This is a genomic window from Microbacterium hydrocarbonoxydans (genome assembly GCF_900105205.1).
Lineage (GTDB): Bacteria > Actinomycetota > Actinomycetes > Actinomycetales > Microbacteriaceae > Microbacterium > Microbacterium hydrocarbonoxydans.
On record NZ_FNSQ01000005.1, the window covers coordinates 2368722 to 2424874 of the forward strand.

Annotated in this window: 57 protein-coding genes and 1 tRNA gene (2 of these 58 cut by a window edge); 20 read left to right on the forward strand and 38 right to left on the reverse strand. The window is 69.3% G+C overall.

Features of this window, described 5'->3' with window-relative positions; genetic code table 11:
* On the forward strand, positions 1-435 hold the 3' portion of the coding sequence (locus BLW44_RS11755; protein WP_074731781.1) for a YcnI family copper-binding membrane protein. 237 nt of this gene lie to the left of the window's left edge; 435 of the gene's 672 nt are visible here — the last part of the coding sequence; the start codon falls outside the window, past its left edge; it ends in the stop codon at positions 433-435.
* A gap of 89 nt (positions 436-524) precedes the next feature.
* The gene (locus BLW44_RS11760; RefSeq protein ID WP_060928058.1) at positions 525-2147 is read left to right on the forward strand and encodes a Mur ligase family protein; all 1623 of its coding nucleotides are present in this window, start codon (positions 525-527) and stop codon (positions 2145-2147) included.
* A gap of 91 nt (positions 2148-2238) precedes the next feature.
* Here the strand turns inward: BLW44_RS11760 and dxr are convergent, their stop codons facing one another.
* Positions 2239-3321: a 1-deoxy-D-xylulose-5-phosphate reductoisomerase gene (gene dxr / locus BLW44_RS11765; protein WP_060928059.1), complete on the reverse strand. Its 1083-nt coding sequence runs from the start codon at positions 3319-3321 to the stop codon at positions 2239-2241.
* A 33-nt stretch (positions 3322-3354) separates the two neighbouring features.
* Positions 3355-4344, reverse strand: a complete 990-nt coding sequence (locus tag BLW44_RS11770; protein WP_060928060.1) for an FKBP-type peptidyl-prolyl cis-trans isomerase — start codon at positions 4342-4344, stop codon at positions 3355-3357.
* Positions 4345-4467: 123 nt separating this feature from the next.
* On the opposite strand from BLW44_RS11770, the gene BLW44_RS11775 reads away from it, so the two are divergent.
* Positions 4468-5247, forward strand: a complete 780-nt coding sequence (locus tag BLW44_RS11775; RefSeq protein ID WP_060928061.1) for a lysophospholipid acyltransferase family protein — start codon at positions 4468-4470, stop codon at positions 5245-5247.
* Positions 5248-5273: 26 nt separating this feature from the next.
* On the opposite strand, the gene BLW44_RS11780 is transcribed toward BLW44_RS11775, so the two are convergent.
* Positions 5274-5768 (reverse strand): OsmC family protein, encoded by a 495-nt coding sequence (locus BLW44_RS11780; protein WP_060928062.1) that lies wholly within the window; start codon positions 5766-5768, stop codon positions 5274-5276.
* Positions 5769-5838: 70 nt separating this feature from the next.
* On the opposite strand from BLW44_RS11780, the gene BLW44_RS11785 reads away from it, so the two are divergent.
* The gene (locus tag BLW44_RS11785; RefSeq protein ID WP_060928063.1) at positions 5839-6834 is read left to right on the forward strand and encodes an asparaginase; all 996 of its coding nucleotides are present in this window, start codon (positions 5839-5841) and stop codon (positions 6832-6834) included.
* Positions 6835-6861: 27 nt separating this feature from the next.
* On the opposite strand, the gene BLW44_RS11790 is transcribed toward BLW44_RS11785, so the two are convergent.
* The 17 genes from BLW44_RS11790 to prmC all read right to left on the reverse strand — a co-directional run bounded on the left by BLW44_RS11790 (position 6862) and on the right by prmC (position 23686).
* Positions 6862-9630, reverse strand: a complete 2769-nt coding sequence (locus BLW44_RS11790; RefSeq protein ID WP_060928064.1) for an FtsK/SpoIIIE domain-containing protein — start codon at positions 9628-9630, stop codon at positions 6862-6864.
* A 57-nt stretch (positions 9631-9687) separates the two neighbouring features.
* Positions 9688-10485 (reverse strand): PP2C family protein-serine/threonine phosphatase, encoded by a 798-nt coding sequence (locus BLW44_RS11795; RefSeq protein WP_060928065.1) that lies wholly within the window; start codon positions 10483-10485, stop codon positions 9688-9690.
* Between the two features lie 72 nt (positions 10486-10557).
* On the reverse strand, positions 10558-11541 hold the full coding sequence (locus BLW44_RS11800; RefSeq protein ID WP_060928066.1) for an aldo/keto reductase: 984 nt from the start codon (positions 11539-11541) through the stop codon (positions 10558-10560).
* A gap of 70 nt (positions 11542-11611) precedes the next feature.
* Positions 11612-12451, reverse strand: coding sequence for a hypothetical protein (locus tag BLW44_RS17795; RefSeq protein ID WP_074731783.1), 840 nt, complete (start codon positions 12449-12451; stop codon positions 11612-11614).
* Positions 12452-12568: 117 nt separating this feature from the next.
* A complete protein-coding gene (locus BLW44_RS11810; protein WP_060928367.1) occupies positions 12569-13315 on the reverse strand; it encodes a YaaA family protein in 747 nt (248 codons plus the stop codon).
* Between the two features lie 71 nt (positions 13316-13386).
* Entirely contained in the window at positions 13387-13647 is a 261-nt protein-coding gene (locus BLW44_RS11815; RefSeq protein WP_042541845.1) for a F0F1 ATP synthase subunit epsilon, read from the reverse strand.
* Positions 13648-13649: 2 nt separating this feature from the next.
* A complete protein-coding gene (gene atpD, locus BLW44_RS11820; RefSeq protein ID WP_060928366.1) occupies positions 13650-15104 on the reverse strand; it encodes a F0F1 ATP synthase subunit beta in 1455 nt (484 codons plus the stop codon).
* 23 nt (positions 15105-15127) lie between these two features.
* Positions 15128-16027 carry a F0F1 ATP synthase subunit gamma gene (locus BLW44_RS11825; RefSeq protein WP_060928365.1) on the reverse strand — a complete coding sequence of 300 codons (900 nt, stop codon included), beginning with the start codon at positions 16025-16027 and terminating at the stop codon, positions 15128-15130.
* A gap of 20 nt (positions 16028-16047) precedes the next feature.
* A complete protein-coding gene (atpA, locus tag BLW44_RS11830) occupies positions 16048-17688 on the reverse strand; it encodes a F0F1 ATP synthase subunit alpha (protein WP_060928364.1) in 1641 nt (546 codons plus the stop codon).
* Between the two features lie 47 nt (positions 17689-17735).
* Complete coding sequence (locus BLW44_RS11835) at positions 17736-18524, reverse strand: F0F1 ATP synthase subunit delta (protein WP_060928363.1); 789 nt, start codon at positions 18522-18524, stop codon at positions 17736-17738.
* On the reverse strand, positions 18524-19078 hold the full coding sequence (locus BLW44_RS11840) for a F0F1 ATP synthase subunit B (RefSeq protein ID WP_060928362.1): 555 nt from the start codon (positions 19076-19078) through the stop codon (positions 18524-18526). The genes BLW44_RS11835 and BLW44_RS11840 overlap by 1 nt, the downstream gene beginning before the upstream one ends.
* A gap of 27 nt (positions 19079-19105) precedes the next feature.
* The gene (gene atpE, locus BLW44_RS11845; RefSeq protein ID WP_042541851.1) at positions 19106-19342 is read right to left on the reverse strand and encodes an ATP synthase F0 subunit C; all 237 of its coding nucleotides are present in this window, start codon (positions 19340-19342) and stop codon (positions 19106-19108) included.
* 59 nt (positions 19343-19401) lie between these two features.
* Positions 19402-20184: a F0F1 ATP synthase subunit A gene (gene atpB / locus BLW44_RS11850; protein ID WP_060928361.1), complete on the reverse strand. Its 783-nt coding sequence runs from the start codon at positions 20182-20184 to the stop codon at positions 19402-19404.
* 145 nt (positions 20185-20329) lie between these two features.
* A complete protein-coding gene (locus BLW44_RS11855; protein ID WP_060928360.1) occupies positions 20330-20905 on the reverse strand; it encodes a Cg1360 family ATP-synthase-associated protein in 576 nt (191 codons plus the stop codon).
* Positions 20902-22074 (reverse strand): MraY family glycosyltransferase, encoded by a 1173-nt coding sequence (locus BLW44_RS11860; RefSeq protein ID WP_060928359.1) that lies wholly within the window; start codon positions 22072-22074, stop codon positions 20902-20904. Before BLW44_RS11860 ends, BLW44_RS11855 begins: the two co-directional genes overlap by 4 nt.
* Complete coding sequence (locus BLW44_RS11865) at positions 22071-22778, reverse strand: L-threonylcarbamoyladenylate synthase (protein WP_060928358.1); 708 nt, start codon at positions 22776-22778, stop codon at positions 22071-22073. The genes BLW44_RS11860 and BLW44_RS11865 overlap by 4 nt, the downstream gene beginning before the upstream one ends.
* A 47-nt stretch (positions 22779-22825) precedes the next feature.
* Positions 22826-23686, reverse strand: a complete 861-nt coding sequence (gene prmC, locus BLW44_RS11870) for a peptide chain release factor N(5)-glutamine methyltransferase (RefSeq protein WP_060928369.1) — start codon at positions 23684-23686, stop codon at positions 22826-22828.
* A gap of 98 nt (positions 23687-23784) precedes the next feature.
* On the opposite strand from prmC, the gene cysK reads away from it, so the two are divergent.
* Both cysK and epsC read left to right on the forward strand, forming a co-directional pair.
* Complete coding sequence (cysK, locus tag BLW44_RS11875) at positions 23785-24723, forward strand: cysteine synthase A (protein ID WP_060928357.1); 939 nt, start codon at positions 23785-23787, stop codon at positions 24721-24723.
* A 7-nt stretch (positions 24724-24730) separates the two neighbouring features.
* Positions 24731-25300 carry a serine O-acetyltransferase EpsC gene (gene epsC, locus BLW44_RS11880; protein ID WP_060928356.1) on the forward strand — a complete coding sequence of 190 codons (570 nt, stop codon included), beginning with the start codon at positions 24731-24733 and terminating at the stop codon, positions 25298-25300.
* Positions 25301-25316: 16 nt separating this feature from the next.
* Here the strand turns inward: epsC and BLW44_RS11885 are convergent, their stop codons facing one another.
* The gene (locus tag BLW44_RS11885) at positions 25317-25724 is read right to left on the reverse strand and encodes a phage holin family protein (RefSeq protein ID WP_060928355.1); all 408 of its coding nucleotides are present in this window, start codon (positions 25722-25724) and stop codon (positions 25317-25319) included.
* Between the two features lie 48 nt (positions 25725-25772).
* Positions 25773-27317 (reverse strand): CitMHS family transporter, encoded by a 1545-nt coding sequence (locus BLW44_RS11890; protein ID WP_060928354.1) that lies wholly within the window; start codon positions 27315-27317, stop codon positions 25773-25775.
* Positions 27318-27462: 145 nt separating this feature from the next.
* Here BLW44_RS11890 and BLW44_RS11895 point away from each other — a divergent pair, with 145 nt between their 5' ends.
* A complete protein-coding gene (locus BLW44_RS11895) occupies positions 27463-29139 on the forward strand; it encodes a sensor histidine kinase (RefSeq protein ID WP_060928353.1) in 1677 nt (558 codons plus the stop codon).
* Positions 29136-29789 carry a response regulator gene (locus BLW44_RS11900; RefSeq protein WP_060928352.1) on the forward strand — a complete coding sequence of 218 codons (654 nt, stop codon included), beginning with the start codon at positions 29136-29138 and terminating at the stop codon, positions 29787-29789. The genes BLW44_RS11895 and BLW44_RS11900 overlap by 4 nt, the downstream gene beginning before the upstream one ends.
* Positions 29790-29849: 60 nt before the next feature.
* On the opposite strand, the gene prfA is transcribed toward BLW44_RS11900, so the two are convergent.
* From prfA to lysA, 5 genes are all read right to left on the reverse strand, one after another.
* Complete coding sequence (prfA, locus tag BLW44_RS11905; protein WP_060928351.1) at positions 29850-30929, reverse strand: peptide chain release factor 1; 1080 nt, start codon at positions 30927-30929, stop codon at positions 29850-29852.
* An 11-nt stretch (positions 30930-30940) separates the two neighbouring features.
* Entirely contained in the window at positions 30941-32899 is a 1959-nt protein-coding gene (gene rho, locus BLW44_RS11910; RefSeq protein ID WP_074731786.1) for a transcription termination factor Rho, read from the reverse strand.
* Between the two features lie 197 nt (positions 32900-33096).
* Positions 33097-34026 (reverse strand): homoserine kinase, encoded by a 930-nt coding sequence (gene thrB / locus BLW44_RS11915; RefSeq protein WP_060926569.1) that lies wholly within the window; start codon positions 34024-34026, stop codon positions 33097-33099.
* Between the two features lie 2 nt (positions 34027-34028).
* Positions 34029-35336: a homoserine dehydrogenase gene (locus BLW44_RS11920; RefSeq protein WP_060926568.1), complete on the reverse strand. Its 1308-nt coding sequence runs from the start codon at positions 35334-35336 to the stop codon at positions 34029-34031.
* 63 nt (positions 35337-35399) lie between these two features.
* Positions 35400-36809, reverse strand: coding sequence for a diaminopimelate decarboxylase (lysA, locus tag BLW44_RS11925; protein ID WP_060926567.1), 1410 nt, complete (start codon positions 36807-36809; stop codon positions 35400-35402).
* A 150-nt stretch (positions 36810-36959) separates the two neighbouring features.
* Between lysA and BLW44_RS11930 the strand changes: the two genes are divergently transcribed.
* The gene (locus tag BLW44_RS11930) at positions 36960-38015 is read left to right on the forward strand and encodes a YhjD/YihY/BrkB family envelope integrity protein (RefSeq protein ID WP_060926566.1); all 1056 of its coding nucleotides are present in this window, start codon (positions 36960-36962) and stop codon (positions 38013-38015) included.
* Between the two features lie 3 nt (positions 38016-38018).
* On the opposite strand, the gene BLW44_RS11935 is transcribed toward BLW44_RS11930, so the two are convergent.
* Together BLW44_RS11935 and argS are read right to left on the reverse strand one after the other, a co-directional pair.
* A complete protein-coding gene (locus tag BLW44_RS11935; protein WP_060926565.1) occupies positions 38019-38876 on the reverse strand; it encodes an LmeA family phospholipid-binding protein in 858 nt (285 codons plus the stop codon).
* 37 nt (positions 38877-38913) lie between these two features.
* Positions 38914-40578 carry an arginine--tRNA ligase gene (gene argS / locus BLW44_RS11940; RefSeq protein ID WP_060926564.1) on the reverse strand — a complete coding sequence of 555 codons (1665 nt, stop codon included), beginning with the start codon at positions 40576-40578 and terminating at the stop codon, positions 38914-38916.
* 70 nt (positions 40579-40648) lie between these two features.
* Here argS and BLW44_RS11945 point away from each other — a divergent pair, with 70 nt between their 5' ends.
* On the forward strand, positions 40649-41458 hold the full coding sequence (locus BLW44_RS11945; RefSeq protein ID WP_082724509.1) for an SGNH/GDSL hydrolase family protein: 810 nt from the start codon (positions 40649-40651) through the stop codon (positions 41456-41458).
* A 16-nt stretch (positions 41459-41474) separates the two neighbouring features.
* Positions 41475-41547, forward strand: a tRNA-Arg gene (locus BLW44_RS11950).
* A gap of 65 nt (positions 41548-41612) precedes the next feature.
* Here BLW44_RS11950 and BLW44_RS11955 read toward each other — a convergent pair.
* Positions 41613-43241: an MFS transporter gene (locus tag BLW44_RS11955; RefSeq protein ID WP_060926563.1), complete on the reverse strand. Its 1629-nt coding sequence runs from the start codon at positions 43239-43241 to the stop codon at positions 41613-41615.
* Between the two features lie 103 nt (positions 43242-43344).
* Between BLW44_RS11955 and BLW44_RS11960 the strand changes: the two genes are divergently transcribed.
* The 4 genes from BLW44_RS11960 to BLW44_RS11975 all read left to right on the forward strand — a co-directional run bounded on the left by BLW44_RS11960 (position 43345) and on the right by BLW44_RS11975 (position 45763).
* Complete coding sequence (locus BLW44_RS11960; RefSeq protein ID WP_174521349.1) at positions 43345-43776, forward strand: MarR family winged helix-turn-helix transcriptional regulator; 432 nt, start codon at positions 43345-43347, stop codon at positions 43774-43776.
* 26 nt (positions 43777-43802) lie between these two features.
* Positions 43803-44225, forward strand: coding sequence for an organic hydroperoxide resistance protein (locus BLW44_RS11965; protein ID WP_060926562.1), 423 nt, complete (start codon positions 43803-43805; stop codon positions 44223-44225).
* 62 nt (positions 44226-44287) lie between these two features.
* On the forward strand, positions 44288-45265 hold the full coding sequence (locus BLW44_RS11970; RefSeq protein ID WP_060926561.1) for a zinc-binding dehydrogenase: 978 nt from the start codon (positions 44288-44290) through the stop codon (positions 45263-45265).
* A gap of 96 nt (positions 45266-45361) precedes the next feature.
* Complete coding sequence (locus tag BLW44_RS11975; RefSeq protein WP_060926560.1) at positions 45362-45763, forward strand: RidA family protein; 402 nt, start codon at positions 45362-45364, stop codon at positions 45761-45763.
* Positions 45764-45769: 6 nt separating this feature from the next.
* Here the strand turns inward: BLW44_RS11975 and BLW44_RS11980 are convergent, their stop codons facing one another.
* The 5 genes from BLW44_RS11980 to BLW44_RS12000 form a co-directional block, all read right to left on the reverse strand.
* Positions 45770-46846, reverse strand: a complete 1077-nt coding sequence (locus BLW44_RS11980) for a DNA polymerase IV (RefSeq protein ID WP_060926559.1) — start codon at positions 46844-46846, stop codon at positions 45770-45772.
* A gap of 74 nt (positions 46847-46920) precedes the next feature.
* A complete protein-coding gene (locus tag BLW44_RS11985; protein WP_060926558.1) occupies positions 46921-47313 on the reverse strand; it encodes a DUF1304 domain-containing protein in 393 nt (130 codons plus the stop codon).
* 27 nt (positions 47314-47340) lie between these two features.
* Entirely contained in the window at positions 47341-48234 is an 894-nt protein-coding gene (locus BLW44_RS11990; protein WP_060926557.1) for a CPBP family intramembrane glutamic endopeptidase, read from the reverse strand.
* Positions 48231-48956 (reverse strand): tRNA (guanosine(46)-N7)-methyltransferase TrmB, encoded by a 726-nt coding sequence (gene trmB / locus BLW44_RS11995; RefSeq protein ID WP_060926556.1) that lies wholly within the window; start codon positions 48954-48956, stop codon positions 48231-48233. The genes BLW44_RS11990 and trmB overlap by 4 nt, the downstream gene beginning before the upstream one ends.
* Positions 48957-49024: 68 nt before the next feature.
* A complete protein-coding gene (locus tag BLW44_RS12000) occupies positions 49025-49864 on the reverse strand; it encodes a DUF3097 domain-containing protein (RefSeq protein ID WP_060926555.1) in 840 nt (279 codons plus the stop codon).
* A 122-nt stretch (positions 49865-49986) separates the two neighbouring features.
* Between BLW44_RS12000 and BLW44_RS12005 the strand changes: the two genes are divergently transcribed.
* From BLW44_RS12005 to BLW44_RS12020, 4 genes are all read left to right on the forward strand, one after another.
* Positions 49987-52026, forward strand: a complete 2040-nt coding sequence (locus BLW44_RS12005; RefSeq protein ID WP_060926554.1) for a TPM domain-containing protein — start codon at positions 49987-49989, stop codon at positions 52024-52026.
* 56 nt (positions 52027-52082) lie between these two features.
* Complete coding sequence (locus BLW44_RS12010) at positions 52083-52826, forward strand: PspA/IM30 family protein (protein ID WP_060926553.1); 744 nt, start codon at positions 52083-52085, stop codon at positions 52824-52826.
* A gap of 66 nt (positions 52827-52892) precedes the next feature.
* Positions 52893-53696 carry an arginase family protein gene (locus BLW44_RS12015; protein WP_060926552.1) on the forward strand — a complete coding sequence of 268 codons (804 nt, stop codon included), beginning with the start codon at positions 52893-52895 and terminating at the stop codon, positions 53694-53696.
* On the forward strand, positions 53693-54175 hold the full coding sequence (locus tag BLW44_RS12020; RefSeq protein ID WP_060926551.1) for a hypothetical protein: 483 nt from the start codon (positions 53693-53695) through the stop codon (positions 54173-54175). Before BLW44_RS12015 ends, BLW44_RS12020 begins: the two co-directional genes overlap by 4 nt.
* On the opposite strand, the gene BLW44_RS12025 is transcribed toward BLW44_RS12020, so the two are convergent.
* The 3 genes from BLW44_RS12025 to BLW44_RS12035 are packed head-to-tail and all read right to left on the reverse strand — an operon-like array spanning position 54133 to position 55832.
* Positions 54133-54603: an SIP domain-containing protein gene (locus BLW44_RS12025; RefSeq protein WP_060926550.1), complete on the reverse strand. Its 471-nt coding sequence runs from the start codon at positions 54601-54603 to the stop codon at positions 54133-54135. The genes BLW44_RS12020 and BLW44_RS12025 overlap by 43 nt on opposite strands.
* 33 nt (positions 54604-54636) lie before the next feature.
* Complete coding sequence (locus tag BLW44_RS12030; RefSeq protein ID WP_060926549.1) at positions 54637-55359, reverse strand: tyrosine-protein phosphatase; 723 nt, start codon at positions 55357-55359, stop codon at positions 54637-54639.
* Complete coding sequence (locus BLW44_RS12035) at positions 55356-55832, reverse strand: carboxymuconolactone decarboxylase family protein (RefSeq protein WP_060926548.1); 477 nt, start codon at positions 55830-55832, stop codon at positions 55356-55358. Before BLW44_RS12035 ends, BLW44_RS12030 begins: the two co-directional genes overlap by 4 nt.
* A 171-nt stretch (positions 55833-56003) precedes the next feature.
* Here BLW44_RS12035 and BLW44_RS12040 point away from each other — a divergent pair, with 171 nt between their 5' ends.
* Positions 56004-56153, forward strand: the start of a protein-coding gene (locus BLW44_RS12040; protein WP_060926547.1) for an alpha/beta fold hydrolase. It continues 777 nt past the right edge of the window; only the first 150 of its 927 coding nucleotides appear in the window; its start codon is at positions 56004-56006; the stop codon falls past the right edge of the window.

Genomic DNA, 56153 nt, shown 5'->3' on the forward strand with positions numbered 1-56153 from the left:
AGCGACTGGACGATCGACATCGAGAAAGGCGACGACGGTCTCGTGAGCGCTGTCACCTACACCGCTCTCGCCCCCGTGCCCAACGAGCTCCGCGGGGCTGTGAGCATGTCGGTGGGGCTCGACGAGAACACCCCGGACACTCTCGCGTTCCCGGTCGTCCAGACCTGTGTCGAGGGCAGCACGGAGTGGACGCAGCTGGCGGAGGAGGGCGAGGACCCGCACAGCCTCGACGCCCCGGCTCCGGTCGTGAACGTCGTCGCGTCCGCCGACGGCGAGCACGGCGGGCACGATGCGGCGGATGACGCGGACACCGAAGAGGCCCCGGACGCGGCCGACGCGCCCGACGCGCTCGCGACCGCTCTCGGCGCGGGAGGACTCGTCGCCGGCATCGCCGCGCTGGTCGTCTCCGTCCTCGCCTACCGCCGCAGGGCCTGATGATCCGGCACGTCTCCTCGCCGCCCGGCGGACGAGGAGACGTGCCGTACCTCGGCTCCCGTCGCAAGCCGTGAGAACATGGATGCGACATGTCGATTGAACAACAACCGAGCCTGCCTCCTGTGCTCCGCCCCGCGAACCCGCCCCGGCGTGAGCTGTCCGAACTCGCCTCTCGATTCGCTCGAGACGTCCGGGGCGAGGTGAAGGGGATCATCCTGACCGGGATCACCCTCGCCACCGCCGACCTCCGCCCCGGCGAGGCGTTCGTCGCGATCAAGGGCGTGAACCGCCACGGCGCCGAATTCGCGTCCACAGCCGCTGAGAAGGGTGCTGTCGCGATCATCACGGATGAAGCCGGCGCCGAGATCGCCGCGAGCGCGGGGCTGCCCGTCCTCGTCGTCGACGATCCGCGCGGAGTGCTCGGCGCTCTGAGCGCCTGGGTCTACGGCACCGGCGCCGGCGAGCCGCTGCCGCTGCTGTTCGCCACCACGGGCACCAACGGCAAGACGAGCGTGTCGCACCTGCTCGAAGGCATCCTCGACCAGCTCGGCGTCGTCACCGGACTCTCCTCGACCGCCGAACGGCATATCGCCGGCGAGGTCATCGTCTCGCGGCTCACCACTCCCGAGGCGTCCGAGATGCACGCGCTGCTCGCTCTGATGCGGGAGCGCGACGTGGAGGCGGTGGCCGTCGAGGTCAGCGCGCAGGCTCTGTCGCGTCATCGTGTGGACGGCATCCGCTTCGACGTCGCAGGCTTCACCAACCTGAGCCATGATCACCTCGACGACTACGCCGACATGGAGGAGTACTTCGAGGCCAAACTGCCGCTGTTCCGCCCGGATCGGGCGGTCAGGGGCGTCGTCTGCCTCGACTCCCCCTCGGGGTCGGTGGTAGTGCAGCGCTCCGAGATCCCCGTCGTGACCGTCGGCACGCCGTCCATCGCCGTCGACGCGGACGCGGCCGCCGGCGCGGACTGGGTCGTCGTCATCGACGACGAACGGACCTCGGGCACCACGTTCACCCTCACGGGCCCTGCGGGCACCCTGACCACCACTGTCCCCGTGATCGGCCCGCACATGGCGGCGAATGCGGCTCTGGCCATCGTGATGCTCCTCGAGGGCGGCTACGCCTGGGACCGCATCGTCTCCGCGCTGCACCGCGACGGCGGCATCCGCGCGCACCTTCCCGGACGCACGCAGCTCGTCTCCGGCGAGACCGGCCCGTCTGTCTTCGTCGACTTCGGCCACTCGCCGGATGCCTTCGAGAAGACGCTCGCAGCGGTCCGCCGCGTCACCCCCGGCAAGGTGCTGATGCTGTTCGGCGCCGACGGCGACCGCGACGCGAGCAAGCGCTTCGACATGGCCCGCACCGCCGTCGAGGGCAGCGACATCCTGGTCGTCACGGACCACCACCCCCGCCACGAAGATCCGGACTCGATCAGGGCCACGCTCGTCGACGGCGCCCGCAGGGCGCGTCCGGACGCGGAGATCCACGAGTTCTCGCCTCCGGAAGCGGCCATCGTGGCGGCTGTGGGACTGGTCGGCGACGGCGACTCGATCCTCTGGGCCGGGCCTGGCCACCAGGACTACCGCGACATCCGCGGTGTCCGCACGCCCTACTCGGCGCGCGAACTCGCCCGCCGGGCTCTGCGCGCGGCAGGATGGCCGGTGCCCGACTCGAGCTGGCCGGTGCCCTACCCCGACGAGGACTGACCTCTCCCCCGGGCGGAAACGTCTCAGGCCCGTAGGCGCAGACCCGAACTCTCAACTCGATCTCTCGGGAGTGAGTCGTCAGGTCTGGGACTCAGGCCTGGGCGATGAGCTGATCGGCCTTGCGTCTGGCCCACGCTTCGGCGTCGGCCAGCGACTCCACGGTGAGTGACGGCGGCGGCTCGTGCGCGTCGACCACGCGGGCGATCGTGTCGACGATACCGAGGAACGGCAGCCGTCCCTCGTGGAAAGCGTCCACCGCCTGCTCGTTCGCGGCGTTGTAGACGGCGGGGAACGTCGCTCCGGCGCGCCCGACCGCCTTGGCGAGATCGACGGCGGGGAACGCCGCGTCGTCGAGCGGTTCGAAGGCCCACGAGGTCGCCTGCGTCCAGTCGAGCGGGCGACCGACGCCGCCGACCCGGTTCGGCCAGTCCAGTCCGAGCGAGATCGGCAGTCGCATGTCAGGCGGCGATGCCTGGGCGATCGTCGACCCGTCGATGAACTCCACCATCGAGTGCACGATCGACTGGGGATGCACGACCACCTCGATGTCGTCATAGGCGACGTCGAACAGCAGATGCGCCTCGATGACCTCGAGTCCTTTGTTCACCAGGGTCGCGGAGTTCGTGGTGACCATGCGCCCCATGTCCCAGGTCGGGTGCGCGAGCGCCTCTTGGGGGGTGACCTGCTGCATCTCCTCGCGAGAGCGGCCGCGGAACGGGCCGCCTGATGCGGTCACGACCAGACGGCGCACCTCCGCATGGGTGCCGCTGCGCAGCGCCTGCGCGAGTGCGGAGTGCTCCGAATCGACCGGGACGATCTGGTCCTTGGCAGCGGCAGCGAGCACGAGCTCGCCGCCGACGATGAGGGATTCCTTGTTCGCCAGCGCCAGGGTGCGGCCCGACTCGAGCGCAGCCAGGGTCGAGCCGAGCCCGATGGATCCGGTGATCGCGTTGAGGACGACATCCGCCTCGACCTCGCGCACCAGCTGCTCCGCGTCGACCGCACCCAGGGCGGTGTGCTCGACCTGGAAGGCCTCCGCCTGATCGGCGAGCATCTCCGCGTTCGACCCGGCGGCGATACCGACGAGTTCGAAGCGCCTCGGGTTCGCCCTGATGACGTCGAGCGCCTGGGTGCCGATGGAGCCTGTGGAGCCGAGGACGATGATGCGACGCATGTCGCCAGCCTATGGCGTCGCCCTCCGGCGGTCCTACTCGGCCTGCTCGACCGGCGTGGTGCCGAGGATGTCGACGACGAACGTCAGGTTCTCGCCCACGAGGTCCGTCTCGTTGATCTCGCCCTCGCCGTAGCCGTCCTTCGGCGGCATCGTGACGATGACCTGGGAGCCGACCTTCTGCCCCTCGAGCGCCATCTTGAAGCCCGTCACGACGCCACTGGTCTGGAACTGCGACGGTGCCGCCTCCCGGCTCCAGGTCGAGTCGAACTCGCTGCCGTCCGACCACTTCACGCCGCGGTACTGGACGGTGACGAGGTCGCCGGCGCCGACGGTCGCGCCGTCGCCCTGCTTGAGGACGGCGACCTCGGTCTCGGTGGGCGCATCGGCATCCGGGAGCGTGATGGTCGGCGAACCGGCGTCATCCAGCTCGACCTTGGGCATACCCTTCTCCGGGTCGACGTCGGAGCCCGTGGCGATCGTCGGGAGCTCCTCGATCGTCTCGACGTAGAGGATGCTCGGGTGCGACCCCTCCTGCGCGGCGGGGAGCGTCAGCACGACGCTCGAGCCGATGGGGAGGCACTCGGCTGCCACGGTGAAGACCGTCGACTGCGTGGGGTCGACGATCTGCTGCGGCTGCTGCACGGGCAGCAGAGCGGGCAGCACGCCGTCCACACCGCGCTCCGACGTGCTCAGCACCTCGTTGGTCGTGGCGTCGACGAGCTGGTACCGCAGCGACACGAGGTCGCCGGGTGCCACGTCGTCGCCGTCGCCCTCGACGATCACGGATCGCTCGGCTTCGGTGATCTCGGTCCCCTCGGGCACCGTGACCTTCGCCGCGGTCCCCTCGCCCTCGACGGAGACGGCGTCGGAGCCGGCTCCCGACTTGAGGTCGGCGAGGCAGGAGCTCTGCGGGGACGCGTCAGGAGTCTCGCTCGACTCCGGAGTCGCGCCACCGGAGCATCCCGCCAGCAGAAGGGTCGCCGCAGCGACAGTGGACAGGACGAGCAGCGGACGCTTGCGCACAGTGAGACCTCAGGATCGCGGGCGGGACACCCCATCATCTCGCATACCCCTTTGTCGATGCTGGGAGGCGCGCTCAGGCGCTTCATTCCCGACTCGGCATGGAACCGGGGGTAACCTGCTCTGATGACGTCAGAGCAGTCCGCGGAGCCCGAAACTCCGCCAGCAGAGACTCAGCAGCCTCGTCACGCCGGATTCGCCTACTCCCTCGGACGAGGTCTGATCACGCCGTTGGCCCGCACGATCTATCGACCCCGCATCGAGGGCCGGGAGAACGTGCCCCTGGACGGCCCCGTCATCTTCGCGAGCAACCACCTCTCGTTCATCGACTCGATCGCGATCCCGGTCGCAGCCCCCAGACCGGTGCACTTCCTCGCGAAGTCGAGCTACTTCGAGGGTCCGGGCTTCAGCGGCTGGCTGAGCAAGACCTTCTTCGAGTCCATCGGAGCGATCCCCGTGCGCCGAGGAGCCGGCCAGGCCGCGCTCGACGCGCTGGACGTGCAGCGCAAGCTCCTTGAGGAGGGGCTCGCCGTGGCGCTGTACCCGGAGGGCACCCGCTCGACGGACGGACGTCTCTACAAGGGCCGCACCGGGGTCGCCTTCCTCGCGCTGCAGACCGGAGCACCCGTCGTGCCGGTGGGATTGATCGGCACCGACAAGGTCATGCCGGTGGGCGCCAAGATGCCCACTCTGAAGGAGCGCATCACGGTCCGCTTCGGCACTCCTCTCGATCTCTCGCCGCACGGACCAGCGACCAGCGGACGTGCCCGCCGTCAAGCCACGGACGAGATCATGGCCGCGATCCACGCGCTCTCGGGTCAGGAGCTGGCTGATGCGTACAACGAGGCTCCGGCGCAGGGGACGATCGAGAAGATCAAGCAGGCGCTGCCGCACGAGCGCCGCTGACACAGGCAGGGATCTGCGGGCGGAGGTCAGTCCGTCGCCGCGCGCACGGTCGCCTCGTGACGCACCGGGAAGTTCATCGAGTTCGCGATGAAGCACCAGTCGTGCGCCTGGGCGTGCGCTCGCTCTGCGGCCTCGATCATCGACGCCTCGGCGACCACGACCTCGGGGCGCAGCATCACCTCGACGAATGCGCCTCCGCCCGTGCCGTCCTCGCGCATCGTCCCAGACGCGGTGTCGCGGTAGGAGACCACGACGACCCCTGCGGTGACGCAGGCATGCAGGTACGACAGGAGATGGCACTCCGAGAGCGAGGCCAGCAGAAGATCCTCGGGGTTCCACCGCGACGGGTCCCCGCGGAAGGGCTTGTCGGCGGACGCGAGGATCTCGGGCTTCCCCTCGACCTCGAGCGTGACGTCGCGGCGATACTCGCGATATCCGCTCGTCCCCGTGCCCGAGTTGCCGGTCCAGGTGGACGTGAGCGCGTAGCGGTGCTCCCCGAGGGGCGCTGATCGATCTGCCATGCCCTCAGTCTGCCAGCCGGAGCGTCCGCGTCGGCGATCGGCTGATCGCCGACGACGATATCCTGGGGAGGTGCTGGAGACTCTGACTGTGCAGGATGCCGTGGAACTCGCCGTCGTCGAACGGAGCGGATTCGTCGAATCCCGCCACGCGGGGGCGGCCGTCGTGCTCTCCCCCGACGGGGATGTCGTCGCCCGATACGGGAACGCGGATGCCCTGGTGCTGCCGCGCTCGAGCCTGAAGCCGCTGCAGGCAGTGGCCTGCATCACGGCCGGCGCCGCCCTGGAGGGTGAGCAGCTCGCCATGTCGACCGCGAGCCACTCGGGTACAGAGCGTCATGCGTCGACCGTGCGGAACGTGCTCACGGAGGGCGGCCTCACCGAAGACGACCTCGCGTGCCCACCGGCATGGCCCGGTGACACGGCGGCACGGGACGAGCTGGTGCGAGAGCATGGCGCCCAGACCCGCATCCGGATGAACTGCTCGGGCAAGCATGCGGCGATGCTGCGTGCGTGCGTCGCCACCGGTTGGCCCACGGACGGGTACCTCGATCCCGCCCATCCTCTGCAGGTGCACATCCGCGATGTGATCGAGCGGCTGACCGGTGAGAAGGTCGCGCACACCGCGATCGACGGATGCGGCGCCCCCGTCTACGCCCTCACACTCACGGGCCTTGCCCGAGCCATCCACCGGATCGGCGCAGCGTCGGACCGCTCCCCCTTCGCTCTGCACCGCGTCGCCGGCTCCCTGGTGAAGGCCGTCAAGGAGCACCCCTGGACGATCGATGGCCCCGGGCGCCCCGACACGATCGCCATCGAGAAGCTCGGCGTGTTCGCGAAGGGCGGTGCGGAGGGCGTGATGGTCATGGTCGCCCCAAACGGCACCACCGTCGCCCTGAAGATGCTCGATGGCGCAGCCCGTGCCACGACGATCGTCGCGGCAACGTTGCTGGCCCGTGCCGGTGCGCTGAGCGATGCGGACGTCGCGTCCCTCGCCGACGCGCTCTCGCTCGAAGTTCTCGGCGGAGGCACGGAGGTCGGTCGCATCCACGTCAGCGCGAGCATCTGACAGATCGCCGTCGCGGAGCGAGCGCGGTCACCGCGCGCTGAGGGCGGGAAGCACGACTCTGCGGGGACCGGCATCGGCCATGAGCGACCAGGCTCTGCCCGCATTCGGGCGCGCGTAAGGCGGCAGATCTCGCACGCCGGCCAGCTGTCGCAGGTCTCCGGGGTTCTCGACGCGGATGAGGATCTCCCCCTCGGCTCTGACGCGTTGCCACAGTGACCAGCTGCGCTGCCACGACTCGGTGTCGCCGACGAGCATCACCGGTCGCGTGCCGTCTGGCTGCTCGCGTCTCTCCGACAGCGCCACGACATCGCACTCCGGATAGGTCGATCCGAGCAGAGCCGCGACGGCGGATGTTCCCGCGGTGACCAGGCCGGTGAGAGCCGCGTGCGGACTCCACGAGACGACGCCCCTCGCGCGAGAGCGCACCCGGTGCGGCGCGCTTGCGTGCGGATCCTCCTCGCGAACCCAGACCGCCTGCACCTCACGGTCGAGCATCCTCATCCGGCCGGGAGGACGCGCCGGGTCGAAGCCGGCGGAATCTCCCCCTGCAGCGATGTGATCCACTCGGCTCGCCATCCGCAGCAGCCCTCGCACGGGGAGCATCTCGAGGATCCGGCCTGCTGCGCCTCCTGGCCGAGTGGCGGTGAGCACGAAGGTGGTGCCCGCGGCTGCGCGCAGCGTCTGCTCCCACAGTCGCGCCAGGTGCTGCGCGTACTCGGCCGGCAGGCCGACGAGCTGCGCATCGATGTCATCGCACACCACCAGTGCGGGGAGTCGTCTGCGGCCCTCTGCGAGAGCCGTGATCGTGTCCCAGGCGCTCTCGAGGTCGTCAGGAACTCGGAGCGCATCCGCACGCTGCGTCATGAGCGCACGCAGGACCGATGTCCGTCCCGAGCCTGGACCTCCGAGCACGGCGAGTCCCCGATCGATGCCGACCGCGAGGGTCTCGATCGGCTGCCTCTGCTGCTCGGGCTCGTCCGCGAGACCGAGCACGACACGGTCGTCCGGGGAGCCGCCACGGAGGGCGGCGAGCGGAACGATGCGGGGAAGCGCCGGAAGCCAGGGGCTCTGCGGCGGGGTGCTCTGGCTCCACCGCTCGACGATGTCGGACCTGTCCGAGGCCGTGGTCACACCCACCCGCATCAGGACGGCGACGGCGTCCTGAGGACGCCGCACCAGGGCGAGGCCGCGTGAGCCGAGCCCACCGGGCAGGTCGGCCGCCGCATCGCTGCCGATCACGAAGCGGCTGTCGGAGGCTTCGGAGACCCGCAGGCTCAGGCGGAGCGGGCAGTTCGCTGCGAGAGCCTCCCGGACGACTCCGGCAGCGCGTTGCGTGCCGAGGATCAGGTGCATCCCCAGCGCCCGGCCACGCGCGGCGATGTCGGTGAACACCGCTCCGAGATCGGAGTGCTCCTGCAGGAGCGCCGCGAACTCGTCGACGACGATCACGAGGCGCATCAGACCGACCTCGCGCACATCCCGTGCGCCGGCTGCAGCGAGGATCGCCTCGCGCCGACGCAGCTCGGCTGTGAGGCTCGAGACACCGCGTCGCGCACCGCGCTCGTCGAGATCCGTGATCACTGCCGCAACGTGAGGCAGGGACCGGAGCGGCTCGAAGGCGGTGCCGCCTTTGAAGTCCGCAAGGACGAAGCTCACCTCCTCCGGGCCGTAACGCCCGGCGATCGCCGTCACCCATGACACCAGGAGCTCGCTCTTGCCGCTGCCTGTCGTCCCGGTCACGAGAGCGTGCGGGCCGTCATCGACGATGTCGAGCACCACGTCACAGCCCTCTGCTCGACCGACCGCCACCGCCAGCCCGTTCGAGGTGGACTGCGAAGCGACCTGATCGAGGTCGGCCAGGCGCACGAGGTCGGGGATCCGGTCCCCGCCGTCGATGTCATCTGGGCGGACGGCGGCCGCTGCGACCGCCTGCACCTGCGAGAGACACTCGACGCCCAAGGGCATCACTCCCCGCGGCGTGCGCATCCGGGCGCTGTGCGGCTCGAGGACGTCGATGACGGTCGTGATGCCCTCCGGCACGGCCGCCTCCCTCTCGAGCGCCCAGATCACCGCGTCCGAGGCCGGGCGCGGACGACCGCCGTGCGCCAGGCCGAGGCGGAACGCTCCGGGGCGCAGCACTTTCGCCTGCGAAAGATCGGCCACACCCCACTCATCGAGCCCCTCTCCGACGAGCGAGATCTGAGCCGCACCGAACCGCAGACTCATCTGGACGACGAGTGCCCGCACGACCGACTCCACGACCGGTCCGCACCCGCGCACCGCGATCCCGCCGCCGAACGGGACGACGACAGGGATCGCCTCGATCGCCGTGCACCGCCGCCGGAACTCTCCGCCGCGTTCGTCGTCGCCCCCCGTCACGCGGATCCTGCTCTCCCCCGGGCCGCTGCCCACCACGACCTCGGTGGTCGCATCGACGGGCTCTGCACCGCGCAACGGCGGGTCGGCGAGAGCCGTCGCCGCATCGGGATGCCGGTGCCACCGCAGCATGCGCTCGTCATGGTGCAGGCGCGTGAGCTGCTCCTCGGCAGCGGACCACGCCGTGGTGCTCTCGCCTCGGGCACGTCGGTGCGCCGAGCGGCGCGACCGCGCCCCGTCGATCAGAGAGGCCAGGATCATCAGCGGGCCCAGAGCGGCGAAGCACAGGGACAGGAGGGATCCCGTCACCATCCAGAGCACGACTCCGGCAGCAACCGGCACCAGCGCCGCGACGAAGGGCGTGGGTGGCCTCCGCGGAGGCACGACCGCAGGAGGCAGGGTGATCGACGGGGAATCCATGCCGACCAGTCGACATCATCCGACTGCCGCGCGGGGGCCGTCCACAGCCCGGAGGAGCTATTCCTCTTCGGACTCGTTTGTGGAGGACGGCTCTTCGGCGATCTGCACGATCACGAGCGTCACGTTGTCGCGGCCGCCGTTCTCGAGCGCTGCCGCGAGCATCGCCTCCACCGCCGCCCCGGGGTCGGCGTTCTCGCGCAGGAAGTGCTGGATGCCGTAGTCGGTCAGCTCTTTGGTGAGGCCGTCGGAGCAGATCACGAAGCGGTCGCCGACCCGCACGTCGAGGGTGACGTAGTCGGGGGCCGTGAGCTCGCTGGCTCCGACCGCGCGCGTGATGACGTTGCTGTACGGATGGCCTTCGGCTTCTTCGGGGCTGATCTTGCCCGCAGCGATGAGTTCCTGCACGACAGAGTGATCGGTGGTGACCTGGACCAGCCGGTCATCGCGCAGCAGGTAGACCCGGGAATCCCCGATGTTGAGCGCGGCCCAATGCGGCTCGTCGTCCTCGTACTCGAGGAACACACCGGTCAACGTGGTGCCGGTGCCCTCGTCGGTGGTCTCGGGATGGTCCGCGATATCTCCGACGGCGAGTTCCAGCGCACCCTGGATGGCTCCCCGCTCGACCGATCCCGAAGCGACGACGGCTTCCAGGCGCTTGACCGTGCTCTGGCTGGCGATCTCGCCGCCCGCGTGACCGCCCATGCCGTCAGCCACGATGAACAGCGGGTACTCCGCGAAGAACGCGTCCTGGTTGGTCTCGCGGCGCCGGCCGACATCGGTGACGCCAGCCCAGGACAGCACCAGCCGTCGCTGCGCCACCGTGACGCTGCGCGTCTTCGTCGTCGTGTCAGACACTCGTAGCCTCCGAAATTCCCGTGCGTCGGGCCGCCCCGGGATACTCACACATCGTAGTGGACACCGAGACGCTCACACTCGCGCCGCGGGGTCTTCGGGCAAGGGGAACAGCGCATCGATCGCCGCCGCATCGTCGGCATCAGGCCGCCAGGCGCTTCCGGCCTCCGCATTCGCCTCGACCTGCTCGGGCGAGGTCGCTCCGGCGATCACACTGGAGACTGCCGGGTTCACGAGCAGCCATCCGAAAGCCGCCTGCAGCATCGTGATCCCGCGGTCTTCGCAGAACACCGCGAACTGCTCCAGCGCGGCCCACGGGGCAGCCTCCCAGACGTGTCGACGACTGGACATGATCCTGCTCGATGAAGGGCCGCCCTCGCGCGTGAACTTCCCCGTCAGCAGCCCGTTGTGCAGCGGGAAGTACGGGAAGAAGCCGAGGCCGTATCGCTGCACTGCGGGAAGCACCTCGCGCTCTGCGGCGCGTGCCAGCAGGGAGTAGTGGTTCTGCGCCGACACGAAGCGTCCCGTGTGCCGCTCCCTGGCGGTGAACTCCGCCTCCGCGATCTGCCAGCCGGTGAAGTTCGAGTGGCCGTAGTACCGGATCTTGCCCTCGCGCACCAGCTCGTCCAGCGCGTCGATCGTCTCGGCGACCGGAGTGTCGGCATCCGGCAGGTGCAGCTGATACAGGTCGATCCAGTCGGTGCGGAGGCGTCTGAGAGACTCCTCGACGGCGCGGCGGATGTAGCGGCGCGACCCGCGTGCGGCCGGGAAGTCGTATCCCATATCGCGCTCGTGGCCGAACTTCGTGGCGAGGACGACGCGATCCCGCCGCCCGTCCAGCGCCTGTCCCATCAGCGTCTCGCTGGTGCCGGCCGTGGCACCGTACATGTCGGCGGTGTCGAGGAGGGTGATGCCGTTCGCGATCGCCGCGTCGATCACCGCCCGCGTTCCCTCGAGCGTCTCGGTCGCCGTTCCCGTGCGTCCGAAGTTGTTACACCCGAGGCCGGTCGCAGAGACGAGAAGGCCGGAGGCACCTACCCGGCGGTGAGAGGTGAGCATGCATCCACGCTATCGGGTTCGGAGACAGCACAGAGCCCCCGACCGGGGTCGGGGGCTCTGTGTCACATCATCAGGCCGGAGGCTGAGTGGGATTCGTCGGCGGAGCCGGCGGAGCTGCCGGGGGTGCCGGCGGAACCTGCGGAGCTGCCGGCGGAGCTGCCGGCGGAGCCGTGGGGGGCTCACCAGGAGCACCGGGAGCCGAAGGACCGGCGGGCGGCGCGTAGCCGGGCTGTGCGGGCGGCGCGTAGCCGGGCTGTGCGGGCGGCGCGTAGCCGGGCTGGGCCGGCGGCGCGTACCCCTGCGGGGCCGGAGGCGCGTAGCCCTGCTGCGGTGCACCGTAGCCCTGGGGCGCGCCGTAGGCGGGACCGGCGGCCGGACGCGGCTGGACGGGGATGCCCTGCCAGACCGTGCGGTCAGCGAGGAAGCCGTTGTTCGCCCACGAAGCCGGAGCGATGTTCGGGTTCCAGCGCGACTTGTCGAAGGCGTTGATGCCGAGCCAGACGAGCGAGAGGAAGATGTAGAGGACGACCCAGACGGAGTCCTTCTGCAGCTTGAGTCCCACACGCCAGGCGGCGAGGACGGCGACGATGGCGAAGCCGATCCCGACCAGCCATCCGAGCACCGGAATCCAGGTCAGCAGGCTGGCGAAGACGAGCCAGGGGTTCACGTCGCCCAGCTTGAAGAAGATCATGAAGTTGTAGTACGGAACCCAGGCGCGCCACTTGCCCTCGACTCCGGCCTTCTCGAAGATCTTCATGAGGAACAGGGCGCTGAGGACGTAGCCAGCGACAGCGATGATGAAGATGAAGACGCCGTAGATCAGCCAAAAGGCGGCTGCTGCGGCCCCGCCTCCGTCATAGTTATACGATGACGCGATTGCCGCGCTGACGTCGCCGATAAATGAGAACATGAACCCCTCCGGATCCGATGGAGCAGACGCCTTGCGCGCCGCGACACCAACCATATCGGTGTGCCGATATTCGGGGCAACGACACACGCGGGGAGAAATCCCCACGTGTCATCCACGTCATTCCGCGACGACGAGCTCGATCACGCCGGGCTCGGATGCATCCCGGAGAACGATTCCCCGCGAATCCGCCCACGTCCGCAGGGTCCGCACCGAGCGCACCCGCGGCCGGTCCTCGGCGAGTGCGCGCGTGAGCAGCCCCTTCGACTTCTTGTTGAAGTGGTTGAGCGCCTTGCCGTGTTCCGTGACCACCCGGACGTAGACGGACGGGACGGATGCCGGGACCGGTCCGAGTGCCACGTAGGCCTCGCTGCGGAGATCCAGGACGAATACCGGATCCTCGTCCGCGATCGCCGCGGTCGTCGCCTCCGCCCAGTGTCGACGCAGCGCCGGGAGTCCCGGCAGCGAGGTCCCGGCGGCCAGACGGTAGGCCGGAAGCGGATCGAGTGCGGCCACCGGGCCGAGCGGCGCCGAGTGGATCCACACGTGAGAGGCGAGCCACCGTCTCGACGCCGTGCTGAGGGTCGCGGCGTCCAGCGCATCGAACAGCACGCCGGTGTAGCGGTCGACGGCGGGCATCGTCGGGGCGGAGCGGAGCATCCGGTTGTGCGCGATGTCGCCCGCCTGCTTCGGACTCAGCTTGAGGACCGAGCGTGCGGTCTCCTCATCCGCCGCGAGGTCGACGAGAGCGTCGATCACGGCGTGGCGCCGATACGAGAGGGCCGTCAGCGCGAGGGCGTCGAGGTCGAGCGGAGCACCGTCTCCCCCCGGACGCTTGGTCTCGGACGGCGGCAGCAGGATCTTCATGGGACCTCGGGGATGCAGACACGTCCGCCCCGACACCGGAAGGTGCCGAGGCGGACGTGAGGAAGAACAGATCAGGCGATGAGCGCGGCGTTCCCGGCCACGATCGTCAGGACGTCGCCCTCCATCGAGAGGAAGCCGTCCTGCGCGTTGGCGAGCACCTTCGTGCCATCCGTCTGCGTGATGCGGACCTGGCCCTCGGCGAGGATCGCCAGGACCGGCTCGTGGCCGGTCATGAAGCCGATCTCACCCTCGACGGTCTTGGCGACCACGAGGCTCGCCTCTCCCGTCCAGACCTCCGCATCCGCGGAGACGAGGCTGACATGCAATGCCATGGTCAGCCGTTCTCCTTCTGGATCTTGGCCCACTGCTCTTCGACATCGGAGATGCCACCGACGTTGAAGAACGCCTGCTCGGCGACGTGGTCGAAGTCACCGCGGGTGATCGCATCGAACGACTCGATGGTCTCCTTGAGCGGGACGGTCGAACCCTCGACACCCGTGAACTTCTTGGCCATGTAGGTGTTCTGCGAGAGGAACTGCTGGATGCGACGTGCACGCGACACGACGATCTTGTCCTCTTCGGAGAGCTCATCGACACCGAGGATGGCGATGATCTCCTGCAGCTCCTTGTTCTTCTGGAGGATCTGCTTGACCGTGGTGGCGACGCGGTAGTGGTCCTCGCCCAAGTAGCGGGGGTCCATGATGCGCGACGTCGAGGTCAGCGGGTCGATGGCCGGGTACAGACCCTTCGACGCGATCTCACGAGAGAGCTCGGTGGTCGCATCGAGGTGGGCGAAGGTGGTCGCCGGAGCCGGGTCGGTGTAGTCGTCGGCCGGCACGTAGATCGCCTGCAGCGAGGTGATCGAGTGACCACGCGTCGAGGTGATGCGCTCCTGCAGGAGGCCCATCTCGTCGGCGAGGTTCGGCTGGTATCCCACGGCCGAGGGCATGCGGCCCAGCAGCGTGGAGACCTCGGAACCGGCCTGCGTGAAGCGGAAGATGTTGTCGATGAAGAGCAGCACGTCCTGTTTCTGCACGTCACGGAAGTACTCCGCCATCGTCAGAGCCGACAGGGCGACGCGCAGACGCGTTCCCGGCGGCTCGTCCATCTGGCCGAAGACGAGGGCGGTCTTGTCGAAGACGCCCGCCTCCTCCATCTCGTGGATGAGGTCGTTGCCCTCACGGGTGCGCTCGCCGACACCGGCGAACACCGACACACCACCGTGGTCCTGCGCGACGCGCTGGATCATCTCCTGGATGAGGACCGTCTTGCCGACGCCGGCGCCACCGAACAGACCGATCTTTCCACCCAGCACGTACGGGGTGAGGAGGTCGATCGACTTGATGCCGGTCTCGAACATGGTGGTCTTCGACTCGAGCTGGTCGAAGTTCGGAGCCTTGCGGTGGATCGGCCAGCGCTCGGTGACCTCGATGGTCTCGCCGGGCTCGAGGTTCAGGACCTCGCCGATCACGTTGAAGACCTTGCCCTTGGTGACGTCGCCGACGGGGACCGAGATGGCCTCGCCGGTGTCGCGCACTTCCTGGCCACGGACGATGCCGTCGGTGGGCTTCAGAGCGATGGCGCGGACGAGGTCGTCGCCGAGGTGCTGAGCGACCTCGAGGGTGATCTCCGTGGACTCCTCGCCCATGACGATCGTCGTCTTCAGAGCGTTGTAGATGTCGGGGATCGAGTCGTGCGGGAACTCGATGTCGACAACCGGACCGTTGACGCGCGCGACGCGCCCGACGACCGCGGTCGCCGGCTGGTCAGCCGTAGCGGTGGGGGTCATTTCTTCGTCTCTTTCCTGATGGTCTATTTGCTCGACGAGAGGGCGTCGGCGCCGCCGACGATCTCCGCGATCTGCTGCGTGATCTCCGCCTGACGCGCGTTGTTGCGCAGACGGGTGTAGTCGGTGATGAGCTTGTCGGCGTTGTCGCTGGCCGACTTCATCGCCTTCTGCGTCGCGGCCTGCTTGGCGGCAGACGACTGCAGGAGGGCGTTGAAGACGCGGCTCTGGATGTACACCGGCAGGATCGCGTCGAGGACGGTCTCGGCATCCGGCTCGAACTCGTACAGCGGGTAGACAGCGCTGCCCGCCTCCGAGTCGTCGGCCTCCGTGATCTCCAGCGGCAGCAGGCGCACGGATTCCGGCGTCTGCGTCATCATGCTGACGAAACGGTTGTACACGAGGTGGATCTCGTCGACGCCGCCCTCGTCCGCACCGCGCGAGAAGTCCTCGAGCAGCGTGGCCGAGATCTCCTCCGCCGTGTGGAACGACGGGGTGTCGGTGTCACCCGTCCACTCCGCGGCCGCCGCGATGCGACGGAACTGGAAGTAGCCGACGGCCTTGCGGCCGATGAGGTAGAACACCGGTTCCTTGCCCTGACCGCGCAGGAGCTCGGCGACCTCCAGACCCTCACGGAGGATCTGGGAGTTGAAGGCTCCGGCCAGTCCACGGTCCGACGAGAAGATCACGACCGCGGAGCGGCGGATCGTCTCGGGCTCGCGGGTGAGCGGGTGGTCGACGTTCGAGTGCGTCGCGACGGCGGACACGGCCCTCGTCACGGCCCGCGCGAAGGGGCTGGACGCTTTGACGCGTGCCATCGCCTTCTGGATGCGCGAAGCCGCGATGAGTTCCATCGCCTTCGTGATCTTCTTGGTCGTCTGAGCAGAAGAGATCTTCTGCTTGTAGACCCTGAGTTGAGCGCCCATGAAATCAGTTCCTCACGCGATTACGCGCGACGACCCTTGACGATCTTCTCCTGGTTGACGTCCTCAGCCTCGGCTGCAGCGTGCTCCTCGTGACCGGGGGCGCCGATGGCGTGGCCCTTGCCACCCTGGAACTCCAGGAGGAATGCGTCGGTGTGCTTGTCGAGCTCGGCGACCGTGTCGTCGTCGAGGACATTCGTCTCGCGCAGGGTGTCGAGCACCTTGGTGTTGCGACGCAGGTAGTCGAGAAGCTCGCGCTCGAAGCGCAGGACGTCTTCGACCTCGATGGTGTCGAGCTTGCCCTTGGTGCCGGCCCAGATCGAGACGACCTGCTCCTCGACGGGGTACGGCGAGTACTGAGGCTGCTTGAGCAGCTCGGTCAGGCGCGCACCGCGGGAGAGCTGACGACGCGAAGCCGCGTCGAGGTCGGAGGCGAACATCGCGAACGCCTCGAGGGAGCGGTACTGAGCGAGCTCCAGCTTCAGCGTTCCGGAGACCTTCTTGATCGACTTGACCTGCGCGTCACCACCGACTCGCGACACCGAGATACCCACGTCGACCGCAGGACGCTGGTTGGCGTTGAAGAGATCGGACTGGAGGAAGATCTGGCCGTCGGTGATCGAGATCACGTTGGTCGGGATGTACGCCGAGACGTCGTTCGCCTTGGTCTCGATGATCGGCAGACCGGTCATCGAACCCGCGCCGAGCTCGTCGGAGAGCTTCGCGCAACGCTCCAGCAGACGGGAGTGCAGGTAGAAGACGTCACCCGGGTATGCCTCGCGGCCCGGCGGGCGACGCAGCAGAAGGGACACGGCACGGTAGGCCTCGGCCTGCTTCGACAGGTCGTCGAAGATGATGAGGACGTGCTTGCCGCCGTACATCCAGTGCTGGCCGATGGCCGAGCCCGTGTAGGGGGCGAGGTACTTGAAGCCGGCGGGGTCGGATGCCGGAGCCGCCACGATCGTGGTGTACTCCATGGCGCCGGCCTCTTCGAGCGCACCGCGGACACCCGCGATGGTCGAGCCCTTCTGGCCGATGGCGACGTAGATGCAGCGGACCTGCTTGTTGACGTCGCCCGACTCCCAGTTCGCCCTCTGGTTGATGATCGTGTCGATCGCGATGGCGGTCTTGCCGGTCTGGCGGTCGCCGATGATCAGCTGACGCTGACCGCGGCCTACTGGGATCATCGCGTCGATCGCCTTGATGCCGGTCTGCATCGGCTCGTGCACCGACTTGCGCTGCATGACGCCGGGCGCCTGGAGCTCGAGCTCGCGCACACCCTCGGTCGCGATCGAGCCGAGGCCGTCGATCGGGTTGCCGAGCGGGTCGACCACGCGGCCGAGGTAGCCGTCGCCGACCGGAACCGAGAGGACCTCGCCCGTGCGGGTGACTTCCTGGCCGGCCTCGACGCCGGTGAAGTCACCGAGCACGACGACACCGATCTGGTGCTCGTCGAGGTTGAGCGCGAGTCCCTTGGTGCCGTCCGCGAAGGTGACGAGCTCGTTCGCCATCACCCCGGGAAGGCCCTCGACGTGCGCGATGCCGTCCGCAGCGTCGATGACGGTGCCGACCTCGGTCGCCGCGGCCCCAGTGGGCTCGTATGCTGCGGCGAAGTCCTTCAGCGCGTCACGGATGACGTCGGGGCTGATCGATAGTTCTGCCATTGTCTTCCCTTTGTATCTGGGTGCGCGGTTCCCCGCGCGAAGTCGTGTTAGCCGGCGAGCTTCTGGCGAAGATCGGCGAGACGGGCGGAGATGCTGCCGTCGATGACGTCATCGGCGATCTGCACGCGCAGGCCTCCGACGACGGCGGGGTCAGAGACCTCGTTGAGCGACACCGTGCCCTCGTAGCGCCGCGAGAGTGCGGCGCTGAGGCGGGTGCGCTGTGCGTCGGTGAGCGGCGTGGCGCTGTGCACCGTCGCCACCACGCGGTCGCCCTGACTTGCGACGATGCGCGTTGCCCGGTTGAGCATCTGACGGACCCGACGGTCGCGAGGCTGGCGCACCAGCGACGAGACGATCAGAGCGGCCGCGTCACTGACGCCGCCGGCCAGCAGCTTCTCGACGAGCGCACCCTTGGCGTCCTCTCCCCCGAGGCGGCTGCCGAGCGCGAGCTCGAGTTCCGCGTTCGCGGCGATCACGCGGGAGAAGCCGAAGAGCTCTCCCCCGATGTCCGCCTGAGGATCGGCGATCGCCGCGGCTCGGATCGCGAGCTCCTCGATGCCGTCGACCAGCTCGGAAGCCTTCGACCAGCGCTCGGCGACGACGGTCTTCAGGACGCTCTGCGCACCCTGGGAGAACCCGCCGAACACCGCTGCGACGACGTTCTGTCGCGCCACGGCCGGAGCCGCGGGGTCGGCGAGCGCGCCGCTCAGCTGGGACGACTCGGTCACGGCGCGTGCGGCTGCGAACAGCTCCCGCGCCGTGTCGAGGGTGACGTCCTTCGCTGCGGCAAGCGTCTGGATGGATGCCGCGAGTGCCTGAGTGGTCGCGCTGCCCATTACTGAGCCGCCTTCTCGGATGCTTCGAGGTCGGCGAGGAAGCGATCGACGACCGCAGTCGCACGGGCATCGTCCGAGAGCGTCTCGCCGACGACGCCGCCGGCGAGGTCGATCGCGAGCGAGCCCACCTCGCTGCGCAGCGAGACGAGGGCGGTCTGCCGCTCGGCCTCGATCTGCGTGTGCGCGGTCGCGGTGATGCGAGCAGCCTCGCTCGACGCAGCCTCCTTGGCCTCGGCGACGATCTTCTTGCCGTCCTCACGGGCGGCCTCGCGGATCTCGCCGGCCTCGGTGCGCGCCTCGGCGAGCTGCCGGGTGTACTCCTCGAGCGCGGCCTCTGCCTGCTTCTGGGCCTCGTCAGCCTTGGCGATGTTGCCCTCGATGGCGGCTGACCGCTTGTCGAGCATCGCCGTGAACTTCGGAAGGGCGACCTTCCACACGACGATGAGGATGACGAGGAACCACAGACCCGACCAGATGATGTCGTACCACGCAGGGATCAGCGGGTTGTGCGCTTCACCCTCTGCTGCGAGGTTCGTGACAAGAGCGTTCAGCATCCTGTCTCCTTCAGAAGTCGGTAGAGATTACGGGAAGGGGATGAATCCGACGGCGATGCCGACGAATGCAAGCGCCTCGGTGAAGGCGATACCGATCCACATGAGGACCTGGAGGCGGCCGGCCAGCTCGGGCTGACGAGCGACACCCTCGATGGTCTTGCCGACGACGATGCCCACACCGATGGCCGGTCCGATGGCTGCGAGGCCGTAGCCGACCGAAGCGAGGTGGCCGTTGATGTCTGCGAGAACCGTAGTAGCGTCCACGGGTTTTTCCTTTCGTTGGGTGGGCCGGCAGTCGCCGACCCGCTCAGTGTCTGGTGGGCTTAGTGCTCTTCTGCGACCGCGAGCTGGATGTAGACCGCGGTGAGGACGGTGAAGACGTATGCCTGGAGGACGGCGACCAGGATCTCGAAGAGAGTGAAGGCGCCGCCGAAGGCGAGGGTTCCGACACCCAGGGCGGCCCAGCCGCCACCTGCGGTGAAGAAGAAGAACTGGGTGGCTGCGAAGCAGAGCACCAGGAGCATGTGGCCGACGACCATGTTCATCAGGAGTCGGAGCATCAGCGTGACGGGCCGGATGATGAAGGTCGAGAGGAACTCGATCGGCGTCACGATGATGTACACCGGCCACGGCACGCCCGCGGGGAACAGCGCGTTCTTGAAGAAGCCCACCGGGCTCTTCTTGATACCCGCGTAGATGAAGGTGATGTAGCTCACCAGGGCGAGCGTCAGCGGCACGGCCGCGATGCTCGTTCCGGCGATGTTCAGGAACGGGATGATTCCCGTGATGTTCATGAACAGCACCATGAAGAAGATGGTGGTGAGGATCGGCAGGAATCGGTTGCCGTCCTTGCGTCCGAGCAGATCGTGCGCGATGTTGGAGCGGACGAAGTCCAGCCCCATCTCGACGACGCTCTGGAAGCGGCCGGGAACGACCTTCATCCGGCGGGTTCCGAGAACCAGCAGCAGGACCACGACCACGACGGCGAGGAACTGGACGAGGTGGATCCGGTGGACGGGGATCCCGGCAACGTTGAAGAGGATCTCCGGGAAGAACTCGTCGATCGAAGGTCCGTGGAACTCGCCGTCAGAGGCGAGTTTGGGCATCAGGGTCGCAGCAAGATTGAACAGCGCGGGCTCCAGCTTCGGGGCACCGGTCAGAACCGGGGCGACGATGGTCGGTGTGCTTCAAGCGCAAGCGCTCGCGGGCGAGCGGCGGGCACGTGTCAACACTATCAGAATAAAGGGTGTCCTAAGACCGCGCGGACGCTTCGTCCGGCCCGTCCTGGTCGGCGGGTTCCGCGACGATGTGGTGCCGCCCCGGTGCCCGATCCTCCGGCACGACCGTGGGCAGCTGCACGCCGGGAGCCCGGTCGTCCTGCACCTCCGACGGGAGCGATGCGTCGCTGACGTGCGGCAGCCGCATCCGCGTGATGACGATCACGTCGATGACGAGAGTCGCGACGACGCCCGTGACGATGGAGAGGAAGAACACGATCGGGTGGATCCAGGGCTGACCGCTCAGCACGATCATGATCACGACGAAGAGGCCGAGCTTGAGGAGCCATCCCCCGAGCACGATCGCGAAGAACAGCTGCACGTAGAGGGGATCGCCGAACCAGCGGTTGGCGATCAGGATGCTGAGGGCGGTGATGCCGAGGAACAGCATCGCGAGCACGACCCCGAGCAGGCCGCTCACGAGGCCCTCCGTCTCGCCGACGAGCAGGCCGATGCCGCCGGCCACGATCGCGAGGACCACCATGGAGACCGCAGACCAGATCAGCGTCCTCCGCAGGATCGGGTTGCTGGATACGGGGCTCGGGCTCATGAGGGCTCCACGGGTGTCGGGTCGGGCTCGGCGGCCGCCGCGGACTTCCGGCGGCGGAGAGGGTTCAGGGTGATGACCAGGCAGGCGGCGATGCCGATGACTCCGAAGACCACGCCGGGGATGTACTGGCCCGGCCAGTCCTCACGTGCGCCGACGTACATCAGCAGCACGGCGAGGGAGATCACCGCCGTCCAGGCGTAGAAGATCAGGACGGCGTCACGATCGCGGTGGCCGAGGTCGAGCATGCGGTGGTGCAGGTGCTTGCGGTCGGGCGAGAACGGCGACTTGCCGGCGTTCATCCGGCGGAGCACCGCCAGGCCGAAGTCGAGCAGCGGCAGTAGGACGACCAGCAACGGCAGCAGGATCGGGATGAAGGCACCCAGCAGCTGCGAGCGGCCGAGCCGCTCCGGGTCGAGCGCTGAGGGCTCGAGCTGACCGGTGACGGCGATCGCCGACGTCGCCATGAGGAGGCCGAGCACCAGCGCACCGGAGTCGCCCATGAAGAGCTTCGCGGGGCTCCAGTTCAGCGGCAGGAATCCGAGGCACGCGCCGATGAGGACCGCGGCGAGGAAGGAGGCGAGGTTGAAGTAGCTGGAGGCGCCGGTGTCGCGCGTCAGGATGTACGAGTAGGCGAAGAACACGCCGTTCGCGATCAGGCAGACCCCGGCGACGAGCCCGTCCAGCCCGTCGATGAAGTTCACCGCGTTCATGACGATGACGATCGCGAACATCGTGATCGTGATGCTGAGCCAGCTGGAGAAGACGATCAGGTCGCCGAACGGCAGCGACAGGATCTGCAGCCCGCCGCCGACGGTGATGATCCCGGCGGCGAGGAACTGCGCACCCAGCTTGATCATCCAGTCGAGATCCCACAGGTCGTCGACCACGCCGATGACGGCGATCAGGAGCGCTGCCGCGAGGATCGACCACATCGTCTGCGGCGGCATCCACATGTTCGCGAAGAACGGATTGGCCGCCGAGACGCCGATCGCGGTCGCGATGCCGAGGAAGATCGCCACTCCGCCGAGGCGCGGTGTCGGGGTGGTGTGCACGTCGCGCTCGCGGATGCCCGGATAGAGCTTGAACCGCAGGCTGAGACGCCAGACCGCCCACGTCAGCGCGAAGGTGATCGCTGCGGTGAGGATGATCGTGAAGAGATACTGCTTCACGAATCCTCGTCCGCTTGCGTCGGCTGCACGGCGGGCTCGAGGAGATCGCCGAGAACCTCCTCCAGCCGCTCGCGGCTGACCGCACCGGAGCGGAGGATGCGCACCCCGCCGGTCACGGGCTCCGCGCCGCGCGGCACGAGGGAGGTCGCGTCGACGATCGTCGAGGCGATGCCGTCGCGGCTCACCCCGTCGGAGAGGTAGACCGCGACGCTGTCGCCGAGCATCCGCTCCGCGTCCAGCGCGGAGATCGCCGCGTCCTGGCCGGTCAGGTTGGCGCTGGAAACAGCGAGCGGTCCGGTCTCGGCCAACAGCTCGAGCGCGACACGCCCCTCCGGCATCCGGACGGCCACGGTGCCCTGCGTCTCGCCGAGATCCCAGGCGAGCGAGGGCTGCGCCGGGAGGACGATCGTGAGCCCGCCGGGCCAGAAGGCGTCGACGAGACGCTGCACGGGCTCCGGGACGGACTCCGCGAGCGCGTGCAGGACCTCTTTCGAGCCGACGAGCACGGGCGGCGGCTGGTTGCGGCCACGGCCCTTCGCATCGAGCAGGCGCTGCACGGCAGCCGGGGAGAAGGCGTCGGCGGCGACCCCGTACACGGTGTCGGTGGGCATCACGATGAGTTCGCCGCGGCTGATCGCCTGGCGTGCGTGGCGCATCCCGGCGAGGAGCTGGGCCTCGTCGCCGCAATCGAAGATGGAGGACATGACGGTGCGATTCTATCGGGCGATGTCTGTGGAGGCGGTGACCGGTCTCAGGGGCGCAGAGCCGTGGTCGCCCTGTCACGCAGGGTGAGATCGCGATGCGTCGCCGCCGCACGCCATCCGTCGCGGGTGAGGATGCTGCGGATCTCCTCGCCCTGCAGCTCGCCGTGCTCGATGACGAGGAGTCCGCCCGGATGCAGCAGCTCGAGCGCGCGCACGCTCAGCACGCGGACGATGTCGAGTCCGTCCTCTCCCCCGTAGAGAGCCATCGACGGATCGAACAGGCGCACCTCGGGGTCGCGCGGGACCGCCGCGTCCGGCACGTACGGCGGGTTGGAGATGACGACGGATGCGGTACCGTCCAACTCCGAGAACGCCTGGGCCAGATCCTCGTTCACGAGCGTCAGGTTGGCCACGCCCGCGGTGTTGCGCGCCGCCCAGGGGTAGGCGTCTGGCGAGAGCTCGGTCGCGAAGATCCGCGAGTGGGGCACCTCCGTGGCCATCGCGAGAGCGATCGCGCCGCTGCCCGTGCCGAGGTCGATGCCGATCGGCGCCGGCAGCGGAGACCCGAGCAGCGCGTCGATCGCGTACTGCACGACGGTCTCCGTCTCCGGCCGCGGCACGAACACGCCGGGGCCGACCGCGAGCTCCAGGTGCCGGAACGGGGCGGTCCCGGTGATGTGCTGGAGCGGCTCCCTCGTGGCCCGACGAGCGACCAGCGTCTCGAGCACGGCCGCCTCCTCCTCAGACACCGAGTCTCCGCGGATCAGCGCGGCCTGCACTTCGCCGCGGCGCAGACTCAGTGCGTGCCCGGCGAGGAGCTCGGCGTCGACGAGAGGATCCGAGACGCCGGCATCGGCGAGCCGCTGCGCGGCGGCGTGCACCGCGGAGGCGAGGGAGATGTCGGGCATCATCCCAGCGTAGAGCGCGCGAGGTGTCATATTGACCTCTCGCCATCGCCCCTCGCCTAGGCTGGAGCCGCAGTCACCCCGCACAGGAAGGCTCTCCCATGACCGGAATCCACCCCGACATCACCACGGCGTTCGGCAACACCCCGCTGGTCCGGCTGAACCGGGTCACCGAGGGCCTCGGCGCGACGGTGCTCGCCAAGCTCGAGTTCTACAACCCGGCGTCGAGCGTCAAGGACCGGCTCGGCATCGCGATCGTAGACGCCGCGGAGGCATCGGGTGAGCTGAAGCCCGGAGGCACGATCGTGGAGGCCACCAGCGGCAACACCGGTATCGCCCTGGCGATGGTCGGCGCCGCGCGCGGGTACAAGGTGATCCTCACGATGCCCGCATCGATGTCGAAGGAGCGGCGCCTCCTTCTCAAGGCATTCGGTGCCGAGCTCGTCCTCACCGACCCGACCAAGGGCATGACGCACGCGATCGCCGAGGCGGAGGCCATCGCTGAGCGCACGCCCGGCGCGGTGCTGGCGAAGCAGTTCGCGAACGAGGCGAACCCCGCGATCCACCGCCGGACCACCGCCGAGGAGATCCTCCGCGACACGGAGGGCTCCGTGGACTACTTCGTCGCCGGCATCGGCACCGGCGGCACCATCACCGGCGTCGGCCAGGTGCTGAAGGAGCGCATTCCGGGCGTGCAGATCGTCGCTGTCGAGCCCAAGGACTCCCCCATCCTCACCGAGGGACACCCCGGACCGCACAAGATCCAGGGAATCGGACCGAACTTCGTGCCCCCGATCCTTGATCGTGATGTCCTCGACGAGGTCATCGACGTCACCTTCGACGACGCCATCCGCGTCGCGCGGGAGACCGCGAGCAAGGAGGGCATCCTCGTGGGCATGTCCAGCGGCGCCGCGATCTGGGCGGCTCTGCAGGTCGCCCAGCGCCCGGAGGCTGCGGGGAAGACCATCGTCGTCATCATCCCGTCGTTCGGCGAGCGGTATCTCTCGACGGCGCTCTACGAGGATCTGCGCGAGGCCTGAACATCCGATGGACATGATCGGCCGAATGCGCGAGGACATCGCGGCAGCGCGCCTGCGCGACCCGGCGGCCCGTAGCGGCGCTGAGGTCGCGCTGCTGTACCCCGGACTGCACGCGATCTGGGCGCATCGCGTCTCGCATGCGCTATGGCGGCGGAGGCTGCGTCTGCTCGCGCGGGCGACGTCGCAGATCTCTCGCTGGCTCACCGGCGTGGAGATCCATCCCGGCGCCAGGATCGGACGCCGTTTCTTCATCGATCACGGCATGGGTGTCGTGGTCGGCGAGACCGCCGAGATCGGCGACGACGTGATGCTCTATCACGGCGTGACCCTCGGTGGACGCACGCGCGACGCCGGCAAGCGTCATCCCACCCTCGGCGACGGCGTCGCTGTGGGAGCGGGCGCGAAGATCCTCGGGCCCATCACGATCGGCGCGGGCTCCGTGGTCGGCGCGAACGCCGTCGTCACCCGCGACGCCCCGGCCGACAGCATCCTGGTCGGTGTGCCGGCGAAGCCGCGCACACGCCTCACGGGCGAGGACACCAGGGCGATGCTGACGGCCCCGGACTACTCGATCTGAGCCGGCTGCGGCGCGGTCAGGCGCGGCGCGACCGGACCTTGTCGACCTTCTTGCGCAGGAAGATCAACGGCAGCAGCACGCTGCCCAGCGCCGTGATCAGCCAGACGATGACCGACCCCAGCAGCCAGCCGGCGAGATCGACGATGCGCAGACCGCCGATCGGGAGCAGCACCACGACGATGAGTGCGATCAGAGTCGAGAAGATGCCGATCCCGCCCATCAGGACCGGCGCATAGCGGTCGGCGATCCGACTCACCCAGGGCGACAGCACGCTCTGCAGGATCGCGAAGATCAGGATGCAGACGACGAACCCCCACCACCGGTCCCACTGGATCTGGAAGCCGTCGAGCACCAGATCGGCCACGATGAGGCCGAGGCCGGCGGACACGACGTACATCAGTGCGCGGAACAGGAAGGTGATCACGGGCCGAGCATAGCGCCGCCCGTGCTCGCCCCGCGATGGGATGCCGGGTCACTGCGCCACGAAGAACGGGATGGCGCCGGACACGATGCCGACACCGAGCATCACCAGCGAGACGATGACCGCGCGCCAGAGGACCTTCTTGTGATGATCCCCGAGGTTCACGCTCGCGAGCGACACGAGCAGCAGGATCGCCGGCACGAGAGGGCTCTGCAGATGCACCGGCTGGCCGATGATCGACGCGCGCGCCATCTCGACCGGATCGATGCCGAACGACGCGGCGCTCTGCGCCAGCACCGGCAGGATACCGAAGTAGAACGCGTCGTTCGACATGAAGAAGGTGAACGGGATCGACAGGATTCCGGTGATCGGCGCGAGGTAGGGTCCGAGCGCCGGCGGCAGGACATCGGTGATCCACGTCGCCATGGCATCCACCATCCCTGTTCCGGAGAGCACACCGACGAGCACGCCGGCGGCGATCACCATCGAGACGACGCCCACGATGCTCGGCGCGTGCGCCACGATCTCGGACGCCTGGTCCTTGATGGTGCGGAAGTTGACCAGGAGCGCGACGGCGGCCCCGACCATGAAGACGTACGGCAGCGGCATGATGTCGATCACGAGGAGCACCATCACGGCGAGCGTGAGCGCCAGGTTGAACCAGATCAGTCGCGGTCGCAGCGTCGGTCGCGCGGGATCCAGCATGGTGTCGGCCATGGCGGTGTCGGCGAGGTCGACGCTCGCCGCCGAGACGGGACCGTGGCCACCGGCGACCACGACGATGTTGCCGGTGCGCAGGGCCGCGCGGGCTCCGGGCGTCGTGTCGGCGCCGCGGAAGATCTTCGGAACGGTCGACAGGGCGCCGCCGTCGGTGCCGGTGAGGAGCCCTGCGGAGTCGAGGCGCCCGAGGCGTCGACGCTCCTGCAGGCCCAGCATCCACGCGAACCCGAGGGTCACGATGATGCCGACTCCGAGCGCCGGCAGCATCGGGACGAAGATGTCAGTGGGCTGGAGGCCGAGCGCGGTCGCCGCCCGCACTGTCGGGCCGCCCCAGGGCACGATGTTGAGCGTGCCGTTCATGAGGCCGGCCACGCAGGTGAGCACCACGGGGCTCATGCCGAGCCGGAGATAGATCGGCAGCATGGCGGACGTCGTGATGATGAAGGTCGTCGACCCGTCGCCGTCGAGGGAGACCGCTCCGGCGAGGATCGCCGTGCCGAGCACCACCTTCGCCGGATCATCGCCGAGCACCCGGGTGATGACCCGGATGAGCGGATCGAAGAGACCGACGTCGATCATGATGCCGAAGAACATGATCGCGAACATCAGCAGGGCGGCGGTCGGAGCCATCGTCGCGATCGAGTCGAGGATCATGTCGCCGAGGCCGAGACCGGCTCCCGCGATGAGGCCGAAGATCGTGGGAACGAGGATCAGCGCCACCATGGGCGTCAACCGCTTGGTCATGATCAGCGTCATGAACGCGAGCACCATCGTGAATCCGAGCAGCACCAGGATCCATTCCGGGGGCACGAACGCCACGTCGTACGTGGGCGTCTCTTCTGCGGCCGCGAACAGGCCGGTGAGTGCATCGGGCATGCGCTGACTCCTTCGTCGTCGATCCGTCCTCTGCGACGGATCCTGACGAGACTAGGCAATCGTCCGCCGCGGGATGCGATATCCCGCATTCCCTGCCGTTGTGCGCGTACCGTTGGTTCTGCGCATATTGCGCGAAGGGGGCACGATGTCGACGACGATCAGACCACGGTTCGCCACCCGGGCGCTCCTGCTGCACCTGGCGACGGTCGCGCTGGTGGTCGGGTTGTGCACCGGCGTCTACCTCGCCCTCGCGGTCCAGCAGCTGCGGGCGGAGGCGGAGTCGACGGCCCTCGGAATCGCGAGGACGCTCGCCGAGGACCCGCAGGTGCGATCGGACGTGGCCCGTATCTCGGCGGAGAGCGACCGGCCGGATGCCGAGGCGCTGAGGTCCGGCCCGCTGCAGCGGATCGCGATGAGCGTCGCGGAGCGCACCGACGCTCTCTTCGTCGTGATCACCGACGAAGACGGCATCCGCCTCGCCCATCCCACGAGCGAGCGCATCGGCGAGGTCGTCAGCACCCCGTTCGCCGCGGTGCTCGCCGGCAACGAGGTCGTCGACTGGCAGACCGGGACCCTCGGCGAATCCGCGCGAGCCAAAGTGCCCGTGCGAGACGCGGCCGGCGTGCCGGTCGGAGAAGTCAGCGTCGGTTTCGAGCGCACCGGGGTCTTCGACGACCTCCCTCCCCTGCTCACGGTGATCGGCATCTCGGCGGCGGCGGCGCTCACGCTTGCACTCCTCACGTTCCTCCTGCTGCGCCGCCGCTGGGAACGACTCACGCTCGGGGTGCAGCCCGAGGAGCTCGTCGCCCTCGTCCAGAATCAGACCGCCGTCCTGAACGGCGTCGACGACGGCGTCCTCGCCGTCGACGGGAGCGGCATCGTCAGGGTGAGCAATGCCGCTGCGGATCGGATGCTCGGTCTCGACGCTCCGATCGGGCGCCCGATCGCCGACCTCGGGCTCCCGACCGCGGTCCGCGATACCGCGGCAGGAGACGGCGCCCATTCCAGCGCAGTCGTCGACGGGCGCGTGCTGTATCTCGATTCCCGTCCGGTCGTGCGCGACGATCGCCCGCTCGGTCGGGTGCTGATCGTCCGGGACCGCACCGATCTCATCGCGCTGACTGATCGGCTCGAGAGCGTCCGCGCCGTCACCGCAGCGCTGCGTGTCCAGCGACACGAGTTCGCCAATCGCATGCATGTCGCCGCCGGTCTCATCGACGCCGACCGGATCTCCGATGCACGCGCCTTCCTCGGCGAGCTCGTCGCCCGTGGCTCCGTCGCGTTCCCCGTTGCGGGGCTCGACCTGCTGAGCGACCCCTTCCTGCATTCCTTCCTCGGCGCGAAGGGCATCGAGGCGAGCGAGCGCGGAGTCGCGCTGCGCATCGCCGAGGAGACCCAGCTGATCGGCACGGTCGTGGAGCCGGAGGATGTCGCCGCGGTCCTCGGCAACCTCGTCGACAACGCCGTGACCGCCGCCGTCGCCGGACCGCGATCGCCCCGCTGGGTGGAGGTCGCGGTGCTGGGCGACGGCGATGCCCTCGTGGTCACGGTGGCCGACTCCGGGGCCGGTTTCGGCCTCGACGACCCGCTGGCGCTCCACGAGCGCGGGACCCAGCCGGATCGCCGCAGCGAGAGCACGGCCGACGGCGAGGCCGCCCACGGGCATGGACTGGGCCTCCCCCTTGCTCGCGAGATCGCCCGCGGCAGTGGCGGGGACCTCTGGATCATCGACCTCGGCGGCGAGGCACACGGCGCCGTGGTCGCCGCCCGACTCCGCGGTGCCGTCTCCGGCATCCCGACTTCTCCGAAGGAGACCGAATGAACGACTCCCTGCGCGTCCTGATCCTCGACGACGACTTCCGCGTCGGTCAGCTGCATCGGGACATCATCGACGACCAGCCCGGCTTCACCGCGCTCGAACCGGTCCGCTCGATCGCCGAGGCGCGCGAGGGCCTGCGCTCATCGACACCGGATCTGCTCGTCGCCGACGTCTTCCTGCCCGACGGGGACGGCATCGCCCTCGTGCGGGAGACAGGTGTCGATGCGATCCTCATCTCCGCCGCCGATGACGGCCCCACCGTGCGACGGGCCCTGCGTTCCGGCGCGGTCGGATACCTGATGAAGCCGTTCGAGCGCCGCGCTCTCACGAATCTTCTCGACCGGTACTCGCGCTACCGCAACCTCCTCGCCGGGGAGCGGCCGCTGCGTCAAGACGACACGGATCGTGCCCTGGCGATCCTGCACGGCTCGGGCGAACCGGTGTCCGTCTCACGATCCGCGACCGAGCAGCTGGTGCTCGCCGCTCTCGGCGACGGCGAGGCCTCTGCTGCCGAGGTCGGCGAGCGGGTCGGCATCTCCCGGGCGACAGCGCAGCGGCACCTCGCCGCGCTCGCTGCGCGGACGGTCGTGGAGGTCCGGCTCCGCTACGGCGCGACCGGGCGCCCGGAGCACCGGTACGCCGTCCGCTCCTGATCAGACCGGATGTCGCTCACGGGCCCGTCAGGATCCCGACGGGCGCCGTGAAACGCCGGCTCAGGACTCCGAGCCGACAGCCGCGAGACGCGCTTCTTCGTCGGCCTGGATGGCGCTCTCGATGATCGGCTCGAGCGCGCCGTCCATCACCTGGTCGAGGTTGTACGCCTTGAATCCCGTCCGATGGTCGGCGATCCGGTTCTCGGGGAAGTTGTAGGTGCGGATGCGCTCCGAGCGGTCCATGCCACGGATCTGCGACTTGCGGGCGTCGGATGCCGCGGCATCCAGCTCCTCCTGCTGCTTGGCGAGGAGCCGTGCGCGCAGGACGCGCATCGCGGCCTCTCGGTTCTGCAGCTGCGACTTCTCATTCTGCATCGAGACGACGATGCCGCTCGGCAGGTGCGTGATGCGCACTGCGGAGTCGGTCGTGTTGACGGACTGACCGCCCGGCCCCGACGAGCGGAACACGTCGATCTTGAGATCGTTCTGGTTGATCGCGATCTCGTCCGGCTCATCGACCTCGGGAAAGACCAGCACGCCGGTGGTCGAGGTGTGGATGCGTCCCTGCGATTCCGTCGCCGGCACCCGCTGCACGCGGTGCACGCCGCCCTCGTACTTGAGGTGCGCCCAGACGCCCTGCGCGGGGTCGGACGAGGACCCCTTGATCGCGACCTGGACGTCCTTGTATCCGCCGAGATCGGACTCGTTGCGCTCGAGCAGCTCGGTCTTCCACCCCTTGGAGGCGGCGTACTGGATGTACATGCGCAGCAGATCGGCGGCGAACAGCGCCGACTCCGCACCGCCCTCCCCCGCCTTGATCTCCATGATCACATCGCGGGCGTCGTCGGGGTCGCGCGGGATGAGCAGGCGCCGGAGCCGCTCCTGGGTCTGCTGGACCCCCGCCTCGAGTGCGGGGATCTCGGCGGCGAACGCCTCGTCCTCGCGGGCGAGCTCGCGCGCGGCATCCAGATCGTCGGATGCCGCCACCCACGCCTCGTGGGCGGCGACGATCCTCGACAGCTCGGCGTAGCGGCGATTGACGCGCTTCGCGCGGGCGGCGTCGGCGTGCACCGCCGGGTCGGAGAGCTCCTCCTGCACCCGGCGATGCTCGTCGATCAGAGTCTGGACGGACTCGAACACGGTGGCTCCGCTCAGCGGATGTTGTTGTCGTGGCCGTGCGCGCCCGAGGGCAGCGTCGGAATCGACTTCTGCATCTGCACGAGGAACTCCACGTTCGAGTGGGTCTCCTTGAGCTTGCCGAGGACGACCTCGAGCGCCTGCTGCTGGTCGAGACCCGCGAGGGCACGGCGCAGCTTCCAGGTGATCTTGACCTCGTCGGTGGAGAGCAGCATCTCTTCACGGCGGGTGCTCGACGCGTTGACGTCGACCGCGGGGAAGATCCGCTTGTCGGCCAGCTGGCGCGACAGACGCAGCTCGCTGTTGCCGGTGCCCTTGAACTCCTCGAAGATGACCTCGTCCATCTTGGAGCCGGTCTCGACGAGCGCGGTCGCGAGGATGGTGAGCGATCCACCGTTCTCGATGTTGCGCGCCGCACCGAAGAAGCGCTTGGGCGGGTAGAGCGCCGAGGCGTCGACACCGCCCGAGAGTACGCGACCGGAGGCGGGGGCCGCGAGGTTGTAGGCACGACCCAGGCGGGTGATCGAGTCGAGCAGCACGACGACGTCGCGACCGAGCTCGACGAGACGCTTGGCGCGCTCGATGGCGAGCTCGGCGACCGTGGTGTGGTCCTCAGCGGGGCGGTCGAAGGTCGAGGCGATGACCTCGCCCTTCACCGTGCGCTCCATGTCGGTGACCTCTTCGGGGCGCTCGTCGACGAGCACGACCATGAGGTGGACCTCGGGGTTGTTCTGCGCGATCGCGTTGGCGATCTGCTGCAGCACGATCGTCTTGCCGGCCTTCGGGGGCGCGACGATGAGGCCGCGCTGGCCCTTGCCGATCGGGGCGACGAGGTCGATGATGCGCTGCGTCAGCTTCTCGGGTGCCGTCTCCAGGCGCAGGCGCTCCTGGGGGTACAGCGGGGTGAGCTTGCCGAACTCCACGCGGGTGGCCGCATCGTCGATCGACAGTCCGTTGATCGAGTCGACCTTCACCAGGGCGTTGTACTTCTGACGCCCCTGCTGCTCGCCCTCGCGCGGCTGCTTGATCGCGCCGACGATCGCGTCGCCCTTGCGCAGGTTGTACTTCTTGACCTGGCCGAGCGAGACGTAGACGTCGCTGGGGCCGGCGAGGTAGCCGGTGGTGCGCACGAAGGCGTAGTTGTCGAGGACGTCGAGGATGCCCGCGATCGGGATCAGGACGTCGTCCTCGCCGATCTCGGTGTCGAACTCGTCGGTCGGCACTCCGCCACGGCGCTTGTTGCGCTGACGGTTGCGACCGTTGCCGCCCTCGTCGTCGGAGGCGTTCTGCTGCTGCGGCTGCTGCTGCTGAGACTGCTGCTGCTCGCCACCGTTGCCGTTGCCGTTCTGGCCACGACCGCGGTTGCGGCTGCGGTTGCGGTTGCGACCGCGGCCGCCCTGCTCGTCGCCTCCGTCTGCGGAGTCGGAGGAGTCGCCGGACGGAGCGGACTCGGCGGGAGCCGCCTCCGACTGCTTCTCTGCAGCGGGCTGCTCGGCGTCGGCCGCCGGCTTCTTGGCGGTGCGACGGCCACGCCCGGTGGTCTTCTTCGGCTCGTCCGAGCCCTCGGCGCTCTCGGGGGCCGGGGCGGCGGGCGCCTCAGCGGCTGCGGCCGGTGCGTCGGCAGGGGCCGCAGCACTCTCGGCGGCCGGAGCAGGCTCGGCGTCGGCCTTCTTGGCTCGGCTGCGGCGAGGAGCCTTGGCCTTCGGCGCCTCGGCGGCGGGCGCCTCAGCGGCCGACGACTCGGATGCGCCCGAGGTGGATGCCGCCGGGGCGGCGTCGGCGGGAGCGTCCGCCGCAGCGGCCTTCTCGGCCTTGGCAGCGGCGGTGGCCGTGCTCGCCCGGCGCGGCGCGCGCTTGCGGGCCGGTGCCACCTCGGTCGCGGCGGTGGCCGCCGCGTCGGAGCTCACGGCCTGTGCCGGAGCTTCAGCGGCAGATGCCGCCTGGTCGTTCTGGGTCTCGGAGAAATTCTCCACGAGTACTCCCTCTTTGGTCTCGGAGACATGAGCGGTACGCGCACAACGGGTGCTGCGCGCGGTCGCACGGGCTGACGCTCGGCGCCAGCCAGCCTCGGCACTGGGTTCTCAGAAAGAACGAGGTTCTCGGAAAGAGCAGTGCCACAGGGGTTTGCGTGCGGGTCTTGCAGAGTTGCAATGGGGCCAGATTCACGCAGTTACGTGGAGCCCTCCGCTCGATCCCCCACTGTACCACCACGGACGTCGACCGCGAGCAGGAGCGCATCCCACGGGGTGTCGGTCGTGGATTCGGCGAGCTCGACGGCGTCCTGTCGACTGCCGGGACCGTCCGCGAGGACGAGGACGCTCGGGCCTGCCCCCGAGACGACGGCTGCGAAACCGGCGGCGCGCAGCGCCTGCACGAGGCGCTGCGTCTCGGGCATCGCCTCGGCGCGGTAGTCCTGGTGGAGCCGGTCGGCCGTGGCGTCGAACAGCAGCTCGGGGCTCTGGGTCAGTGCCGCGATGAGAAGGGCGGAGCGCGAGACGTTGAACACCGCATCCGCCGTCGAGACCTGCGGCGGCTGCAGCGAGCGCGCCTTGGAGGTCGACATCGTGTACGAGGGCACCAGCACCAGCGGCGAGACGCCGCGGTGCACGAGCAGCTTCTTGTGCTGGGGTCCGCGCTCTCCGACCCACGCGATCGTCAGTCCGCCGAACAGCGCGGGGGCGACGTTGTCGGGGTGCCCTTCGATCTCGGTCGCGAGACGCAGCATATCGGCATCGCTGATCTCGATGTCGCCCTCGAGCAGCCCCTTGGCCGCAAGGATGCCTGCGGCCACCGCCGCTCCGGAGGATCCGAGACCGCGGCCGTGCGGGACGCCGTTCTCCGCGACGATCCGCAGACCGGGGAGCGGGCGGTCGACGTCGGCGTACACGTGCGCCACCGTGCGGACGATCAGGTTCGAGCCGTCGCGCGGGATCTCGCCCGCACCCGATCCCGAGACCTCGATCTCGAGCTCTCCTGCGGGGAGTTCGGTGACCAGCAGTGTGTCGTAGACGCTGAGCGCGAGGCCGAGAGTGTCGAATCCGGGGCCGAGGTTCGCGCTGGTCGCGGGGACCGTGACCTCGACCGAGCGCCCTGCGGCCATCGTCACTCGCCTTCCACGCGCAGCACCGAGACCACGCGCTCGACCACGGAGCTGTCGGCGAGGGCATCGACGGTGGCGCTGAGAGCGGCATCCGTGGCCCGGTGGGTGCCGATGACGAGTCGAGCAGTCGGCTCAGCCTCGCCCTCGACCGTCTGCACGACGGTCGCCACCGACACGTCGCCGTCGCTGAGGATGCCGGCGACGGTGGCGAGGACGCCCGGTGCGTCCGAGACCTCGAGCGTGATCTGGTAGCGCGTCGTGACATGTCCGATGGGCACGACCGGCAGGTTTGCGCGGGTCGACTCGCCCACGCCCACTCCGCCGGCGATGTGGCGGCGGGCGGCCGACACGACGTCGCCGAGGACAGCGGATGCCGTCTGCACGCCGCCCGCTCCCGCGCCGTAGAACATCAGGGAGCCGGCGGCCTCCGCCTCGACGAACACGGCGTTGTTCGCGCCGTGCACCGAGGCGAGCGGGTGCGACTGCGGCACCAGCGCCGGGTAGACGCGGACCGAGATCGACTCGGCGCCGTTGGCCTCGATGCGCTCGCAGACGGCGAGGAGCTTGATGACGAAGCCGGCTGCCCGCGCCTCCTCGATCATCGACGCGGTGATCGAGGTGATGCCCTCGCGGTGCACCGCGTCCAGCGGCACGGCCGTGTGGAAGGCGAGGCTGGCGAGGATCGCCGCCTTCTGCGCGGCGTCGTAGCCCTCGACGTCCGCAGTGGGGTCGGCCTCCGCATAGCCGAGACGCTGGGCGTCGGCGAGCACGTCGGCGAAGTCGGCGCCCTCGGTGTCCATGCGGTCGAGGATGTAGTTGGTGGTGCCGTTCACGATGCCCATGATGCGCACGACGCGGTCACCGGCGAGCGAGTCGCGCAGCGGACGGATGATCGGGATCGCCCCGGCGGCGGCGGCCTCGTAATAGACGGAGGCACCCACCCGGTCAGCCGCTTCGAAGAGCTCGGGACCGTGGGTGGCGAGCAGGGCCTTATTGGCCGTGACGACGTCGGCGCCGGAGCCGATCGCCTGCAGGATGCTGGTGCGAGCGGGCTCGATGCCGCCGATCAGCTCGATCACGATGTCGGAGCCGAGGATCAGCGACTCGGCATCCGTGGTGAAGAGATCCTTCGGAAGGTCGACGTCGCGCGGGGCGTCGAGGTTGCGCACGGCGATCCCGGCCAGCTCGAGAGCGGCGCCAGCGCGGTCGGCGAGCTCGTCGCCATGGCGCAGCAGGAGGTCGGCCACCTGCGAGCCGACCGCGCCGGCGCCCAGGAGCGCCACCCGAAGTCGTCGATACTCAGTCGTCATTGCTTCTCCTTAGGAGGGTGGTCGGTGGTGGATCGTGAGGAGCCGCGCGGGCCGCGGCTCCGATCAGCGGTCGATCCCGGTGGCGTCGATGCCGGTATCCCGCGCGAGGACATCTGCGATGGTCTCGCCGCGGACGATGACCGACGACCTCCCGTCGCGCACGGCGACGATCGGAGGACGAGGGACGTGGTTGTAGTTGCTCGCCAGCGGTGCGCAGTAGGCGCCGGTGGCGGGCACCGCCAGCAGGTCGCCGGGCGAGACGTCGGCGGGGAGGAACTCGTGGTCCACGACGATGTCGCCGGATTCGCAGTGCTTGCCGACCACGCGGCTGAGTCGAGCTTCGCCCACCCCGGCGCGCGAGGCGAGGCGGGCGGAGAACTGGGCGCCGTAGAGGGCGGGGCGCGCGTTGTCGCTCATCCCGCCGTCGACGCTGATGTACCGACGGCTGGTGCCGGCGTCGAGCGAGACGTCCTTGGTGGTGCCCACCTCGTAGAGCGTCACCCCTGCGGTGCCGACGATCGCCCGACCCGGCTCGAACGAGAGGGCGGGGACGGCGATCCCGCGCGCCTCGCATCCCTCGGCGACCGCATCGACGATCTCGGCAGCCAGGGTCTCGATCGGCGTGGGGTCGTCGACGCTGGTGTACGCGATCCCGAACCCCCCGCCGAGGTTGAGCTGCGGCACGGGTCCGTCTTCGAGCAGTGTGGCGTGGAGCTCCAGCACCCGCGCGGCGGACTCCCGGAATCCGGCGACGCCGAAGATCTGCGACCCGATGTGGCAGTGCAGACCGGCGAACTCGATGCCGGGGATCTCGCGGATGCGGGCGACCGCCTGCTCCGCCTCGGCGAGCGGGAATCCGAACTTCTGATCCTCGTGCGCGGTCGCGAGGAAGTCGTGGGTCTCGGCATGCACACCGCTGATCACACGGACCAGCACGCGCTGGACGGTACCCGTCCGCGCGGTGATCGCCGCGAGCCGCTCGATCTCGATCGCGCTGTCGACGATGATCGTGCCGATGCCGACGTCGACGGCCCGCTCGAGCTCGGCGACAGACTTGTTGTTGCCGTGGAACCCGAGGGATGCCGGAGCGACACCCGCCGCGAGTGCGACCTCGAGCTCGCCCCGGGTACACACGTCGATGCGAAGGCCCTCGTCGATGACCCAGCGGGCCACGGTGGTGGTCAGCAGTGCCTTGCCGGCGTAGTAGACCTGCGCGGTGGTGCCGTGATCGGCGGCCGCGGCGTCGAAGGCGAGACGGAAGGCCCTGGCGCGCGAGCGCACCTCGTCCTCGTCGACCACGAGCAGCGGAGTGCCGTAGGTCTGCGCGAGCTCGGTCGCGGGGATCCCGGCCAGCTGGATGACGCCATCCGCGTCGCGAGCGGCGGATGCCGGCCAGACGGCACTCGGGAGGTCGTTCACGTCGTCGGGCACGACGAGCCATTCCGGGACGAGCGAATCGGCAGGGGAGAGCAAGGATCACCAATCGTGGGACGGGTCTCGGGCGGGCGGGCGCACTGCGAGGTTGCCCCCGATTCTAGGGCACCGCCCATGCCGCGTCCGTCATGGTGACACCCCGCGTCAACCCCCTGCGACCACGTCGGCGCCCCTCCTAAGGTGGTGAGGGTGAGCACCGAATCCGCAGCATCCGAAGCCCGCCGGCCTGGTCCGATCCCGCGTGCCATCGCCGCAGTGATCCGCTGGGCGCTGAGGCTGCGCCCCGTGCGCGCCTTCCTGCTGTACTCGGAACGCCGAGGCGCGATGCTGGCCGACAGCGTGACCTATCGTGCGCTGTTCAGCGTCTTCGCGGCCGTGCTGCTCGGCTTCTCCGTCGCGGCTCTCTGGCTCGCGGGGAACCCCGAGGCGTGGCGCGCGATCATCGACGCCGTGCAGTCGGTCGTCCCTGGTCTCATCGGCGAGAACGGTGTGGTCGACCCTGCCGACCTCCGCGAACCTCTCTCCCTCTCGATCGCGGGAGCCGTCTCGACCGTGGCGCTGATCGGCTCCGCCTTGGGTGCCGTCGGGTCCTTGCGGACCGCCGTGCGGGTCCTTGCCGGGACCGCCCATGACGACGTCCTGTTCATCTGGGTGCTGCTGCGCAACCTCCTGCTCGCCGTCGGAGTCGCCGCCCTGTTCGTCGCCGCGGCCGCGGTCACCTTCGTCGGCCGGCTCGGGATCAGCTGGGTCAGCGGACTGCTCGGCATCCCGGAGGACTCCCCCGTCGCCACCTGGAGCCTTCGCATCATCTCGCTGCTGGTGGTGCTGGCTTTGGACACGGTGCTGATCGCCGGGGTGTTCCGCCTGCTCTCCGGCGTGCACGCCTCCGCGCGCTCCCTGTGGATCGGCGCCCTCGTGGGCGGCGTCGGACTCCTCGTGCTGCAGGAGCTCTCCGGCCTCTTCATCGGCGGCGCGACGAGCAACCCGCTCCTCGCCTCGTTCGCCTCGCTGCTCGCACTGCTGATCTGGCTGAATCTGTCGACCCAGGTGATCCTGATCGCGTGCGCCTACATCGTCACCTCGGAGGAGGAGCGTCACGACCGGGTGCATGCCCGCTTCGGCGCGGCGACCTTCGAGCAGCGCCGGGTGCAGCGGGCGGAGGCCGAGGTGACGCTCGCGACCTCCGAGCTCAGGGCCGCGCAGCAGGCCGAGAGCGAGGCGCGTGCGAAGGTGTCCGCGGACTGACTATCAGCCCTGCGGGCACACGCCCTTCTCCAACAGGGCCTGATCCGTGGCGATCGCACCGTCGACGTCCACGTCGATCACCGCATCCGAGCCCTCGATCTCGAGCCCGGTGAGCGTGATCCCGGCCGGCAGCTGGTCGGCGATGCAGATGCGCTGCGTCTCGGTGAGGCGTCCGCCCAGGGAACCGAGCGATGAGCCGACCTGATCCGCATCGACCTCCAGTCCGCCGATGGTCAGACCGACCGGCGTGAGCTCGAGATCCCCCTCGGCCACGCCCGGCGTCACGGTCAGCGAGATCGGGATCGCGATGCCGAGCACCGTCACCGACCCCGCGACCGTGGCGTTCGGGGACTCCAGCGTCACCGTCTCGATCGGGAGCTCGGTGCCCTCCAGAAGTGTGGTGAACTGCGACTCGTCGATGCGGATGGTGCCGGAGGCGCCGCGCAGGTCGCCGCCTCGCAACGGCACGCCGGTCGCGGTGACGTCGACCGCACCCGTGATCCCCTGCAGCGTCACCGAGTCGGTCGACAGATGCAGCGTGTCGAGGGTACCGCCGATCAGCTGCGGCACGAGGATGCCGTCGGCTTCGACGTCGAGCTCCTGATCGGCCGGCAGGTCGAGCTGGTCGATGACGAGGGAGCGCACGACGCCGGGAAGGATCGAGCGGACGACGAGCTCCGCGGCGACCGCGAGCAGCGCCAGGACCACCACGACGATCAGCAGGACCCACGGCCACCGCTTGCGTCGACGCTTCGCCGGGGCGACTGCGACCGCATCCTCCCCCGTCCCACCGGGGATCACGAGCGTCGGATGCTCGGAATCGCCGGCCGGATAAGGGAGGGTGTGGTTGTCGTCGCTCATGCTGCCATCCTGCCCTACAGCGCGGACGACGGCCGGGTCACATGCGCTCGGGAGCGGACACGCCGAGCAGGTCGAGACCGTTGCGGAAGACCTGGCCCGCGGCGTCATTGAGCCACAGTCGCGTGCGGTGCACCGTCTCGATCGGGTCGTCGCCCTGCGGGATCACGCGGCAGTTGTCGTACCAGCGGTGATACAGGCCGGCGAGCTCTTCGAGGTAGCGGGCGACGCGGTGGGGTTCGCGCACCTCGGCGGCGAAGGCGACGATGCGGGGGAACTCCTGCAGAGCGCCCAGCAGTGCGGCCTCGGTCTCGTGCGTCAGCGTCTCGGGTGCGAACTCCGAGCGGTCCACCCCGGAATCGGCGGCGTTGCGGGCGACGTTGTGCGTGCGGGCATGCGCGTACTGCACGTAGAAGACCGGGTTGTCGTTCGTCCGCTTCTGCAGGACGTCGAGGTCGATGTCGAGGTTGGAGTCGGTCGAGCTCCGCGTCAGGGCGTACCGTGCCGCGTCCACGCCGACGATCTCGACCAGGTCCTCGAGGGTGACGACGGTGCCAGCGCGCTTGGACATGCGCATCGGCTGGCCGTCGCGCACGAGGTTGACCATCTGCCCGATGAGGATCTGCAGGTTGACGTTCGGCTCGTCGCCGAAGGCGGCGCACATCGCCATGAGCCGCTGCACGTAGCCGTGGTGATCCGCACCGAGCATGATGATGCACCGGTTGAAGCCGCGCTCGCGCTTGTTCAGGTAGTAGGCGAGGTCGCCGGAGATGTAGGCGGGCTGTCCATCCGACTTCACCACGACCCGGTCCTTGTCATCTCCGAACTCGGTCGTGCGCAGCCAGAGCGCACCGTCGGCCTCGAACATGTGGCCGAGCTCCTGCAGCCGCGAGATCGCACGTTCGACGGCGCCCGACTCGTGCAGGTCGTTCTCGTGGAAGTACACGTCGAAGTCCACGCCGAACTCGTGCAGGCTCGCCTTGATCTCGTCGAACATCAGATTCACGCCGTGCGCGCGGAAGGCTTCCTGCAGGTCCTCCGGCGAGAGTGCCGAGAGATCGCCGTCGTAGGCGAGTTCGACGCGCTTGGCGATGTCGAGGATGTATCCGCCGCCGTATCCGTCTTCCGGGGTCGGCTCGCCCAGGTGAGCGGCGACGAGGCTGCGGGCGAAGCGATCGATCTGCCCGCCGTGGTCGTTGAAGTAGTACTCCCTGGTGACCTTCGCTCCCTGCGCGGTGAGCATGCGCGCGAGCGAGTCGCCGACCGCGGCCCAGCGGGTACCGCCGAGGTGGATGGGGCCGGTCGGGTTCGCGGACACGAACTCGAGGTTGATCGTCTCGTCCGCACGGGAGTCGTTGGTCCCGTAGGCCGAGCCCGCGTCGACGATGAGCTTCGCCAGGGCGCCGGCGGCTGCGGCATCCAGCCGGATGTTGATGAACCCGGGCCCTGCGACCTCGGCGTTCTGCACGCCGTCGACCTGTGCGAGGCCGTCGGCGATCTGCTGCGCGAGCTCGCGGGGGTTCGTCGCGAACTGCTTGGCGAGGCGCATCGCGATGTTCGAGGCCCAGTCGCCGTGGTCCCGGTTGCGGGGACGCTCGAACACGATGTCGGATGCGGTGAGCGTGAACGGCTCGCCGGGACGTCGTTCCTCGGCGATCGGGGCGAGGACGGCGAGGAGGGCTTCGGCGAGCGTTTCAGGGTTCATAGACCACCCAGTTTACGGCGGGTCGGGCCGCCGAATTTGCGCAGGCGGTTTCGTGATCTACAGTCATGCCATGAAGGCCGCGTCCACCCGCCACAGTCTGCCCGTCGCGGGTCTCGTCGTAGCCGTCGTCCTGGCCGTCGCGGCCGTGGTCCTCGGCGTCTGGCGTCCGTGGGTCCCGGTGCCCTCGACCGCCCCGGTCGGAGCCGCCGCGACGGATGAGGAAGCGGTCGAGATCGCACCGGTTCCGCTGCTCCTTCCCGAGCATCCGACCGTGCTGGTCTTCGGCGATTCCTGGACGTACGGCTCGGCGGCCACCGAGCCGACGCTGGGGTACGCGTACGTGCTCGCCGACCTCCTCGGTGGCGAGACGATCGTGAACGGCGTCCGCGGCAGCGGGTACCTGAAGCCCGGTCTGGACGGTCCCGCGTTCGGAGAGCGCATCGCCGCCCTGGATCCTGCGCTCTCCCCCGACCTGATCATCATGCAGGGGTCGATCAACGACCGCGCCCAGGGCGAGGCCGGCTACCGCGGGGCGGTCACCGCCGCCTGGGATGCGATGTCGGCGAAGTACCCGGAGGCGACGATCGTCATCCTCGGCCCTGCCCCGCACGAGCTGCCGGTGGGAGCTGAGACCGCGCGAATCGACACCGACCTCGGTGCACTCGCCGCGGCCAGAGGCTGGTGGTACATCTCCCCCATCGCACAGGACTGGATCACCGAGCAGAACTATCTCGCGGTCATCGACGTGGAGGTCGGACGCAAGCATCCCTCCACCGACGGCCACCGCTACCTGGCCGAGAAGCTCGCCGCCGCGCTCGCGGAACTCGGCGACGCGCCGGTCACCGAGGCCGGTGGGTCGGAGACCACTCCCGAGCAGTGATATTGTCGATCGGTACGCCTCCGTAGCTCAGTGGATAGAGCGCCGGTTTCCGGTACCGTAGGTCGCAGGTTCGACTCCTGTCGGGGGCACATACAACCGCACACGCGAAAACCCCCGCCTGTCTCAGGCGGGGGTTTCGTGCGTCCGGTGCGCGCTACGAGCGGTCCGGTTCGGCGTGCGCTTCCACCTCGTCCGCGCCCTCGGACTCTCGGGTCCGCCCGGAGCCCGATCCGAGCGAGATCGTCGACAGCAGTCCCAGCGCCAGGAAGCCAGCCGCCGTCCACGCGGCGAACCGCGTGCCGTCCGAGAACGCCGCCTCGGCGTCGTCCGCGATCGCGGCGGTGTCCGGGTTCGCCTGGAGCCCGCCGATCGCCGCGCCCGCACTGTCGACGACGGCGGACACGATCTGATCGCGCTGCTCATCCGGCACGCCACGCGCGTCGAGGGAGGACGCGAGGATGCCGGCTGTGCTGGTGAACAGCACCGTGCCGAGCACGGCCACGCCGAGCGCCGCGCCGAGCTGGCGCGACGTCGACTGCGTGCCGGAGGCTGCACCGCTGTCGGCGACCGGGACATCGGCGAGGACGACTCCGGTGAGCTGCGCGGTCGCGAGTCCGACGCCGAGGCCGTAGACGAAGAGGAACGGGATGAGCGGCAACCACGATGCGTCCGGCCCGATGACGAAGCCCACCCCGGCGACACCGACGACCTCGGCGACGAGTCCGGCGCGCACGACCCAGACCGGGGCGATCCTGCCGCTCGCCGCGCCCGCCGCGCCGCTCGCGACGAACGAGCCTCCCGCCAGAGCGAGCAGCAGCAGCCCGGTCTGCAGCGCGTCGAAGCCGAGCACGAACTGCAGCCACAGCGGCAGCGCCAGGATGACTCCGAACTCGCCGAGGGAGACCACGGTCGCCGCGATGTTGCCGTTGCGGAACGACGGGATGGAGAACAGACGCAGAGCCAGCAAGGTCGATCGACCGTGGCGCTCGCGGCGCACGCCCCAGGCGATGAACGCGGCGAGCGCCACCAGGGCGAGCGCGAACGCGAACGGGATGGGCGAGAGGTCGAACGGCCAGCTCCAGTCGCCGATCTGCGGGCGCTGATCGACCAGCCACCACCCGTAGGTGCGTCCCTCGATCAGTCCGAAGACGAGGCTCGCCATCGTGACGACCGACAGCACCGCCCCGACCACGTCGATCCGAGATGTCCGGTCGCTACGCGACTCCGCGACGGTGAGCAGCACGCCGATGATGATGAGAATGCCGAGCGGGATGTTGATGCCGAAGGCCCACCGCCAGGAGAAGGCCGTCGTCAGCCAGCCCCCGAGAAGCGGGCCGAGTGCGGCCATACCGCCGATGGTCGATCCCCAGACGGCGAATGCGATGCCGCGCTCGCGCCCCCGGAAGGTCGCATTGATGATCGAGAGGGTGGTCGGCAGGATCATCGAGCCGCCCACCCCCTGCGCGAGGCGGGCGAGGATCAGCATCCCGCCATCCGGAGCGGATGCGGCGAGCACCGAGGATGCGGCGAAGATCACGACGCCGATCAGCATCACCCGTCGCCGGCCGAACCGGTCGGCCAGGCTGCCGAACACGAGCAGCAGCGCGGCGAAGACCAGCGTGTAGGCCTCCTGCACCCACTGCACCTCGGTCGAGGTGATGCCGAGGTCGTCGACGATCGCCGGGATCGCGACGTTCACGATCGTCGAGTCGACGATGATCAGCGAGACCGCGATGCTGATGAAGACGAGGCCGACCCAGCGCAACCGAATGTACCGTTCCATGACTACTAGCTTAGCTAGCTAAATCTCACCGGGGGTCGGATCGCCATCTCCCGGTTCCACTGATTAGGTTGTGCACAATTCAATCGCGTGCAATACTCAAGGAATGGCCGTGACCGATGAGATGGTGTGCTTCTCGCTGTATTCCGCCGCCCGCGCGACGACGCAGGCGTACCGCACGCTCTTGGCACCGTGGGGTCTGACGTATCCGCAGTACCTCGTCCTCGCGATCCTCTGGATGGAGGGCGAGCAGACGATCGGCTCGCTCGGCGACGCGATGCAGCTGGACTCCGGCACCCTCTCGCCCCTCGTGCGCCGCCTCGAGCAGGCGGGCTTCGTGGCGCGCGCCCGCAGCACGGCCGACGAGCGTGTCGTCACCGTGGGCCTGACCGATGCGGGTACCGCGCTGCGCGCCGAGGTCGCGCCCGTGCACACCCGGATCGCGGCCCTCGCCGGCATGCAGGACGACGACGAGCGGCACCGCCTGATCACCGAGCTGCAGGAGCTGACCGCGCGACTGCAGCGCGCCGACGACTGACCACCCCAACGGAAGGAATCCAAACGATGGATGCTCTCTACACTGCCGAAGCACTCGCCACCGGTGCAGGCCGGAACGGCCGCGTCGCCACGAGCGACGCCCGCCTCGACCTGGATCTCGCCATCCCGAAGGAGATGGGAGGCAGCGGCGACGGCGCGAACCCCGAGCAGCTGTTCGCCGCCGGCTACGCCGCGTGCTTCCACTCCGCCTTGCAGACCGTCGCACGCTCGCAGAAGGTGAAGATCACGGACTCCTCGGTCGGAGCGCGCGTGCAGATCGGTTCGAACGGCGAGGGCGGCTTCGGACTCGCGGTGCAGCTCGAGGTCGTCATTCCCGACCTGCCGCACGATCAGGCCCAGGCTCTCGCCGACGCGGCGCACCAGGTCTGCCCGTACTCCAATGCGACCAGGGGCAACATCGAGGTCGAGATCACCGTCACCGACGACTGATCGACACCTGAGCTTCCCGACGACCCACAGACCGATCCCCGACCATCCCACAAGGAGGCACCATGCGCGCACTCACCCACGACACCTTCGGAGAACCCGAAGAGGTCCTCACCGTCACCGAGCGCCCCACCCCGAACCCCGGCCCCGGCCAGGTGCGCCTGCGGATCGTGCTGTCGCCGATCCACAACCACGACCTGTGGACGATCCGCGGCACGTACGGCTTCAAGCCGGAGCTCCCCGCGGCATCCGGCACCGAGGCGCTCGGCGTGGTCGACGCGCTCGGTGAGGGCGTCGACCACCTCGCCGTCGGACAGCGCGTCGCGACCGGCGGCACGTTCGGCGCCTGGGCGGAGTACGTCGTGGCACCCGCCGCCGGCCTCATCCCCGTGCCAGACGCGCTCAGCGACGAGAGCGCCGCACAGCTCGTCTCGATGCCGTTCAGCACCATCAGCCTGCTGCAGTTCCTCGGGGCGGAGAAGGGCGACTGGATCGTCCAGAACGCCGCCAACGGCGCGGTGGGCCGCATGCTCGCCCAGCTCGGTGCGGCACGCGGCGTGAACGTGCTCGGACTCGTGCGTCGCGCTGCCGGAGTCGATGAACTGCGCGATCAGGGCATCGAGAACGTGGTCTCCACGGATGCGGACGACTGGCGCGAGCAGGTCGCCGAGATCACCGACGGCGCGCACGTCGCCTTCGGCATCGACTCGGTGGGCGGCAGCTCTGCGGGTGACGTGCTCTCTCTCCTCGGCGAGGGCGGGACCCTCGTCGCGTTCGGCGCCATGAACTCCCCCACCATGGAGATCGCATCGGGAGACGTGATCTTCAAGCAGGCCACCGTCAAGGGCTTCTGGGGCAGCAAGGTCATCCAGACAATGGATGCCGAGACCCGCGGCGCACTGTTCGGCGAGCTGATCCAGCGCGTCACCGACGGCACGCTCACCCTTCCCGTCGCCGGGATCTTCGACGCTGCCGATGCCGCGGATGCGGTCCGCGCGAGCAACACCGCGGGTCGCGTCGGCAAGGTGCTCCTGCGCTTCTGATCCCACGGTGCGCAGGGTGCGCAGGGTGCCGGCACGGCAAGCGAGGTGTATGTGCACCCCGTCGCGGATGTCCGTGGCGGGGTGCACACTGCACCCATGGAGATCACCCTGACACAGCCGGCGGGACTCGTCGCGAGTCCCGCCTTCAGCCGCGTCGCCGTCGTGCCGCCCGGCGCGACGACGATCCACATCGGCGGCCAGAACGGCGTCGACGAGACGGGCGCGCTCATCTCGGCGGACGCCGCCGAGCAGTCGCTCCGCGCCGTCCAGAACGCTCGTCTCGCCCTCGAATCAGCCGGAGCAGGGCTCGACGACGTCATCAGCTGGACCATCTACATCCACCAGGATGCCGATCTGCGCGCCGCCTACGGGGCTGTCGCCTCGACGCTCGCACGCGAAGGCGCTCCCCCGCTCGTGACCGCTGCGCTCGTGGCCGGTCTCGGCGTGCCGGGGGCACTGATCGAGGTGAGTGCGATCGCCGCGGTCATCCGAGAGTGATCGCCGTCAGATCCGGCCCCTGACGGGGGTGCGCTCCGTCGATTCGCCGGCCTCGGGCATGACCATCTCGGCCCGCACTCCGAGCAGCCGCACCTCTCGCTCCGCGTCCAGCGTCGTGCTCAATTCCACGGCGGCGGCGATGACCTCGTCGCGATCGTTCGTCGGCGCCGCCAGCTTGCGCCCGAAGGTCTTCGTCTCGAAGGGGGCGTATCGCACCTTCAGATGGACGCGCATGACCGGTCGGCCGTCAGCCAGGCAGTCCTCGAAGGCGTGACCGGCGAGCTCAGCCACGGCGGCCTGCACCTCGCTCGCGGTCGTGAGATTCTGCTGATAGGTCGTCTCGCGGCTGTGACTGCGCGCGACCCACGGGGTGTCGTCGACCACGGCGGGTCCGAGCCCTGATCCCAGGCCGTGGTACCAGACGCCCATGCGCGGGCCGAACTCGGAGACGAGCTCCGCCTCATCCGCTGCGGCGAGTTCGCTGACCGTGGTGATCCCGCGGGCTGCCAGTCGCTTCTGCACCTTCGGACCGACGCCCCACAGGTCACGGGTCGGCTTCTCGCCCATCACGTCGAACCAGTTCTCCGCAGTGAGCCGGAACACGCCTCGCGGCTTGCCGAACTCCGTGGCGATTTTGGCCCGCACCTTGTTGTCTCCGATCCCGACGGAGCAGTGCAGATCCGTCGCCTCCAGGACGGCGGCCTGGGCGCTCCGCGCGACCGCCTCGGGGTCGTCCGTCGTCACGCCGAGGAAGCACTCGTCCCAACCGACGACCTCGAGCACCACACCCGGCAGCGCACGCAGGGCGGACATGACCTCGGCAGATGCCGACTCGTAGGCCTCATGATCGACGGGCAGGAACACCGCATCCTCCGGCGCCTTGCGTGCGGCGATCTTCAGCGGCATCCCCGACCCGATGCCGAAGGCGCGCGCCTCGTACGACGCCGTCGAGACCACGGCGCGCTCGGTCGGATCTCCGCGCCCGCCCACGATCACCGGGCGCCCGGCGAGCTCGGGACGTCGCAGCACCTCGACGGCGGCGATGAACTGGTCCATGTCGACATGCAGCACCCACTCGGCCATGAGACGAGTGTGGCCGGTGGCAGCGAGGTTGTCACCCCTCGGACCGGCTCGCGACCACCGGGGAGTGGCGATCGTCAGGCGGTGGCGACCCCGACGGCGGTGGCGATCACGGCCAGCAGCGGCAGCGTCCCCTGCATGGCCGCGGCGCGCAGCTTCGAGGGATCCGAGAGCACGAGCACCAGTGCGGCCGCGAGCATCATGCCGGTGCCGGCGAACACCAGGGTCACGCCGACCGTGGTGGCGCCGACGATGACGAGACCGACGCCCAGGAGTGCGGTGAGGGCCAGGAACAGGTTGTAGAAGCCCTGGTTGAAGGCGAGCGCCTTCATGGTCACGGCATCCGCCTCACTCGCGACGCCGAAGATCTTGCGGGTCTCGGGCTCCGTCCACTTGAGCGATTCGAGCGCGAAGATGAAGACGTGGAAGGCGGCAGCGGCCGCGGCGAGGACGAGTCCGACGATGAGCATGCCTCGATCGTATCGGCGCGGGACCCGCTAGATGAGGAAGATCGGCAGCAGGCCCGGGTTGTGCGCGTGCACGAGCACGCCGAAGACGACGGCGTCGAACAGCAGGTGCACCGTCACGACGTAGGCCAGTGAGTGCGTCCGCATGAAGATGAACCCCTGCAGCAGCGCGAACGGGATCGTCAGGAGCGGCCCCCACTCGCGGTATCCGAGCTCCCAGAGGAACGAGACGAACACGATCATCTGCAGCACGTTCGCGAGCGCATCCGGGAAGTGCCGACGCAGCAGCGCGAACACCGTGCAGATGAAGAACAGCTCGTCCCAGATGCCGACCGCTCCGACGCCGACGAACAGCCGGGCGATGAGGTCGGGCGAGTCGACGACAGGCCAGTTCTGGTAGACGCCGCTGGTGATGAAGTAGAACGGCAGGATCAGCCAGCCGAGCACCAGGACGGCCACGAGCCAGCCCCACTGCAGCCGCCCCCAGCGGCGGTGTGCACGCCAGGGGAAGCCGATCGCCCTGTCGCGGTACACGAAGCGGGAGACGACGTAGGGCACCACCACGGCACCGCCGAGGGCGAGCGTGAAGCGCAGCATCGCGAGGTTGTCGAGTTCTGCCGCCAGCGGGATGATCGACACGATCAGCATGCCGAGAGCGATCAGGGAGAGATCGCGGGTGAGCGACGGCTGCCGGCGGACTCCGATGACGTGCGCCGTGTCTCTCCTGGCGCCGACGCGCACGGTCTGGTCGGGTGCGGCGGGCGAGCGGCGCTCGACGAGCCAGGCGCCTGCGATTCCGAGAGCCAGCAGCGCCCACCCGAGCCAGGCGATCTGCACGACGAAGAACGCCGGCGCCGCAGCGCACACCAGCAGCGCAGGCACCACGGCGGGCCACGTCGTCGACGTGCGCTGCGCCGTGGTCACGCGCGCGACTTCCGCCGATACACGAGATCGCGGATGTCGCGGCCCTTCGCGATCCCTTTGCGCTCGAAGGCGGTCATGACGCGGCCCTCGAAGCGGTCAGCCCACTCGCCCTCGAAGGCTCGCTCGAACAGCGGGTCGGCATCGAGCACCTCACGCATCTGCACCGCGTAGTCCTCCCAGTCCGTGGCCAGACGCAGCAGGCCGCCGTCGCGCAGGGCGCGGGCGGCGGTGGTGCCGAAGCCCTGGCGCACGAGGCGGCGCTTGGTGTGCTTCTTCTTGTGCCACGGATCGGGGAAGAAGATCCAGACCTCGGCGGCCGCGGCCTCCGGCAGGTACGACGAGAGCACCTCCGGCGCGTTCGCCTCGACGACCCGCAGATTGCGGGCGCCTTCGCGATCGGCGTCGAGCATCGTACGGGCGAGACCCGCCCGGAAGACCTCGACGGCGAGGAAGTCGTCAGCGGGGCGCGACGAGGCGGCAGACACGATGGCGTGCCCCTGACCAGAGCCGATCTCGACGTAGAGGTCGGCCTCCCGGCCGTACTCGACGGCCGGGTCGAGCCGGGCCTCGGGGTGCACCGAGGTCCAGGCGACGTCACGGGGGACGTCGAGCAGGTAGTGCGGGCCGAGCTCGTCGAAGGCGCGCTCTTGCGCATCCGACATCCGGCCGCTACGGCGCACGAACGACACCGGTTCGTCGCGGAAGGTGCGGGGTTCGGGCATGGATCCAGGGTAGTCGGCGAGGCGGGACGCCACCGACCGCCGGCTCCTCAGCCGGTCGGATCTGCGACTCAGCCGGCCGGAGCGGTGACGAAGTCGATGAGCTCCTCGACCCGGCCCAGCAGCGCCGGCTCGAGGTCGCGATAGGTGTGCACCTTCGACAGGATGTGCTGCCAGGCCCGCCCGGTGTCGGCCTGCGTCTCGTAGGGCCAGCCGAATGCACGGCAGATGCCGGTCTTCCAGTCCGTTCCGCGCGGGATCTCCGGCCACCGGGCGATGCCGAGCGCCCGTGGCGTGACGCACTGCCACACGTCGACGAAGGGATGCCCGACGATCTTCACATGACGCCCGTGCGGCCCACGGGCGACCGCCTCGGCGATCCTCGACTCCTTCGATCCGGGGACGAGGTGATCGACGAGCACGCCGTAGCGTCGCGCGGCGGTCGGGGGCTCGGCGGCGAGCAGCTCGTCGAGCAGGTCGACGCCCTGCAGGAACTCGACAACCACGCCCTCGACGCGCAGGTCAGCGCCCCACACCTTCTCGACCAGCTCGGCGTCGTGCTTGCCCTCCACGAGGATGCGGCTGGGGAGCGCCACGCGAGCGCGCTGATCGGCGACCGCGAAGGATCCGGATGCCGTCCGCCTCGCGCCCTGCTCTCGGGGCGCGGGCACCGTGAGCCGCACCGGAGAGCCGTCGATCAGGAAGCCCCCGCCGAGGGGGAAGAGCCGCTTGCGGCCTCGGCGATCCTCGAGCTCGACGGTGCCGCCCTGCACCCGGGTGACGGCACCGCAGTACCCGTCCTCCGCGACCTCCACGACCAGGTCGAGCTCGGCGGCGACCTGCGGCACGGGCTTCGCCGCTCGCTCCCGCCATCCCGCCGCGAGCACATCGGATCCGTACCTGTCGTCCATGCCTTCCAGCGTATGTGTCTCCGCTGAGGGCGAACGGCTATCCCGGTCCGGAAGCTGTCGCGTGTCGGCCTCTGTGCATAGACTCGTGCCATGGGGCTCGGCTGCCGGTCGGAGGGATCACGATGAAGACACGGTGGCTGACGCTGACCGCACTCGCACTGGCTGCGGCACTCGCAGTGGTGCCGACGACCGTGGCATCCGCGACCGATCCCGTGCGACTCGGCGCTGATCACGTCCTCGACGAGGCAGGCGTGCTGAGCAGCTCCGAGCAGGATGATGCAGAGGCACGTCTTGCCGAGCTCACCGATGCCACCGGTATGGACCTCTTCGTCGTGTTCGTCGACTCCTTCTCCAACCCGGGTGATGCGCCCGGCTGGACCGACGCCGTCGCCCAGATGAATGGTCTCGGAAGCAGCGACTACCTCCTCGCGGTGGCCGTCGACGACCGTACTTATTCGTTCAGTGCCGATTCGTCAGGGCCGATCAGCGCCTCACAGCAGGCCGGCATCGAGAGGGCGATCGAGAGTCGTCTCAGTGATGACGAGTGGGCCGGCGCGATCACTGCCGCGGCGGACGAGATGCAAGGGGACGGCGGCGCGGGCGCGCTGCGCACGACCCTGATCGTGGTCGGCGTTATCGCGCTGGCGCTCATCGTCTGGCTCGTCATCTCGCTCGTCCGGCGGGCTCGACGCAACGCCGAGATCCGCAGACGCGGCGCCATGCCGGAGACCCCCGATCCGAACGACCCGTTCTCCACCCTCACCGACGAGCAGGTCGAGACGCAGGCCGGGACTGCGCTCGTGCAGGCGGATGATGCGATCACGTCGAGCCGTGAGGAGCTCGGTTTCGCGGTGGCGCAGTTCGGCGAACCGGCGACCGCCGAGTTCAGCGCAGCGATCGAGACGGCGAAGGCCAGAATGTCCGAGGCGTTCGACCTCAGGCAGAAGCTCGACGACGAGATCGAGGACACCGTCCACGACCGCCGCGCCTGGCACATCCGCATCATCCAGATCTGCGACGAGATCGACGAGGTCCTCGACCGGAATGCCGAGGCGTTCGACGCGCTGCGCAAACTGGAGCAGAACGCGCCTCAGGAGCTCGAACGCGTCGCGCAGGAGCGGCAGGCCCTGAACGGCGTGCTGGCCGGCGCCGAGCCCGCTCTCGCCGCTCTCTCCACGACCTTCGACGCGGCAGAGCTCTCCACCGTCGTCGACAACCCCGCGCAGGCACGGGAGCGCGCGGCCCTGGCCGACCGCTCCATCGAGGCGGCCAGGGCGGCGATCACCGCCGGTCGCAGCGGCGAAGCGGCGTTCGCCATCCGCACGGCGGAGCAGTCGGTCGCACAGGCCGGACAGCTCGTGCAGGCGATCACCGCGCTCGGATCGGAGCTCGTGGCCATCGAATCCCAGGCGCAGGCACTGATCACCGAGCTGCAGGCCGACATCGCGGCGGCTCAGCAGCTGCCGGACGAGAGTGGCACGATCGCTCCTGTGGCCGCAGCGACCGCTCAGCAGCTGCAGCAGGCGCAGGCGTCTCTCACGGGATCGGCTCGCAGCCCGCGCCGCGTCCTCGACGCGCTCACAGCCGCGAACACGCAGATCGACGCCGCGATCGCCCAGGGCACGCAGGCCGTCGAACGCGCTCGTCGCGTGCAGCAGATGCTGGAGCAGACGCTCGCTCAGGCAGAGTCCGAGATCCGCGCGGCCAGGGAGTACATCGAGACGCGACGCGGAACGGTCGGATCCACCGCCCGCACGCGCCTCTCCCAGGCCGAGAGCACCCTGAACCAGGCGCTCGGGCTGCGGAGCTCGCAGCCCGAGGCCGCGCTGTCCGAGGCGGGCAGAGCCCTCGAGCTCGTCCGGCAAGCCACCTCCTCCGCCCAGGCCGACGTCGCGGCGATGAACCCCAGCCGGTACGAGAGCGACGGCTGGGGCGGTGGCGGCGGCTTCTTCGGCGGCGGCAGCTCCGGCGGCTCCGGACTCGGCGGCGACATCCTGGGTGGCATCATCGGCGGATTGCTCTCCGGTGGAGGCGGCGGCGGACGTTCGTCTCGGAGCAGCAGCTGGAGATCCAGCGGCGGCGGCGGTTTCCGCAGCTCCGGCTTCGGCGGCGGAGGCCGCTCGAGCGGCGGAGGCCGTCGATCAGGAGGAGGACGCTTCTGAGCCGCCTCGCAGACCACCCACAGACATCGATTCCGACCCTCTGAAAGGAACCACGCATGACCAAGCAGTCCATCTTCGGACGTATCTCCACCCTCGTCCGCGCGAACATCAACTCGCTCCTGGACTCTGCGGAAGACCCGCAGAAGATGATCGACCAGCTCGTCCGCGACTACACCAACAGCATCGCGGATGCCGAGTCGGCCATCGCCGAGACCATCGGCAACCTGCGCCTGCTCGAGCGCGACCACGAGGAAGACGTCCAGGCGGCGACCGAGTGGGGCAACAAGGCCCTCGCCGCCAGCCGCAAGGCCGACGAGATGCGCGCCACCGGGGACGCGGCGGATGCCGACAAGTTCGACAACCTCGCCAAGATCGCGCTCCAGCGTCAGATCAGCGCCGAGCGCGAGGCGACCGGCGCCGAGCCGCAGATCGCCGCGCAGACCGAGATCGTCGACAAGCTCAAGTCGGGCCTGAACGGCATGAAGGACAAGCTCGGCGAGCTCAAGAACAAGCGCAGCGAGCTGCTCGCCCGCGCCAAGGTCGCTGAGGCGCAGACCAAGGTGCAGGATGCGGTCTCGTCGATCAACGTCCTGGACCCGACCAGCGAGCTCGGTCGCTTCGAGGACAAGGTCCGTCGCCAGGAGGCGCTCGCCCAGGGCAAGATCGAACTGGCCGCGTCCAGCCTCGACGCCCAGTTCGAGAGCCTCGAGGACCTCGGCGAGCTCACCGAGGTCGAGGCACGCCTCGCGGAGCTCAAGTCCGGTGGAGCAGCACCCCGTCAGGCCATCGAAGGCTCCTGACCCCGCAGTCGGATGCCCCGGACCGTCGCGTCCGGGGCATCCGCTCTTTTTCAGCTGGAGGCACCGATGGTGCGATTCCTCGTCGTCCCGCAGTGGCAGGGCTCCCCTGCCGCGCGGGCCATGCTGCTCGTGGACGGCGCCTCGGCGATCGCCGGCGACCTTCCGCGCAGTGCGACCACGGTGCTCGAGGTCCCCGTCGAGGCGGGTGAGTCTCTCGGCACCGGCGTGCGCCGCCTCAGCGCCCTGCTGCGCACCCGCGAACTGGTGGAGGCGAGCATGACCGCCGACACCGTCGTGATCGGTGGCGACTGCAGTGTGACCGTGGCCGCCCTCGCCGCGCTCCCCGGAGGTACGGACGACCTCGCCGTCGTGTGGTGCGACGCGCACGGCGACATGCACACGCCGGACACCTCGCACTCCGGCGCCTTCTCCGGCATGGCGCTGCGTGCAGTCCTCGGCGATGGGGAGCCGCAGCTCGCCCTCGCCCCCGGAATCTCCCGCGACCGCGTGGTGACCGTGGGGATGCGCACGCTCGACGATGACGAGGTCACGGCCAGCGACGGTCTCACTGCACTCTCGGTCGCCGACCTCGACGACGCCGACGCTCTTGCGGACGCCGTCGAGCGGACCGGTGCGTCCCGCGTCTGGGTGCACATCGACGTCGATGTGCTCGACCCCGCGGAGATCACCGGTGTCTCATCCCCCTCCCCCTTCGGCCTCTCGCCGGCCACGCTGAGCGCCGCCATCCGCGCCCTCCGCACGCGCGTACCGCTGGCCGGAGCCACGATCGCCGGCTTCGCGCCCCGCTCACCCGCCGACGCCGTCGACGACCTCGGCGCGCTGCTGCGACTCGTCGGAGCAGTCGCGTGAGCGCGCCTGACTGGCGTCCTGCCGCCGATCGGGCGCTCGCCCGCGGCCGACGTCTCGATCGGCGCATCCCCTCGTTCCTGCTCCGTTCCCCGATCAGCCGTGCCGGCTACTGGTGGGGCACCGCCGTCGGCTGGGTCTGGGGCTCACTGTGGAGCACGGGCCCGATCGAGCGACGGAGTGGACTCTGGGTGTTCCGCGGAATGCCGAGCTGGACCTTCAACCGCGGCGGAGTGTGCGTCGGCGGCTGCTTCCTGACGGGCGACGAGCCTCCGAGCGACGCCATGCTCAAGCACGAGGCCGTGCACAAGGCGCAGTGGCTGCGCTATGGCATCCTGCTGCCGGTGCTGTACCTCTTCGCGGGTCGCGACCCGCTGCGCAACCGCTTCGAGATCGAGGCGGGCCTCGAGGACGGCAACTACGTGCGACGCGGAGGCGCTCAGCGCTCGGCGGGAAGAAGTCCGAACCGCTCGGGCGCGTAGATCTGCGACGGCTGGATCTCGAGGGCACCGGTGAGGTGCTCGACGATGTCGGCCGTGCCGAGGTAGCCGCCGAGCAGCGTCACGTGGGTCTCGAGCTCATCGTCGCACAGCATCTCGTCGGCCCAGGCGCACGTCGCGCGCGCGATGGCCTGTCCTGGCGCGCAGGCGCGGCCGGTACCGGGAGCTCCGGAGCGCTGCGCTCGGGCGAGCCAGGTCACGGTCATCCGACCGGGAGCCTCGATCACGCCGATGTCCGACGCGTCGGCCACCTCGATGAAGATGCGCCCGGAGGCGCACAGCGGGAGCGTCGCCAGGAAGGCTTCGAGCTCGGCGAGCGAGTGCTCGTCGGCGGTCACCAGGTGGTGTGCGCGACGCCGCGCCGCACGGCGCTCAGCGCGCGTGCTGCGGGTCTCGAGGAACGTCTCCATGATGCATCCATGATACACCACATGAAGGGTTGCCTAACCTTGCTCGAGGAGAGGTTCGACGAGAGCCGCCCGAAGCGCGGCGAGCTCCTCGTCCGTCATCCCGTTCGCCCGCAGGTAGTCGGCGACCGAACCCCAGCGGCGGTCGACCCCGTCCAGCAGCGCACGCATGACAGGCGCCGGTGACTGGGTGGCGAGGGCGACGGCGTGCACCGCCTCGGGGTGCTGGGACCGCAGGTAGGCGGCGATCCGCTGCGATCTCTCAGCCGGCAGCAGTGATTCGGTGAGCGCGTAGTCCTCGATGATCGCCTCGCGGTCGGTGCCGACCGCCGCGAGCGCGAGGGCGACGGTCACCCCGGTGCGGTCCTTGCCGACCGTGCAGTGCACCAGAGTCGGCTCACCGGCGGCGATGATCCGGATGGCGGCGACCAGCCGTTCGCCACTCTCTTCGAGGAGATGCAGATAGAGGTCTTCGAGGCTCGTGTCCGTCTCGAAGAACGACCGCACCGACCCCAGGAAGAGCGGCAGATGGGTGGTCTCGGGGCCTTCGATCTCCGTCGGCTCGGCCGCGACCTCCTCGCCGTCGCGCAGGTCGACGATGTGGGCGACGCGTCGGCGCACCTCGTTCACACCCGCCGTGGTGGCGCCGGAGAGCTGACCCGACCGCAGCAGGACGCCGGAGCGGATGCGTCCGCCTTCCGCCGGCAGACCGCCCACGTCGCGGAAGTTGTTGACGCCGTCGACGTCGAGGACGCTCATGCCTGTGCCTGGGGCGCGCGCGGCGGCACCGGATAGCGACCGGCGATCACGACGCGGTTGAACGCGTTGATGGAGATGCACGCCCAGCTGAGGGCCGCGTACTCCTTCTCGGTGAGGATGCCGCCCACGCGGTCGTAGACCTCGTCGGAGATCCCCTCCTCGGAGATGAAGGTGAAGGCCTCGGCGAGTTCGAGCGCCGCCTCTTCCCGCTCGGTGAACACGTCGCTCTCCCGCCAGGTGGCGATCTGCATGAGCGTGTCGGTGTCCAGACCCGCCTTGAGCGCCCTGTCCACGTGCAGCCGGGTGCAGTAGCTGCAGCCGTTGAGCTGAGAGCAGTGGATCATCACGATCTCCTTGAGGCGATCGTCGATGCCGTTGGCGGCGCAGATATCGCCGACGGTCCGCGCGAATGCGTCGAGCGCCTGGTAGGCCGCCGGCTCGGTCTTGGAGAGGTGCACGCGCTTCTCGCTCATGCCTCCATGATATTCCGTTGCGGCGACATCTCGCCGAGAGCCCAGACAAGCTGGAGAATCCAGACAGACAAGCACATCGGCGAATGGCTTGGTTTAAAAGCAAGCAAGTCCGGGGTTCAACTTGTCATAGTGATCCCGCATTGCCTCCTCCTCCCGAAAGCAGAGCAGAATATGGATGTGGCGATCGACAAGAGCGAGTTCAGCTATCTTCCCGCACAGGCAGAGGCGATGGGAGCACCGGTCCCGTCCGCGGAGCGGATGCTGCTGACCCTTCCCGACGGGCGCCAGGTGAGCGGCCTGCGCTTCGGTGACGGCGCACCG

Coding starts and splice junctions, on each gene's coding strand:
- BLW44_RS11760 (WP_060928058.1), top strand. CDS start 525: ATGTCGATTGAACAACAACCGAGCCTGCCTCCTGTGCTCCGCCCCGCG.
- atpA (WP_060928364.1), bottom strand. CDS start 17,688: ATGGCAGAACTATCGATCAGCCCCGACGTCATCCGTGACGCGCTGAAG.
- BLW44_RS12030 (WP_060926549.1), bottom strand. CDS start 55,359: ATGAGCGTCCTCGACGTCGACGGCGTCAACAACTTCCGCGACGTGGGC.
- BLW44_RS11980 (WP_060926559.1), bottom strand. CDS start 46,846: ATGGCCGAGTGGGTGCTGCATGTCGACATGGACCAGTTCATCGCCGCC.
- BLW44_RS11865 (WP_060928358.1), bottom strand. CDS start 22,778: ATGTCCTCCATCTTCGATTGCGGCGACGAGGCCCAGCTCCTCGCCGGG.
- BLW44_RS11900 (WP_060928352.1), top strand. CDS start 29,136: ATGAACGACTCCCTGCGCGTCCTGATCCTCGACGACGACTTCCGCGTC.
- atpD (WP_060928366.1), bottom strand. CDS start 15,104: ATGACCCCCACCGCTACGGCTGACCAGCCGGCGACCGCGGTCGTCGGG.
- BLW44_RS12000 (WP_060926555.1), bottom strand. CDS start 49,864: ATGGACGACAGGTACGGATCCGATGTGCTCGCGGCGGGATGGCGGGAG.
- argS (WP_060926564.1), bottom strand. CDS start 40,578: ATGAACCCTGAAACGCTCGCCGAAGCCCTCCTCGCCGTCCTCGCCCCG.
- thrB (WP_060926569.1), bottom strand. CDS start 34,026: ATGGCCGCAGGGCGCTCGGTCGAGGTCACGGTCCCCGCGACCAGCGCG.
- atpB (WP_060928361.1), bottom strand. CDS start 20,184: ATGCCCAAACTCGCCTCTGACGGCGAGTTCCACGGACCTTCGATCGAC.
- BLW44_RS12005 (WP_060926554.1), top strand. CDS start 49,987: ATGAAGACACGGTGGCTGACGCTGACCGCACTCGCACTGGCTGCGGCA.
- prmC (WP_060928369.1), bottom strand. CDS start 23,686: ATGCCCGACATCTCCCTCGCCTCCGCGGTGCACGCCGCCGCGCAGCGG.
- BLW44_RS11895 (WP_060928353.1), top strand. CDS start 27,463: ATGTCGACGACGATCAGACCACGGTTCGCCACCCGGGCGCTCCTGCTG.
- BLW44_RS11935 (WP_060926565.1), bottom strand. CDS start 38,876: ATGAGCGACGACAACCACACCCTCCCTTATCCGGCCGGCGATTCCGAG.
- BLW44_RS12010 (WP_060926553.1), top strand. CDS start 52,083: ATGACCAAGCAGTCCATCTTCGGACGTATCTCCACCCTCGTCCGCGCG.
- BLW44_RS11840 (WP_060928362.1), bottom strand. CDS start 19,078: ATGCTGAACGCTCTTGTCACGAACCTCGCAGCAGAGGGTGAAGCGCAC.
- BLW44_RS11810 (WP_060928367.1), bottom strand. CDS start 13,315: ATGAAGATCCTGCTGCCGCCGTCCGAGACCAAGCGTCCGGGGGGAGAC.
- BLW44_RS11960 (WP_174521349.1), top strand. CDS start 43,345: ATGGCCGTGACCGATGAGATGGTGTGCTTCTCGCTGTATTCCGCCGCC.
- BLW44_RS11775 (WP_060928061.1), top strand. CDS start 4,468: ATGACGTCAGAGCAGTCCGCGGAGCCCGAAACTCCGCCAGCAGAGACT.
- BLW44_RS11790 (WP_060928064.1), bottom strand. CDS start 9,630: ATGGATTCCCCGTCGATCACCCTGCCTCCTGCGGTCGTGCCTCCGCGG.
- BLW44_RS11800 (WP_060928066.1), bottom strand. CDS start 11,541: ATGCTCACCTCTCACCGCCGGGTAGGTGCCTCCGGCCTTCTCGTCTCT.
- epsC (WP_060928356.1), top strand. CDS start 24,731: ATGGACATGATCGGCCGAATGCGCGAGGACATCGCGGCAGCGCGCCTG.
- BLW44_RS11975 (WP_060926560.1), top strand. CDS start 45,362: ATGGAGATCACCCTGACACAGCCGGCGGGACTCGTCGCGAGTCCCGCC.
- BLW44_RS17795 (WP_074731783.1), bottom strand. CDS start 12,451: ATGTTCTCATTTATCGGCGACGTCAGCGCGGCAATCGCGTCATCGTAT.
- BLW44_RS11920 (WP_060926568.1), bottom strand. CDS start 35,336: ATGACGACTGAGTATCGACGACTTCGGGTGGCGCTCCTGGGCGCCGGC.
- BLW44_RS11835 (WP_060928363.1), bottom strand. CDS start 18,524: ATGGGCAGCGCGACCACTCAGGCACTCGCGGCATCCATCCAGACGCTT.
- BLW44_RS11985 (WP_060926558.1), bottom strand. CDS start 47,313: ATGCTCATCGTCGGACTCGTCCTCGCCGCGGCCGCTGCCGCCTTCCAC.
- trmB (WP_060926556.1), bottom strand. CDS start 48,956: ATGCCCGAACCCCGCACCTTCCGCGACGAACCGGTGTCGTTCGTGCGC.
- BLW44_RS11965 (WP_060926562.1), top strand. CDS start 43,803: ATGGATGCTCTCTACACTGCCGAAGCACTCGCCACCGGTGCAGGCCGG.
- dxr (WP_060928059.1), bottom strand. CDS start 3,321: ATGCGTCGCATCATCGTCCTCGGCTCCACAGGCTCCATCGGCACCCAG.
- BLW44_RS11855 (WP_060928360.1), bottom strand. CDS start 20,905: ATGAGCCCGAGCCCCGTATCCAGCAACCCGATCCTGCGGAGGACGCTG.
- cysK (WP_060928357.1), top strand. CDS start 23,785: ATGACCGGAATCCACCCCGACATCACCACGGCGTTCGGCAACACCCCG.
- BLW44_RS11825 (WP_060928365.1), bottom strand. CDS start 16,027: ATGGGCGCTCAACTCAGGGTCTACAAGCAGAAGATCTCTTCTGCTCAG.
- BLW44_RS12025 (WP_060926550.1), bottom strand. CDS start 54,603: ATGGAGACGTTCCTCGAGACCCGCAGCACGCGCGCTGAGCGCCGTGCG.
- BLW44_RS11945 (WP_082724509.1), top strand. CDS start 40,649: ATGAAGGCCGCGTCCACCCGCCACAGTCTGCCCGTCGCGGGTCTCGTC.
- BLW44_RS12015 (WP_060926552.1), top strand. CDS start 52,893: ATGGTGCGATTCCTCGTCGTCCCGCAGTGGCAGGGCTCCCCTGCCGCG.
- BLW44_RS11970 (WP_060926561.1), top strand. CDS start 44,288: ATGCGCGCACTCACCCACGACACCTTCGGAGAACCCGAAGAGGTCCTC.
- BLW44_RS11955 (WP_060926563.1), bottom strand. CDS start 43,241: ATGGAACGGTACATTCGGTTGCGCTGGGTCGGCCTCGTCTTCATCAGC.
- BLW44_RS11780 (WP_060928062.1), bottom strand. CDS start 5,768: ATGGCAGATCGATCAGCGCCCCTCGGGGAGCACCGCTACGCGCTCACG.
- BLW44_RS11815 (WP_042541845.1), bottom strand. CDS start 13,647: ATGGCATTGCATGTCAGCCTCGTCTCCGCGGATGCGGAGGTCTGGACG.
- BLW44_RS12035 (WP_060926548.1), bottom strand. CDS start 55,832: ATGAGCGAGAAGCGCGTGCACCTCTCCAAGACCGAGCCGGCGGCCTAC.
- BLW44_RS11890 (WP_060928354.1), bottom strand. CDS start 27,317: ATGCCCGATGCACTCACCGGCCTGTTCGCGGCCGCAGAAGAGACGCCC.